Annotated in this window: 54 protein-coding genes, 3 tRNA genes and 4 pseudogenes (1 of these 61 only partly in view); 22 read left to right on the top strand and 39 right to left on the bottom strand. The window is 71.0% G+C overall.

Features of this window, described 5'->3' with window-relative positions; genetic code table 11:
• The 3 genes from ACZ4SA_RS01900 to ACZ4SA_RS01890 all read left to right on the top strand — a co-directional run.
• Positions 1–14 carry the 3' end of a lipid-transfer protein gene (locus tag ACZ4SA_RS01900; RefSeq protein WP_468268636.1) on the top strand. It extends 1,156 nt beyond the left edge of the window, so the window shows 14 of its 1,170 coding nt (coding positions 1,157–1,170); its start codon lies beyond the left edge, outside the window; it ends in the stop codon at positions 12–14.
• A 123-nt stretch (positions 15–137) separates the two neighbouring features.
• Positions 138–719, top strand: coding sequence for a SigE family RNA polymerase sigma factor (locus tag ACZ4SA_RS01895; RefSeq protein WP_468268633.1), 582 nt, complete (start codon positions 138–140; stop codon positions 717–719).
• A gap of 181 nt (positions 720–900) precedes the next feature.
• On the top strand, positions 901–2,547 hold the full coding sequence (locus ACZ4SA_RS01890) for a long-chain fatty acid--CoA ligase (protein WP_468268630.1): 1,647 nt from the start codon (positions 901–903) through the stop codon (positions 2,545–2,547).
• Between the two features lie 116 nt (positions 2,548–2,663).
• On the opposite strand, the gene ACZ4SA_RS01885 is transcribed toward ACZ4SA_RS01890, so the two are convergent.
• Together ACZ4SA_RS01885 and ACZ4SA_RS01880 are read right to left on the bottom strand one after the other, a co-directional pair.
• A complete protein-coding gene (locus tag ACZ4SA_RS01885) occupies positions 2,664–6,710 on the bottom strand; it encodes a PAS domain-containing protein (RefSeq protein ID WP_468268627.1) in 4,047 nt (1,348 codons plus the stop codon).
• A 168-nt stretch (positions 6,711–6,878) separates the two neighbouring features.
• A complete protein-coding gene (locus ACZ4SA_RS01880) occupies positions 6,879–7,319 on the bottom strand; it encodes an SSI family serine proteinase inhibitor (protein WP_468268624.1) in 441 nt (146 codons plus the stop codon).
• A 202-nt stretch (positions 7,320–7,521) separates the two neighbouring features.
• Here ACZ4SA_RS01880 and ACZ4SA_RS01875 point away from each other — a divergent pair.
• Both ACZ4SA_RS01875 and ACZ4SA_RS01870 read left to right on the top strand, forming a co-directional pair.
• Positions 7,522–7,612, top strand: a tRNA-Ser gene (locus ACZ4SA_RS01875).
• Between the two features lie 186 nt (positions 7,613–7,798).
• Positions 7,799–7,871, top strand: a tRNA-Arg gene (locus ACZ4SA_RS01870).
• Positions 7,872–7,959: 88 nt separating this feature from the next.
• Here ACZ4SA_RS01870 and ACZ4SA_RS01865 read toward each other — a convergent pair.
• From ACZ4SA_RS01865 to ACZ4SA_RS01810, 12 genes are all read right to left on the bottom strand, one after another.
• On the bottom strand, positions 7,960–9,186 hold the full coding sequence (locus ACZ4SA_RS01865; RefSeq protein ID WP_468268621.1) for a site-specific integrase: 1,227 nt from the start codon (positions 9,184–9,186) through the stop codon (positions 7,960–7,962).
• Positions 9,183–9,389, bottom strand: a complete 207-nt coding sequence (locus ACZ4SA_RS01860; RefSeq protein WP_468268618.1) for an excisionase family DNA-binding protein — start codon at positions 9,387–9,389, stop codon at positions 9,183–9,185. The genes ACZ4SA_RS01865 and ACZ4SA_RS01860 overlap by 4 nt, the downstream gene beginning before the upstream one ends.
• Positions 9,386–10,765, bottom strand: a complete 1,380-nt coding sequence (repSA, locus tag ACZ4SA_RS01855) for a replication initiator protein RepSA (RefSeq protein WP_468268615.1) — start codon at positions 10,763–10,765, stop codon at positions 9,386–9,388. Before repSA ends, ACZ4SA_RS01860 begins: the two co-directional genes overlap by 4 nt.
• Complete coding sequence (locus ACZ4SA_RS01850; RefSeq protein WP_468268612.1) at positions 10,762–10,989, bottom strand: hypothetical protein; 228 nt, start codon at positions 10,987–10,989, stop codon at positions 10,762–10,764. The genes repSA and ACZ4SA_RS01850 overlap by 4 nt, the downstream gene beginning before the upstream one ends.
• Entirely contained in the window at positions 10,986–11,174 is a 189-nt protein-coding gene (locus ACZ4SA_RS01845; RefSeq protein ID WP_468268609.1) for a hypothetical protein, read from the bottom strand. Before ACZ4SA_RS01845 ends, ACZ4SA_RS01850 begins: the two co-directional genes overlap by 4 nt.
• A 91-nt stretch (positions 11,175–11,265) precedes the next feature.
• Complete coding sequence (locus tag ACZ4SA_RS01840) at positions 11,266–11,577, bottom strand: SpdD-like protein (RefSeq protein WP_468268606.1); 312 nt, start codon at positions 11,575–11,577, stop codon at positions 11,266–11,268.
• 25 nt (positions 11,578–11,602) lie between these two features.
• Complete coding sequence (locus tag ACZ4SA_RS01835; protein WP_017947661.1) at positions 11,603–11,761, bottom strand: hypothetical protein; 159 nt, start codon at positions 11,759–11,761, stop codon at positions 11,603–11,605.
• 16 nt (positions 11,762–11,777) lie between these two features.
• The gene (locus ACZ4SA_RS01830; RefSeq protein WP_468268602.1) at positions 11,778–11,972 is read right to left on the bottom strand and encodes a mobile element transfer protein; all 195 of its coding nucleotides are present in this window, start codon (positions 11,970–11,972) and stop codon (positions 11,778–11,780) included.
• A gap of 17 nt (positions 11,973–11,989) precedes the next feature.
• Positions 11,990–12,637, bottom strand: coding sequence for a DUF2637 domain-containing protein (locus tag ACZ4SA_RS01825; protein ID WP_468268599.1), 648 nt, complete (start codon positions 12,635–12,637; stop codon positions 11,990–11,992).
• Positions 12,638–12,726: 89 nt separating this feature from the next.
• Positions 12,727–14,085, bottom strand: coding sequence for an FtsK/SpoIIIE domain-containing protein (locus ACZ4SA_RS01820; RefSeq protein WP_468268596.1), 1,359 nt, complete (start codon positions 14,083–14,085; stop codon positions 12,727–12,729).
• Between the two features lie 2 nt (positions 14,086–14,087).
• A complete protein-coding gene (locus ACZ4SA_RS01815; protein WP_468268593.1) occupies positions 14,088–14,432 on the bottom strand; it encodes an SCO3933 family regulatory protein in 345 nt (114 codons plus the stop codon).
• Positions 14,433–14,570: 138 nt separating this feature from the next.
• A complete protein-coding gene (locus ACZ4SA_RS01810; RefSeq protein ID WP_468268590.1) occupies positions 14,571–15,350 on the bottom strand; it encodes a GntR family transcriptional regulator in 780 nt (259 codons plus the stop codon).
• A gap of 18 nt (positions 15,351–15,368) precedes the next feature.
• Between ACZ4SA_RS01810 and ACZ4SA_RS01805 the strand changes: the two genes are divergently transcribed.
• The 6 genes from ACZ4SA_RS01805 to ACZ4SA_RS01780 all read left to right on the top strand — a co-directional run bounded on the left by ACZ4SA_RS01805 (position 15,369) and on the right by ACZ4SA_RS01780 (position 19,829).
• A complete protein-coding gene (locus ACZ4SA_RS01805) occupies positions 15,369–15,839 on the top strand; it encodes an NUDIX hydrolase (RefSeq protein ID WP_468268587.1) in 471 nt (156 codons plus the stop codon).
• Complete coding sequence (locus tag ACZ4SA_RS01800; protein ID WP_468268584.1) at positions 15,836–16,213, top strand: hypothetical protein; 378 nt, start codon at positions 15,836–15,838, stop codon at positions 16,211–16,213. Before ACZ4SA_RS01805 ends, ACZ4SA_RS01800 begins: the two co-directional genes overlap by 4 nt.
• Before the next feature lie 366 nt (positions 16,214–16,579).
• Positions 16,580–16,894, top strand: coding sequence for a YrhB domain-containing protein (locus tag ACZ4SA_RS01795; RefSeq protein WP_467534508.1), 315 nt, complete (start codon positions 16,580–16,582; stop codon positions 16,892–16,894).
• 229 nt (positions 16,895–17,123) lie between these two features.
• Complete coding sequence (locus tag ACZ4SA_RS01790; protein ID WP_468268580.1) at positions 17,124–17,543, top strand: Imm10 family immunity protein; 420 nt, start codon at positions 17,124–17,126, stop codon at positions 17,541–17,543.
• Between the two features lie 461 nt (positions 17,544–18,004).
• Complete coding sequence (locus tag ACZ4SA_RS01785; protein ID WP_468268577.1) at positions 18,005–18,877, top strand: DUF2797 domain-containing protein; 873 nt, start codon at positions 18,005–18,007, stop codon at positions 18,875–18,877.
• A 55-nt stretch (positions 18,878–18,932) separates the two neighbouring features.
• Entirely contained in the window at positions 18,933–19,829 is an 897-nt protein-coding gene (locus ACZ4SA_RS01780; protein ID WP_468268574.1) for an amidohydrolase family protein, read from the top strand.
• Positions 19,830–19,919: 90 nt separating this feature from the next.
• Here ACZ4SA_RS01780 and ACZ4SA_RS01775 read toward each other — a convergent pair whose 3' ends face one another.
• Together ACZ4SA_RS01775 and ACZ4SA_RS01770 are read right to left on the bottom strand one after the other, a co-directional pair.
• Positions 19,920–21,701, bottom strand: coding sequence for a S8 family serine peptidase (locus tag ACZ4SA_RS01775; RefSeq protein ID WP_468268571.1), 1,782 nt, complete (start codon positions 21,699–21,701; stop codon positions 19,920–19,922).
• Positions 21,702–22,021: 320 nt separating this feature from the next.
• Positions 22,022–24,946 carry a LuxR C-terminal-related transcriptional regulator gene (locus ACZ4SA_RS01770; protein ID WP_468268568.1) on the bottom strand — a complete coding sequence of 975 codons (2,925 nt, stop codon included), beginning with the start codon at positions 24,944–24,946 and terminating at the stop codon, positions 22,022–22,024.
• Between the two features lie 151 nt (positions 24,947–25,097).
• On the opposite strand from ACZ4SA_RS01770, the gene ACZ4SA_RS01765 reads away from it, so the two are divergent.
• The 6 genes from ACZ4SA_RS01765 to ACZ4SA_RS01740 all read left to right on the top strand — a co-directional run bounded on the left by ACZ4SA_RS01765 (position 25,098) and on the right by ACZ4SA_RS01740 (position 33,449).
• Positions 25,098–25,835 carry a response regulator transcription factor gene (locus ACZ4SA_RS01765; RefSeq protein ID WP_468268565.1) on the top strand — a complete coding sequence of 246 codons (738 nt, stop codon included), beginning with the start codon at positions 25,098–25,100 and terminating at the stop codon, positions 25,833–25,835.
• Between the two features lies 1 nt (position 25,836).
• Entirely contained in the window at positions 25,837–27,432 is a 1,596-nt protein-coding gene (locus ACZ4SA_RS01760) for a HAMP domain-containing sensor histidine kinase (protein WP_468268562.1), read from the top strand.
• 26 nt (positions 27,433–27,458) lie between these two features.
• Complete coding sequence (locus tag ACZ4SA_RS01755) at positions 27,459–28,868, top strand: bifunctional glycosyltransferase family 2/GtrA family protein (RefSeq protein WP_468268559.1); 1,410 nt, start codon at positions 27,459–27,461, stop codon at positions 28,866–28,868.
• Positions 28,865–30,991 (top strand): ArnT family glycosyltransferase, encoded by a 2,127-nt coding sequence (locus ACZ4SA_RS01750; RefSeq protein ID WP_468268556.1) that lies wholly within the window; start codon positions 28,865–28,867, stop codon positions 30,989–30,991. Before ACZ4SA_RS01755 ends, ACZ4SA_RS01750 begins: the two co-directional genes overlap by 4 nt.
• 72 nt (positions 30,992–31,063) lie before the next feature.
• Complete coding sequence (locus ACZ4SA_RS01745; RefSeq protein ID WP_468268553.1) at positions 31,064–32,587, top strand: MFS transporter; 1,524 nt, start codon at positions 31,064–31,066, stop codon at positions 32,585–32,587.
• Positions 32,588–32,669: 82 nt separating this feature from the next.
• A complete protein-coding gene (locus ACZ4SA_RS01740) occupies positions 32,670–33,449 on the top strand; it encodes a TetR/AcrR family transcriptional regulator (protein ID WP_468268550.1) in 780 nt (259 codons plus the stop codon).
• 69 nt (positions 33,450–33,518) lie between these two features.
• Here the strand turns inward: ACZ4SA_RS01740 and ACZ4SA_RS01735 are convergent, their stop codons facing one another.
• The 4 genes and pseudogenes from ACZ4SA_RS01735 to ACZ4SA_RS01720 all read right to left on the bottom strand — a co-directional run bounded on the left by ACZ4SA_RS01735 (position 33,519) and on the right by ACZ4SA_RS01720 (position 36,186).
• Positions 33,519–33,986, bottom strand: coding sequence for a PPOX class F420-dependent oxidoreductase (locus ACZ4SA_RS01735; protein ID WP_468268547.1), 468 nt, complete (start codon positions 33,984–33,986; stop codon positions 33,519–33,521).
• Positions 33,987–33,996: 10 nt separating this feature from the next.
• Positions 33,997–34,140, bottom strand: a pseudogene (locus tag ACZ4SA_RS01730) (YceI family protein); the annotation flags it as partial.
• Positions 34,115–35,632 (bottom strand): annotated as a pseudogene (locus ACZ4SA_RS01725) (MDR family MFS transporter); the annotation flags it as partial. The pseudogenes ACZ4SA_RS01725 and ACZ4SA_RS01730, both read right to left, overlap by 26 nt.
• 98 nt (positions 35,633–35,730) lie before the next feature.
• Positions 35,731–36,186 (bottom strand): MarR family winged helix-turn-helix transcriptional regulator, encoded by a 456-nt coding sequence (locus tag ACZ4SA_RS01720; RefSeq protein WP_468268544.1) that lies wholly within the window; start codon positions 36,184–36,186, stop codon positions 35,731–35,733.
• Positions 36,187–36,385: 199 nt separating this feature from the next.
• On the opposite strand from ACZ4SA_RS01720, the gene ACZ4SA_RS01715 reads away from it, so the two are divergent.
• A complete protein-coding gene (locus ACZ4SA_RS01715; RefSeq protein WP_468268541.1) occupies positions 36,386–36,607 on the top strand; it encodes a hypothetical protein in 222 nt (73 codons plus the stop codon).
• Positions 36,608–36,629: 22 nt separating this feature from the next.
• On the opposite strand, the gene ACZ4SA_RS01710 is transcribed toward ACZ4SA_RS01715, so the two are convergent.
• The 9 genes from ACZ4SA_RS01710 to ACZ4SA_RS01670 all read right to left on the bottom strand — a co-directional run bounded on the left by ACZ4SA_RS01710 (position 36,630) and on the right by ACZ4SA_RS01670 (position 42,227).
• The gene (locus ACZ4SA_RS01710) at positions 36,630–36,929 is read right to left on the bottom strand and encodes a hypothetical protein (RefSeq protein ID WP_468268538.1); all 300 of its coding nucleotides are present in this window, start codon (positions 36,927–36,929) and stop codon (positions 36,630–36,632) included.
• 819 nt (positions 36,930–37,748) lie between these two features.
• Entirely contained in the window at positions 37,749–38,606 is an 858-nt protein-coding gene (locus tag ACZ4SA_RS01705) for an RNA polymerase sigma factor SigF (protein WP_356632234.1), read from the bottom strand.
• 234 nt (positions 38,607–38,840) lie between these two features.
• Positions 38,841–39,686, bottom strand: coding sequence for an RNA polymerase sigma factor SigF (locus tag ACZ4SA_RS01700; protein ID WP_468268535.1), 846 nt, complete (start codon positions 39,684–39,686; stop codon positions 38,841–38,843).
• Positions 39,687–39,864: 178 nt separating this feature from the next.
• Positions 39,865–40,158, bottom strand: a complete 294-nt coding sequence (locus tag ACZ4SA_RS01695; protein WP_468268532.1) for a Dabb family protein — start codon at positions 40,156–40,158, stop codon at positions 39,865–39,867.
• Between the two features lie 27 nt (positions 40,159–40,185).
• Positions 40,186–40,350 carry a hypothetical protein gene (locus ACZ4SA_RS01690; RefSeq protein WP_468268529.1) on the bottom strand — a complete coding sequence of 55 codons (165 nt, stop codon included), beginning with the start codon at positions 40,348–40,350 and terminating at the stop codon, positions 40,186–40,188.
• Between the two features lie 204 nt (positions 40,351–40,554).
• Positions 40,555–40,639 (bottom strand) — tRNA-Ser (locus tag ACZ4SA_RS01685).
• Between the two features lie 82 nt (positions 40,640–40,721).
• A complete protein-coding gene (gene tadA, locus ACZ4SA_RS01680) occupies positions 40,722–41,357 on the bottom strand; it encodes a tRNA adenosine(34) deaminase TadA (RefSeq protein ID WP_468268526.1) in 636 nt (211 codons plus the stop codon).
• Complete coding sequence (locus tag ACZ4SA_RS01675; protein ID WP_468268523.1) at positions 41,357–41,893, bottom strand: tRNA adenosine deaminase-associated protein; 537 nt, start codon at positions 41,891–41,893, stop codon at positions 41,357–41,359. The genes tadA and ACZ4SA_RS01675 overlap by 1 nt, the downstream gene beginning before the upstream one ends.
• Before the next feature lie 151 nt (positions 41,894–42,044).
• Positions 42,045–42,227, bottom strand: a complete 183-nt coding sequence (locus ACZ4SA_RS01670; protein ID WP_468268520.1) for a hypothetical protein — start codon at positions 42,225–42,227, stop codon at positions 42,045–42,047.
• Between the two features lie 119 nt (positions 42,228–42,346).
• On the opposite strand from ACZ4SA_RS01670, the gene upp reads away from it, so the two are divergent.
• Positions 42,347–42,982, top strand: coding sequence for a uracil phosphoribosyltransferase (upp, locus tag ACZ4SA_RS01665; protein WP_356632246.1), 636 nt, complete (start codon positions 42,347–42,349; stop codon positions 42,980–42,982).
• Between the two features lie 91 nt (positions 42,983–43,073).
• Here the strand turns inward: upp and ACZ4SA_RS01660 are convergent, their stop codons facing one another.
• The gene (locus tag ACZ4SA_RS01660; RefSeq protein ID WP_468268516.1) at positions 43,074–43,694 is read right to left on the bottom strand and encodes a LytR C-terminal domain-containing protein; all 621 of its coding nucleotides are present in this window, start codon (positions 43,692–43,694) and stop codon (positions 43,074–43,076) included.
• Positions 43,695–43,812: 118 nt separating this feature from the next.
• Complete coding sequence (locus tag ACZ4SA_RS01655) at positions 43,813–44,109, bottom strand: type II toxin-antitoxin system VapB family antitoxin (RefSeq protein ID WP_003955420.1); 297 nt, start codon at positions 44,107–44,109, stop codon at positions 43,813–43,815.
• 281 nt (positions 44,110–44,390) lie between these two features.
• Here ACZ4SA_RS01655 and ACZ4SA_RS01650 point away from each other — a divergent pair.
• Positions 44,391–44,942: pseudogene (locus ACZ4SA_RS01650) on the top strand (helicase HerA-like domain-containing protein); the annotation flags it as partial.
• 83 nt (positions 44,943–45,025) lie between these two features.
• On the opposite strand, the gene ACZ4SA_RS01645 reads toward ACZ4SA_RS01650, so the two are convergent.
• From ACZ4SA_RS01645 to ACZ4SA_RS01615, 7 genes and pseudogenes are all read right to left on the bottom strand, one after another.
• Positions 45,026–46,561 (bottom strand): M28 family metallopeptidase, encoded by a 1,536-nt coding sequence (locus ACZ4SA_RS01645; RefSeq protein ID WP_468269250.1) that lies wholly within the window; start codon positions 46,559–46,561, stop codon positions 45,026–45,028.
• A gap of 165 nt (positions 46,562–46,726) precedes the next feature.
• Positions 46,727–47,401: an HhH-GPD-type base excision DNA repair protein gene (locus tag ACZ4SA_RS01640; protein ID WP_468268513.1), complete on the bottom strand. Its 675-nt coding sequence runs from the start codon at positions 47,399–47,401 to the stop codon at positions 46,727–46,729.
• A gap of 111 nt (positions 47,402–47,512) precedes the next feature.
• Positions 47,513–47,695, bottom strand: a complete 183-nt coding sequence (locus ACZ4SA_RS01635) for a hypothetical protein (RefSeq protein ID WP_468269288.1) — start codon at positions 47,693–47,695, stop codon at positions 47,513–47,515.
• Positions 47,664–48,182: pseudogene (locus tag ACZ4SA_RS01630) on the bottom strand (sigma factor); the annotation flags it as partial. The gene ACZ4SA_RS01635 and the pseudogene ACZ4SA_RS01630, both read right to left, overlap by 32 nt.
• Positions 48,179–48,595, bottom strand: coding sequence for a YciI family protein (locus tag ACZ4SA_RS01625; protein ID WP_468268510.1), 417 nt, complete (start codon positions 48,593–48,595; stop codon positions 48,179–48,181). The gene ACZ4SA_RS01625 and the pseudogene ACZ4SA_RS01630, both read right to left, overlap by 4 nt.
• A gap of 148 nt (positions 48,596–48,743) precedes the next feature.
• Complete coding sequence (locus ACZ4SA_RS01620; RefSeq protein ID WP_468268507.1) at positions 48,744–49,016, bottom strand: hypothetical protein; 273 nt, start codon at positions 49,014–49,016, stop codon at positions 48,744–48,746.
• A gap of 139 nt (positions 49,017–49,155) precedes the next feature.
• Positions 49,156–50,865: a lysyl oxidase family protein gene (locus ACZ4SA_RS01615; RefSeq protein ID WP_468268504.1), complete on the bottom strand. Its 1,710-nt coding sequence runs from the start codon at positions 50,863–50,865 to the stop codon at positions 49,156–49,158.
• 482 nt (positions 50,866–51,347) lie between these two features.
• Here ACZ4SA_RS01615 and ACZ4SA_RS01610 point away from each other — a divergent pair, with 482 nt between their 5' ends.
• Positions 51,348–52,967, top strand: a complete 1,620-nt coding sequence (locus ACZ4SA_RS01610; RefSeq protein WP_468268501.1) for an alpha/beta hydrolase — start codon at positions 51,348–51,350, stop codon at positions 52,965–52,967.
• A gap of 99 nt (positions 52,968–53,066) precedes the next feature.
• On the opposite strand, the gene ACZ4SA_RS01605 is transcribed toward ACZ4SA_RS01610, so the two are convergent.
• Positions 53,067–53,432: an ArsR/SmtB family transcription factor gene (locus ACZ4SA_RS01605; RefSeq protein WP_468268498.1), complete on the bottom strand. Its 366-nt coding sequence runs from the start codon at positions 53,430–53,432 to the stop codon at positions 53,067–53,069.
• Positions 53,433–53,707: 275 nt separating this feature from the next.
• Between ACZ4SA_RS01605 and ACZ4SA_RS01600 the strand changes: the two genes are divergently transcribed.
• Entirely contained in the window at positions 53,708–55,078 is a 1,371-nt protein-coding gene (locus ACZ4SA_RS01600; RefSeq protein WP_468268495.1) for an NAD(P)-binding domain-containing protein, read from the top strand.
• Positions 55,079–55,209 lie beyond the last annotated feature (131 nt).

The raw sequence follows: 55,209 nt of genomic DNA, 5'->3' as shown, positions 1-55,209 counted from the left end.
CCGACAACGCATAGCCCCTGAGGGTGCCCTCCACCTTCAGGAGGTGGGGCCCGCGCCGCCCCTACAACCTGAGGGGGACACGGCTTCGGGACCTGGGGCCGATCCGCGACGGCAGGGTGCGCTCCTAGCGTGGAGTCATGACCACGCCAGTCTGTACGAGCGCTTCCAAGGCCGCCGCGCCGGTGCCGTCGTACACGCCGTACACGCCGTACACGCCGTACACGCCGTACACATCGTTCTCGTCGTACGTACGGGCGCGGGGGCCCGTGCTGCTGCGCACCGCGCGGTCACTGACCTCGAACCCGAGCGATGCCGAGGATCTGCTGCAGACGGCGCTCACCAAGACGTATGTCGCCTGGGAGCGGATCGAGGACCACCGAGCGCTCGACGGTTATGTGCGCCGCGCTCTGCTGAACACGCGTACGTCGCAGTGGCGCAAGCGCAAGGTGGACGAGTTCGCCTGTGACGAGCTGCCGGAACCGGAGACCGTCCCGGCGGCCGACCCGGCCGAGCAGCAGGTCCTGCGCGACGCGATGTGGCGCGCGGTGATGAAGCTGCCGGACCGCCAGCGGGCGATGGTGGTGCTCCGCTACTACGAGGACCTGAGCGAAGCCCAGACGGCCGAAGTGCTCGGCGTCTCGATCGGAACGGTCAAGAGCGCCGTTTCCCGTGCGCTCGGCAAGCTTCGCGAGGACCCGGGGCTCTCCCCGGTTCGCTGATGCGCTGTTTCCAGCCACCCGGCGGGGCCGCCGACGCGCTCCTCTGTGCGCTGTTGTGCGGCATTGCGCGGTGATGCGCAAGGAATTCCTTACCCCTGGGTAGTGACATACCGCGTGGTATGTGCGCAGAATCTTCCCACCTTTTCTGCCACGTAGCGCTAGCGCCCACCGGGAGGACGCCGTGCTGAGCACCATGCAGGACGTACCGCTGACTGTGACCCGCATCCTCCAGCATGGGATGACGATCCACGGCACATCTCAGATCACCACCTGGACGGGGGAGCCCGAGCCGCAGCGCCGCAGCTTCGCAGAGGTCGGCAGGCGGGCGACCCAGCTGGCCAACGCCCTGCGCGACGAGCTCGGCATCGACGGCGACCAGAGGGTCGCCACCCTGATGTGGAACAACGCCGAGCACGTCGAGGCGTACTTCGCGATCCCCTCCATGGGCGCCGTCCTCCACACGCTGAACCTCCGTCTGCCCGCGGAGCAGCTCGTCTGGATCGTCAACCACGCCGCCGACCGGGCCGTGATCGTCAACGGCTCCCTGCTGCCCCTGATCGCCCCGCTGCTGCCGCACCTGCCGACGATCGAGCACATCGTCGTCTCCGGCCCCGGCGACCGCTCCCTCCTCGCCGACACCGAGGCGCAGGTCCACGAATACGAGGAGCTGCTAGCCGGCCGCCCGACCACCTTCGACTGGCCGGAACTGGACGAGCGCAGCGCCGCGGCCATGTGCTACACCTCCGGCACGACCGGCGACCCCAAGGGCGTCGTCTACTCCCACCGCTCGATCTACCTGCACTCCATGCAGGTCAACATGGCGGAGTCGATGGGGCTGACCGACAAGGACACCACGCTCGTGGTCGTCCCCCAGTTCCATGTGAACGCCTGGGGCCTGCCGCACGCCACGTTCATGACCGGCATCAACATGCTGATGCCCGACCGTTTCCTGCAGCCGGCTCCGCTCGCCGAGATGATCGAGCGGGAGAAGCCCCAGCACGCCGCGGCGGTCCCCACCATCTGGCAGGGGCTGCTCGCCGAGGTCACCGCCAACCCCCGCGACCTGTCCTCCATGCAGCAGGTCACCATCGGCGGCGCCGCCTGCCCGCCGTCCCTCATGGAGGCGTACGACAAGCTCGGCGTGCGGCTCTGCCACGCCTGGGGCATGACGGAGACCTCGCCGCTCGGCACGATGGCCCACCCGCCCGCCGGGCTGAGCGCCGAGGAGGAGTGGCCGTACCGCATCACGCAGGGCCGCTTCCCGACCGGCGTCGAGGCCCGCCTGGTCGGCCCCGGCGGGGAGCCCCTGCCCTGGGACGGCGAGTCGGCCGGTGAGCTGGAGGTGCGCGGCAACTGGATCGCCGGTTCCTACTACGGCGGTGCGGGCGGCGAGGACTTCCGGCCGGAGGACAAGTTCAGCGAGGACGGCTGGCTGAAGACCGGCGACGTCGGCGTGATCAGCACCGATGGCTACCTGACCCTGACCGACCGCGCCAAGGACGTCATCAAGTCGGGCGGCGAGTGGATCTCCAGCGTCGAGCTGGAGAACGCGCTGATGGCCCATCCCGAGGTCGCGGAGGCCGCCGTCGTCGCCGTACCTGACGAGAAGTGGGGCGAGCGTCCGCTGGCGACGGTCGTCCTCAAGGAGGGGGCGACCGCGGACTACGACACGCTGAAGGCGTTCCTGGCCCTGAAGATCGCCAAGTGGCAGCTGCCGGAGCGCTGGGCGATGATCCCGGCGGTGCCGAAGACGAGCGTCGGCAAGTTCGACAAGAAGGTCATCCGCAGGCAGTACGCGGATGGCGAGCTGGACGTCACCCAGCTGTAGCAGCGGTAGGGGTACGCGAGGGCCGGCGGTCGTCACCGCCGGCCCCTTTCGCGTCAGTTGGTGATGCTCAGTCGGTGAAGAACCCGGCTGGTGCCGATCTTCGCCTGGTGCAGCTCTTAGTTGGTGCCGATCTTCGCCAGCAGGTCGACGATCCGCGCCTGCACCTCGTTGCTGGTGGAGCGCTCCGCGAGGAAGAGCACCGTCTCCCCCGACGACAGCCGCGGCAGCTCGGCCTGGTCGAGGCCGGCCGATGTGTAGACGACCAGCGGCGTGTGGTTCAACTGGCCGTTCGCGCGCAGCCAGTCGATGATCCCGGCGCGGCGGCGGCGTACCTGCATCAGGTCCATCACCACCAGGTTGGGCCGCATCTGGGTCGCGAGCGTGACCGCGTCCGCGTCCGCCCCCGCCCGCGCGACCTGCATGCCGCGCCGTTCCAGGGTGGACGTCAGCGCGAGGGCGATCTCCTCGTGCTCCTCGATCAGCAGTACGCGCGACGGGTGCTGCTCGCTGTCCCGCGGGGCCAGCGCCTTGAGCAGCACGGCCGGGTCGGCGCCGTACGCGGCCTCGCGTGTGGCCTGGCCGAGCCCCGCCGTCACCAGCACCGGCACCTCGGCGGCCACGGCGGCCTGGCGCAGTGACTGCAGCGCGGTCCGGGTGATCGGACCGGTGAGCGGGTCCACGAACAGCGCGGCCGGGAACGCGGCGATCTGCGCGTCGACCTCTTCGCGCGAGTGCACGACGACCGGGCGGTAGCCGCGGTCGCTGAGAGCCTGTTGCGTGGAGACATCGGGGGCGGGCCACACCAGCAGCCGCCGCGGGTTGTCGAGCGGCTCCGGGGGCAGCTCGTCGTCGACGGGCTGCGGCAGCGGCCGGTTCGCGACCTCGACCGCACCACCGGGACCGTCCAACGGCTGGGGTCCCTCCGCGCCCTCGTCCGGCGCCCCTATGGCGTAGGCCCTGCCCTCGGCGCGGCTGTCCGTCCGGTCGGCGGGGAGCCGGGGCCCGTTCTGCTGCGCGGGCGCCGGTGTCGCCGGAACCGGAACGGGTGCCGCCGTCGGCTGCGGGTGCGGACGGGCGGCGGCCTCGGGGAACGCGCCGTCCGGACGTGTGGCCAGCTTGCGGCGACGGCCGGAGCCGAGGGTCTGGTTCTGCTGCTGGGTGAGGTGCTGCGCGAACGGCACGCCCTGACCGAGCGTGCGCACGCTGAACGCCCGCCCCTGAGTGGAGTCCTCGGGTACCGGTTCCTCCGCCGGCAGCGGCTGCGCGGCCGGCGGCCGGACGGGCTCCGCCGAGGGCAGTGCCCGGTTCTCGGGCGCCTCCTCCTGCTCCTGCGGCTGCGGCTGTGCGGGGGCAGGGACCTGGGCGGCCGCCGATGCGTCTGCCGGCTGCGCCTGGGCCTGGGCCGGTGCCTGTTCCTGGGCCGGTGCCGCAGGCGGCAAAGGCACCGACACGGAACCGGTGTCCTGGACCCGCACGGAGCCGGTGTCCTGGGCGCGCCCCGGCGCGGCGGTGTCCCCGCCGGTCACGCCCACAGCGCCCTGCCCGCCGCCCGAGGTGCCGTCCTGTACGCGGTCGGCCCGACCGGTCGCCGCCGGACCTGCGGGACCCACGGGAGCTGCCGGACCCACGGGAGCTGCCGGACCTGCGGGAACTACGGGAGCTGCGGGAACTGCCGGACCTGCGGGAACTGCCGGGCCAGGTCCTGACGGACCCGCCAGGACCTGGCCGGCGCCGGTCGATTGCTGTGGCAACGGCTGTTCGCCCTTGCGCGCACGCCTGCGTCCCGTGGGCGCGGGGTGCTGCTGCGGCGGGGTGTGGTGCTGCGTGCCCGGTGCCGTGGTCACGGCGTCGTGCTGCTCCACCGTGGAGGTGCCCGCGGCGGGCACCCGGTCGGCCTCGGCCGGCGGCAGCGCGAAAGCGGTGCGCGCTCCGCTCTCGGGCTCGGCCGGTGCGGCAGCCAGCGCACGCCTCGCGCGCCGACCGGCCGGCTGAGCCGACTGCTGAGCCGCCGCCTGTGGTGGCTGCTGCGGGTCGGCCGGCGCGGCGGCGAGTTCGGGCCGGCCGCTTTCGACGGCCCGCCGCGCGCGCCGTCCCGAGGGGACGGACTGGAGGCCCTGCGCGTCGACCGGCACTCCCTGCGGCGGCACGGTCTCGCCGCGGGCCGCGCGTCCGCCCGCACCCTCGGCGGCGGTCACCACAGCGCCCTCGGCGGGCCGGAGGGCGGCTGCGGCGTTCTCCACGGGGCTGGGGCGACCGCGTCGGCGACCGGTCCCGCCGCTGCTGCCCGCGCCCTCGCTGGTGTCCTGCGCGGGGATGAGATCGGCGTCCGGGTGCGTCGCCCGGCGCCGTCCGGTCGGCTGCGCGGCCACCGGGTCCTCCATGGCCACGGGGCTCTCCAGGAAAGCGTCCGTGGAGGAGCGACGCGCCCGCCGCCGCCCGCCGCCCCCGGACGTCACGGGAGCCGGGTCGGTCTTGGGGGCGGGGTCGGACGACTGCTGTGCGGGCAGCGCGGCCGTCTGACCGGAGACCGGAGCGGACGGGACCGTCCCGGCGCCCTCGCCGAGCGGCACCTCGAGCACGTACGCGCTGCCGCTCATCCCCGGCACCTCGTGCGTCTGCAGCACACCCCCGTGCGCCCGTACGATCCCGCGCACGATCGGCTCGTGCACCGGATCGCCCCCGGCGAACGGCCCGCGCACCTCGATCCGTACGACATCGCCGCGCTGCGCCGCCGCGACCACGACCGTCGAGTCCACATACCCGCCGCCGGGCACCAGCCTGGCCTTGCCGGTGGAGTCGACCCCCGCCACGTCCGCGACCAGGTGAGCGAGCGCCGTCGCCAGCCGTGGCCCGTCCACCTCGGCCTCTATCGGCGGAGCGTGCACCGCGAACTGCGCACGCCCGGGGCCGATCAGTTCGACTGCGCCGTCGACTCCCGCCGCCACGACCGCGTCGAGAAGAACATTGGACTTCGTCAGCTGCTCCACGCCCGTGTCGAGCCGCTGATAGCCGAGAACATTGTCGACAAGTGTGGTCATCCGGGCATAACCGGCAGCAAGATGGTGCAGGATCTGGTTCGCCTCGGGCCACAGCTGCCCGGCCGGGTCCGCGGCCAGCGCGGCCAGTTCGGTGCGCAGCTCCTCCAGCGGACCGCGCAGCGACTCCCCGAGCACCGCGGTCAGCTGGCCGTGCCGGGCGGCGAGCTCCTCGTACCGCTCGGTGCCCGCCTCCAGCTCGGACGCGTAGCGCTCGGCCTTGTCTGCCAGTTCCGCCTCGTACCGCTCGCTCGCGTCGGCGAGCTCCGCGGTGAGCCGCTCCGTCGTCTCCGCCAGCTCCGCGGCGTGCTTTTCCGCCTGCTCCTCGTAGGGCCGCCGGTCGGTGAACGTCATCACCGCTCCGACCAGCTGGTCCCCGTCGCGCACCGGTGCGGTGGTCAGGTCGACGGCGACCTTGTCGCCGCTCTTCGTCCAGAGCACCTGGCTCCGCACCCGGTGCTTGCGCCCCGACTTGAGGGTGTCGGCGAGCGGCGACTCCGCGTACGGGAAGGGCTCGCCGTCGGCACGCGAGTGCAGGATCAGCGGGTGCAGTTCCTGGCCGCCCAGGTCGCTGGCGCGGAAGCCGAGGATCTGCGACGCGGCCGGGTTGACGAGCACGACCCGCCCGTCGGTGTCCGTGCCCACCACGCCTTCCGACGCGGCCCGAAGGATCATCTCGGTCTGCCGCTGCGAACGCGCCAGCTCCGCCTCGGTGTCCACGGTCCCCGACAGATCCCGGACCACCAGCATCAGCAGCTCGTCGCCGGTGTACGCGTTGTACGAGTCGTAGGCCTCGCGTCCGTCCTCGAGGCTCGCGCTGGTCACCTCGACCGGGAACTCGCTGCCGTCCGTACGCCGGGCGATCATGCGGGCCGGCTTGGTGCGGCCGCGCTCGTCGGCGGCGTCGGGGCGGCGCATGGAGCCGGGGATGAGCCGGGAGTCGAACTCGGGCAACAGGTCGAGCAGCCCCCGCCCGACGAGCGCGGTGCCCGGCGCCTCGAACAATTCGAGCGCGATGGTGTTCGCGTTGATGACCGTACCGTTGGCATTGACGAGGACGAGCCCGTCCGGGAGGGCGTCGAGTATGGCTGCGAGGCGAGCAGCGCCTCGGGATGGCCTGCTGCTCACGACGACGGTTCCTCCCTGACCTACTGCGTATTGCGGACGGCCGGTCCCATCTTGCCTCTCGAGCCTCGGCCTGTCACTGAGGGAGTCTAAGGGCAGCGGATGGGGCTCAGGCAGCGGATGAGGGGGAGCTCTCACCAAGGTTGTGTGCACATGGCGTACGCCGTCGGCCTATGACCTGGTGTTCGGCAGTACCGGCTCGAGTGTGTGCCATCGCGAGATCTCACACCCGTTCGACCGGTCGAAGGTGGCGTCGATCTGCCGGCCCCGCCACGTACCGGTGATCCGGGCGGTGGCCGGCCCGCCGAACTGCTGGGTGCACATCTGGTCCTGTGGCACCGGAGCGAACGGGTCCCGCTCCTGCTGCGCGAGCTCCTCGAGGCGTTTGCAGGCCGACTCGGCCGACGGATGCGTCCCGCCGGCCGGCCCGCACTGCAGCTCGTATCTGCCTTCCGTCCGGGTGTTCCCGGTCTGGGAGACGGTTACCGACAGGCGGTCGGGCTGCTCCATCAGCGGCAGGGGCAGTGGCGAGGCGGCCGCCCCCGTGGCGGGGACGGCCGCGGCCAGCGCGGCAACGGACGCGATTGTGGTGAGAATGAGGCGGCGCAGCATGGGGGCTCCTGAAGAGTCATGGGTCCGGTCGGGAGCCGCGACGGGCCCCGGCATGTCTAACGCTCCGCACGCCACGGCGTTGCGCAACCCGAAGCGCTTTGCTCTGCGGGCCAAAGGGCTAGTACCGTGGACGGCGATTGGTGACAGGCCACTCGGCTGTGTCATCATTTGCACGCACCACTCGCGCCCGCGCGGGTGTGCTGGAGGCGTCGCCTAGTCCGGTCTATGGCGCCGCACTGCTAATGCGGTTTGGGTCTTAAAGCCCATCGAGGGTTCAAATCCCTCCGCCTCCGCAGTTGATCACCGAAGCCCCGGCCACACGGCCGGGGCTTCGGTCGTTCCACGGGTGCGCCGCAGAGCCCTGTTTCGGGCGTTTGTCCAGGTCAGAGCTGGTGTGGCTAAAGGATTTCGCGTGGCGGCGCCGGTCATGTAATGTTGTTCCCGCAACGCCGACCGGGCAGAAAAGCCCGGGAAGCAAGGCACTCGTAGCTTAACGGATAGAGCATCTGACTACGGATCAGAAGGTTGCAGGTTCGAATCCTGCCGAGTGCACAGCAGGCGAGAGGCCCCCGGAGATGATCCGGGGGCCTCTCGCGTTGGGGCGTACAGCAGCGAAGTACAGCAACCGCGCCGACTGCTGTCAGCCGGTGCCGCCCATCGCGTCGGACAGCTTGCCGATCGCGGCCCGTACGGCTTCATCGCTTGCTTCGGCGTAGACCTCCATCGTCATGGCGATCTGCGAGTGCCGCAGGATGCGCTGTGCCACCTTCGGGTGGACCTTGAGGGCGACCAGGAGCGAACTGCACGTGTGCCGGGTGTTGCGGAGCGGGATGGCCCGCAGACCGGCGCGGCGAGCCCGAAGGGCGAACATGCGGGTGAGGTTGCCCGGCTCGATCGGGGTGCCGTACTTCGTGGTGAAGATCAGGCCGTGAGTGTCCTGCCAGAGCTCACCGGCAGCCTTCCGGTCGCCGAGCTGCTGGGCGCGGCGCATCCGTAGGGCCTTGAGGCAGAGTGCCGGCAGGGGCAGGAAATCGTCGGAGTCCTCAGTCTTGGTCTCGCGGTGGAGGATCTGACGCCCGGCGCGCTGGATCTGGTGGTCGACGTACAGCTCCCCTGTTTCGAAGTCGACGGACTTCCACGTCAGGCCCAACACCTCCCCGCGGCGCAGCCCGAGGCAGAGCACGAGCACCCAGGCCGCGAAGAGGTGGTCATCGCGGGCGGCGGCGTCGGTGAGGAACTGGCCCGCCTCGGCGACCGACCAGGGCTTGACCCGGCGGCGGCGAGGCTTGGGCACCTTCACGAGCGAGGCGACGTTCTTGCTGATCTCCTCCTCGGCGACCGCATGAGTAAGCGCGGCCCGCAGCGCGTCGCGGGATCCCTGGATCACTCGCCGGGACGGGTACGACTCGCAGCAGTCCCCGACCGCGCAGCACTTGCGGCGGTTGGGTTCCCGCTTCGCGTCCTTGTCCTGGGCGCAGCACTGGCAGACGGTCGCCAGCTTGGTCAGCCACTCGCGCACGTCCCGGACGGTCAGCTTGTCGAGCCGCTTCGCACCGAGGTACGGGCCGATGTAGAGCCGTACGTATCCCTCGTACGAGACGTACGACAGCGGGGCGAGGTTGGGATTCACGATCGAGTCCAGCCAGTAGGCGAGGAAAGCGGCGAGCGTCCGGTGCGCGGTCTGCACCGGGCCCTTCTTCGCTTCGGCGTGGAGCTTGAGCCACTTGTCGTGGACCTCCTCGCGGGTCTTGCCGTAGGCGTACTTCCGGGCCCGCTTGCCCTCCGGCTTGGTGACCCAGACGTAGGCCGCGTAGCCGTTCTTGTACGGGTAGATGGAGCCCTCACCGTTGCCGCGCTTGCCGCTCATGCCGCCCACCCTTCGGCGTCGGTGGTGACGCGCTCGACGTACTCGTCCACCCACGTAGGGAGGATGCGGCGGTTGCGGCCGACCTTCACGGAGCGGATCTCCCCCGTGAGCACGAGCATCTTGGTCTTGGAGAGGCCGAAGCCGAGCATGTCGGCGACCTCTGCGGTGGTGTGCCACTTCCGCTCGATCACGGTGGTGGTCATACGGTGACTCCTTCCAGGGCGAGTTGGTCTTGCAGGGCTTCGCGGGCGGTTTCGCGGTTGAGTTGGATGTCTCGGGCGATGGAGGCGGCGAGGGCGGCTTCACCGGGGGTGTGGCCGTGTCCGGCGTACTCCCAGGAGGCGAGGACGAGGACGGTGTCCGGGTCGCCGAGGGCGTCGTGGTCCTGGGCGGCGCGGTAGTCGGCGCGGATCTGCCGGAGGGCGCCGAGGGTGGTGGAGTAGCGGCGGGATTTGGTGGAGAAGTGGCCGCGGAAGCCGAGCATGTGAGCCCAGGCACCCAGCTTCCGATCCGGGTAGAGCGGGGCGAGATCGAGGCATGCCTCGATGAGGCGGCGCGGGTGGTCGGGCACGTCCAGGAGGTCGAGCACTTCCCGGTTCCCGATCCGGCGGTCGAGGCTGCCGGTCGACTCGGCCGCCTTGGTGGCGTACTTGGCGACGTAGGAGGCCACCGCCTGCTCAGTGATGTCGGAGCCGTCGCCGAACGCCTTGACGGGTCGGATGTCGAGCTGGGTGCCCCAGCGGAAAGGCCGGCGGGGCTGGTCCCCGGCGGCCGGGACGGTGATCGAGGTGTAGGAGTGGGCGACGGCAGCGCGGATGGAGTCGTCGAGCAGCTGCACCGTGGCCCAGGACGGCGGCGGCGAGTCGGGGCCGTCCGGTCCGTCGAGGCGGATCACGGCGTGGAAGTGGATGGCGCCGCGCTTCTGGAACTCGGCGACCTTGCCGTAGGAGAGGCGCAGCACGTCTTTGAGTTCGCGTTGGGTGAGTCCGGCGCGGGCGGCGATCTCGCGGCGCAGGCGGGTGGTGAAGCGCTGCCAGAGCTGTCCGGCGTGGTTGTTGAACAGGACCGTGCCTGCGTAGTCGTAGGTGGCCGGGTCGAGGGCGGTGCCCAGGGCGGGGTCGTCCTCGGGGTGGCGGGTGCCGCAGCGGCAGACGCCACGGTCGGGCCGGTTGTGGACCGGGCCGAAGGAGGGGGCGGTGAGGGTGGCGAAGACGCGCGGGTGGTCGCGGACGGTGGCGGGGATGTCTTTGGACTCGTCGCCCGCGAGGCCCGCGCGGATGAGGTGGTAGGTGTCTCCTGCGTAGGTGTAGGCGCAGGCGGGGCAGCGGGAGGCGCGGCGGTTGCCGCAGGCGACGCGGAGCCGTCCGTCCGGCTCGGTGTCGGTGGAGTAGCGGCGCAGCGTCTCGCCGGTGGTCTTGTCCTTGGCGAGGGTCCAGCCGGTGAGGTGGATCGGGTCGGAGCAGCCGCCGGTGCGGTGGATCTGGTCTTTCCAGCGGTCGAAGCCGGGGGACCCGGCCACCCGGAGGACATCGTCCAGGGTGGCCGGGTCCAGGCCCGCCGCAGTGGCGGTGTCGTTCACGCGCTCTCCTCGTCAAGGTCCGGCAGGGCATCGAGTTCGCGGGCGGCCTGGTCGGCGGCGGCGGAGATGGCGCGCAGGATGTCGGCGGTGCCGGCGGGGGCGATGAGCGCGACGTCGACGGGGCCGCCGCCGATGCGGAGGCTCACGAATTCGTGGTCCGCGAAGACGACGACCCGCGTGCGGGTGTCGGTGGTCAGGTGCGCGGTGACGGTGATGTCTTTCATGCCCGGCCCCCGACCAGCTGGGCGGCGCGAACGGGGCGGGTGCCGGTGCCGTGGCAGGCCGGGCAGTGGACGGTGATGGTGCGCAGGTTGCCGTGGCGGTCGCGGCCGCCGAGGGTGACGCGGACAGTGGGGAAGCCGTCGCAGTTCGAGCAGACCCGCGCGGGCGTGGTGGTGGGCTGGGCCATGATGGGTGTCCCTTCTTGTCCTTTGCGATGGGTTGGGGCACGGCTCCCGGGGCGGGCAAGACTTGGCGGTTGAGACCACCCCGGGGGCCGGTCAGCGGCGCTTGCGCTCGGAGGCGATCAGCGAGCGGACGACGAGCGCGCACACAGCGACCGAGGCCGCGGTGACGGCGACCGCCAGGAGCATCGAGACCAGGACCGCGCCGACGACCAGGACGACGGCGGTGCCGCCACCGACGAGGGCGAGCGCGGTGCCGGGGGTGAGCTGGACCGTGGGCCGGGCCGGTGCCGCCGGGGCGACGGGGACCGGGGCGGGGGTGTGCTGGACGATGGCGGTCGGCTCGACGGCGGGCGGGGTGACGATGCCGGTCGGGGTCGGCATGGTCGGGATCTTCGGTCGGAACATGGGTGCTTCTCCTTTCTGCGGTGGGCTACTTGCTGATGGCGGTGTCGATGACGGGGGCCAGGAGGCTGTCGGCGAGGAGGAAGCCGCCGAGGAGGAGCACGGCGACGAGCCACCAGGGCGGGCGGATGAGCTTGATGCCGAGGGCGCCGACGACGATCAGGGCGAGCCAGAGCGGAACGTCCATGGCGGTGTTCTCCCGTTCAGTTGGTGATGCGGCAGCGGTGGGTGCGGGCGGCGAGCTGGGCGGCCGAGGAGCTGGAGAAGTCGGCGGACCAGCCGCAGCGGTCGGCGGTGCAGACGGCGGCGTGCTTGGTGCGGCCGTGCCGGTCGCGGTGGGTGCCGATCTGTACGGGGCCGATCTGCATCACGGAGTGGAAGTGATCGCGGGCGGGCATCACGGTGTCCTTTCTGGTCAGGCGAGTTGGGCGGCGATGGCGTCGGCCATCGGGGCCGGGACGCCGAGGCGGGCGCGCAGGGTGTCGGTGCCGATCGGTGTGCCGGTCCGGGCGTGGTGGTCGTCGGCGACCTTGCGGGCGTGGTCGACCAACGCGGCCGGGACCGGCGGAGTCGGGACGGGCTCGGCTGCTGAGGGCAGGGCCGGGGCGGGCTCCGGCTCGGCGACGGGAACCGGCTCGGGAGCGGGCTCCGGCTCGGCCGGCACAACCTCGACCGGCTCCGACGTCGACTCAGGGTCGGTCGCGGCGGGTGAGTGGGCGAGGAGGGTGCCGCCGAGGAAGGCGAGCGCGGGCCATCCGGCGATGCCGAAGCGCAGCCAGGCGGGCGGGTGCTGGAGGTCGAGGAATCCGGCGGTGGCGACGTTCGCACCGAGGGATGCGACCAGGGCGATCAGGAACCAGCACCAGGCGAGCCGGGACGGGCCGTCGTTGCGCAGTCGACGCCAGGCGGCGACCAGGAGCAGGTCGACCGAGACGGGGTAGGCCCATGCCTTCCAGCCGGTCTGCCCGGCAGCGGCGGCGAGGTCGTGCAGGTGGGCAAAGGACAGCGCCCCGGCAATCACGGCTTGCACCAGAACGGCGTCGACGCGCAGCTTGCGGGTCATGTCTTCACCTCCTTTGCAGGGCGTTTTGGGCATGGCGGGGGTAGGGAGCTGGCGCGAGACGGTCACGCCGACCGGGATGCGGGGACGGGTCAGGCGGAGGCGGGTGCCTCGGCCTGGGCCGGGATCTTGACGAGCGAGACCGTGAGCGGCAGCTCGGGCCGGAAGGCGGCGAGGCCGGGCAGCTCGGGGGTGTGGTGGGCGTGCCGGTTGCAGGCGTTGACGGCCTCGCGCATCGAGGTGTGCGGGGTGCGGATGCGGGCCCAGCCGCCGGTCGAGTCGCCGGTGACGGCGAGGCCGGGGGTGTCGGTCGGGATGGAGATGGCGGCCAGGACGGCGTCGGGGGCGATGTCGCCGAAGGCCATGTTCGCGGAGGTTTCGTCGTTGACGCGGTGGGCGGTGCGGGCGGTGAGCTGGGCGCGGAGCATGGTGATGCCCTTGCCGAGTTCGGAGCCGAAGCGCTGCCCGCAGATCTCCAGATAGATGCCGGCGGCGCGGCCGAGCTGGGCGAGGCGGGCGAGCGCGGTGATGATCCGGTCCCGGCGCTTCTCCTCTTCCTTCGTGGCGAACAGGGCGAGTTCGGCGACCTCGTCCACGAGTAGGACGATCGGGGTCGGGCGCAGATGGGCCGGGAGGTCCCAGATGTCGGCGGCGATCTCTGCGTCGGGGATGTCGGCGGTGATGCGCTGGTCGGCGCGGATCAGCTGGTAGACGCCCTCCATGTGCGTAACGAGCGCGTCGAGGAGGTCAGCGGCGGTGTCGGGGTTGTCGGCCAGCGCGGAGAACCGGCGGGCCAGCGGGAACAGCTCCACCCCTTGCTTGCAGTCGATGCCGACCAAGGCCACCTTCTCGGCGGCGAGTTCGGCGACCAGGTTGCGCTGGTAGACGGACTTGCCGGACTTCGTTGCCCCGACGGTCAGGGCGTGCGGTGTGGTGCGGTAGTCGCGGTAGTGGACGGCTCCGTCCTCGCGCAGAGCGACGGGGATGCGCATCGGCACGCGGTCGAGCTCGGTGGGCATCTGCACCTTGGCCAGGACGTCGTAGCCAGTCATCCGCAGCTCGACCACACCCGAGCGGATCTCACGTGAAGTGACGCCGTACATGGCGAACGAGTGCCGAAGCCGGTCGCACGAGGCGGCCACGTCGAAGGCGTCCTGTCCGGGCCGAAGCCCCAGCCGTAGGACCAGCCCGGTGCGGGTCGGGCGGATCCGCAGGATGCGCGGCGCACGCGACTCGGGAGCCGGGCGGTTGGCCATCCGGGCGATGGCGAGCCGCCAGCGGGGCGGCGGGACGGTCAGCCCGCACGCTTCCATGACCGAGCCGTAGCGGACCAGGACCCGCAGCACGGCCAGGGCGACTCCGAAGGTCAGCCAGTACCAGGCGGGGCGCCGCCACCGCAAGAGACCCGCGACGGCGACGACCACCAGCAGAGCGACCGTGAAGCCGGTCATGATCAGGCCGCCTTCGGCTTCGCGGCGGACTCGACCAGCGACGTGACGGCGACCGCGCGGAAGGCGATGCCGTGACGGCCATCCCGCTCCCACGGCCGGGCGACCAGGCCGGTCAGCGCGACCGGGGTGCCCATCGTCAGGTCACCGGAGATGCCAGTCTTCGGAACCGTCACGGGCAGGAGTTCCACGGTGTCGTTGGCCGCGAACATCACGTTCACAGTCATCAGCGTCGTCCCGGTCTCGGCGTCGACGGCGATTTCACCGGTACGGCGGTCCTTGACCTTGGGCTGCGGGGGCTGAGCCGCCATGACGGAGGCGGCGGAGGTGTCGACGGGGATCTGACGCACAGAGATCACTCCTCTAGAGGTGCTGGACTCCGTCACTCATGTACATGAGTGACATGAAGAAGAGTGCATGACTCCTGTATATGAGTCAACCCGCCAGGGCGAAGAAGTCCCGGCGGGTTGACAAGAGTTGAGCGTGCGTCAGTCGGCGGCGGGGATGCGGTACTCGAAAACGAACTGGTCAGCGGCCATGAGGGTGTCGCAGACCTCCACCACCCGCCCAGCTTCGGTGACGGCATTGCGGAGCAGGTGAACGACGGGTGCGCCGGGGCTCAGCGCCAGTTCGGATGCCTCAGCCTTGGCGGCCGGGCGTGCAGTCAGTGTCTCGACGAACTCGGCGAAGACGTGGCCGTCGTCCTCCAGGCGGGCATAGATGCCGCCGGGGCCGGGATTCTCCGCGAACAGTTCGGGGATGTCCTTGACCACGTCCCACGGCAGGTACGAGGTGGCTGTCTCCACGGGGACGCCGTTGCGGAAATAGAGCCGCCTACGGGCGAGGACCTGGGTGCCGGCGGAGACGCCGAGCCGGTCGGCGATGTCCTCCGGGGCCTCCATCGGGCCGATGTACAGAACGCTGACTTTGGCCGTGGCGCCGGACTGGGCCGACTCGGCGAGATACGCGGCCTTGCCGCCGCGGCGGTGCGAGGCGCGGAACCGGTCCGAGGAGCGCAGCCGCACGGGCGGCCGGTCCTTCACGATCGAGCCCTTGCCGTGCCGGGTGTCGACGAGCCCGCTCGCCCGGACCTCCACCATCGCCTTGCGGATGGTGCCGCCGGAAACGCCGTAGCGCTCCACCAGCTCGGATTCACTCGGCACCAGGTCACCAGGCTTGAGGACGCCCGCCCGGATCTGCTGAATGATCTCGTCGGCGATCTGAACGTACCGAGGTACGGCCCTCCCACCTCCTACGGCTGTTCCCATAGTCCTTCTCACTCTCCTATGCTCCTGTACATGAGTAACAGCGCCCGAGAGACCCAGTCAACGCCACTGCACTCCGTGTCCGTAGCGGGAGCAGTGGTGCGCGAGGACGGGCGACTCCTGGCGATCCGCCGAGCCGACAACGGAACGTGGGAGCTCCCAGGCGGCGTGCTCGAGCTCACCGAGGCCCCCGAAGACGGCGTAGCCCGCGAAGTCTGGGAAGAGACCGGCATCCGAGTCGAGGTCGACGAGCTCACCGGGGTCTACAAGAACACGACGCGCGGCATCGTCGCCCTGGTCTTCCGGTGCAAACCGTCCGGCGGCGTCGAGCGAACCTCCGCCGAGTCGACCGCGGTTGACTGGCTCACGCCCGAAGAGGTCCGCGAGCGGATGGCCGAGGTCTACGCGGTGCGCCTGCTCGATGCACTGGACGGAGCAGGCCCTCACGTCAGAAGCCACGATGGTCGGCAGCTCCTGGGTAAGTCGGCATGACTGAGCCCAGCCCGACGGGCTTCAAGCCGCTGGACGAGTGGCGCAACATCTACGACTTCCTGGATCAAGTACGCCTGCGACCAAGCATGTGGGTCCGTAGTGGGTCACTGCTGCACCTTCAGTCGATCCTGTACGGGTACAGCGTTGCCTGCAAGATCCACGGAATGCCGGCGGTGACAGATTTCGATCAGCTCGGGCCGTTCAGCGAGTGGCTCTGGCCTCGCCTCGGCATGCGGCACTCGAGCCTCGGTTGGGAGGTCGAGATTCAACGGGCAGCCGAAACAGCGGGCGTCCCGCCCCTAGACATGTTCTTCAACCTCTTGGACGAGTTCCGCACCGAACGTGACGACGCCGTCCAGGATGCTGCGCGGTAAGAGTTTCTCTACTTCATCAAGGCGGCTCGCTCCGCTCGCCGCGCGCGGCCCCGGCTCCAGCGCCGGGCCCCGACGCTCCTGTCTCCGCCCCGCTCCGGGCCCCGGCTCCGCCGACCGCGCGGCTAGAGCGAGCACACCTGAAGCCGTGGACGGTAGCCCGCTGTGGCTGGGCCCGGTCGGCTCCACGGCTTTACGCAGCCACCATGGGGCGAGCCTCGAAGATCGGGGCCCACATCGGGCCTTAACGGGCAGGTCCACAGACTGCCCGATTTCGCTGACCAGCGTACGGGCCCCGATCTCTCGCCCCATGGCAGCTCCCGCCCAAAGCCGCTCCACCGACCTCAGGTGCGTACGTAGACTCGCGCAGTGATCACAGCCGAGCGAGCCCGAGAGATCGTTAACGCCCATCTCGCACAGATGCAGCCGTATCCTCCGGAAGAGGGCGTGACCGCTGTAGTGATCCAAGTGAAGGAGCACCGCTTCGGGTGGGAGTTCACGTATCAAAGCTCCAGATACGTGCAGACCGGGAACTTTCGAGACATGTGGATCGGGGGCGGGCCCATCGTTGTTGACCGCCGCGACGGCCGCCTGGAGGAACTTGGCGGCAGGCAGTTCGGCGACACGGTGGCTGAGTACCAGCGTGTCTACGACCAAGAGACGTCTACCGACGGAAAGCCCTGACCCGTGCCCGTTACGTGCCCGACAGGGCAGGAGCGAACGGGGAACCACGGGGAATAGGGGTGCCAGCGCCACTCATCCGCAGCTCAGCGCCACCGCAGCTCAGCAGGCATCCGCATACGGCGTCTTCCAAACAAGTGCATCAGACGATGGCCAGCCACTCATGACTCGGTCATTGAGACTCCACCGACCTCTGAGGGTCAGCCGCAGCAGACCCTGGTAGAACACGCGTGTGACCTACAGATTCATTGCGAACATCGCCTACGGGTGGCAGGAGAAGCGGCCGCCGGACATCTACGTCCCGACTGCCGGAGTTGCCGAGTCGGAAGACGAAGTGAGCTTCGCGCTCGAGTTTCAAGGTGGCTTCGAGGAACCAGACGAACAGGACATCCGCAACGGCTGCGACTCATACTGCGTTGTCACTCCCGACCAGAACACCGCGTACGGATGCGTGCGCACGGTGGAGCTGGAAGGGAATGTCCTGCGGGTCACATTCGACCCCGCTTACCTGGAAGACCTTTACTTGGATGACCCGGTAGTTGAGGCAGTCCTGCATGCGCCAGTCGAGGACATTGCTCGCATGACCGAGGCACTCACGCGCATCCTCACCTACGGCCGACCCGACGCGCTCCCGGTCGTGATCGGAGTCTGAATCCGCCGGCCCCACGTGGTCAGCATCTCGCCGGTCCTGTCGGTGAGGACCTCAAGTGTCGGGGTGACGAGCGGCAGCGAGGGATGAGTGTCTAACTGCGTGACAACGCCGACGCACAGCAGCGAACGAGCGCGGACATCAGCGGACCATCAGCGCAGGTGGCAAGCACAGCATCCCGAGTACAGGCACCGGCCCAAGTTGCTTCGGGACGAAGAGGTCGTCCGTACAGCAGCGCAGTACCGCAACCCCAGCAACCGTCCCCATCCGGTAGCGTCCCTCCCGGGCCTCGTAGCGGCCGGTATGACCCTCGCTGACCGATCCGGCTAGAGCTACGGATCAGAAGGTTGCAGGTTCGAATCCTGCCGAGTGCACAGCAGGCGAGAGGCCCCCGGAGATAATCCGGGGGCCTCTCGCGTTGGGGGCGGAAGGGCGGGTCGGGGGAGCAGCGGCCGGAGGTACGGATGGCTTGGCGTTGTGCCGGGATCAGTTGGCCCTCGGGGGCGCGGGTGGGCGTGCTCGTGTGGGAGGGCGGGCGGGTCAGTCCGCTTGTCGCCGGCAAGGAGCTGGGTTTCCGGGTCGAGGGAGCCCGTCGGTGTGTCGGCGCGCGGAGGCATGCGTGTCCCACGGCCGCCGTGGTGCCCGGACGGACGACGCAGGCGCGGTGCCCGGAGTGCGCACGGCTGGACCGGGCCCATTCGGTGGCCGCGGACACGATCGCCGACGATCCCCGCACGTACCGCGTGTATCTGGCCTGGTTCGGGCCGGGGATGGTCAAGGTCGGGATCACCGCGGAGGCGCGCGGGCCGGCGCGGCTGCTGGAGCAGGGGGCGGTGGTCTTCAGCTGGCTGGGCCGCGGCCCGCTGATGGCCGCGCGGCGGACGGAGGAACTCCTGCGTGCGGCTCTCGGGGTGCCGGACCGGATCCCGTACGCCGACAAGCGGGCGGTACGGGCCGCGTTGCCGGGCCCGGCCGAGCGGGTCGCGGAGATCGAGGGGCTGCACAGGCGGGCGCTGGCGTTGAACGGGTGGGCGGAGTCGTTGGAGCGGATCGGGTTCGAGGCGGTCGACCATGCCGGGGTGTTCGGGCTCGACGGGCTGCCGGCTGCGACCGGCGTGGTGCGCGAACTGGTGGACGGCGGGGTGGTCGCGGGCCGGCTCCTCGCAGCCGCCGGGCCGGACCTGCATCTGGGGAGCTTCGGGGGGCAGGTCGTCGTCGTGGACACGAGGCTGATGACCGGCTGGGGACTGGTCGGGGCGGACCCCGGGGCCGGGATCAGTGTGCCTGTCGCCGAGGTGGGGGCGGGGGACCCGGGCGTGCAGGACGGTCTGTTCTGATGCGGGCGGACGGGATACAGAGGGGGGAACGGGCACGGGTGGAGGGAGAACGGCGTTGAGTGACGACATCGGTGGCGGCGACGATGTCAGGGACTTCTGGCAGCGGCTCGGGCTGCCGGGGCTCGTGGACGTCCACACGCATTTCATGCCCGAGCGCGTCCTCGCCAAGGTGTGGGCCTACTTCGACGCCGTCGGCCCGATGACCGGGCTGGAATGGCCGATAACCTACCGCCACGAGGAGGAGGAGCGGGTCGCGCTGCTGCGGGAGTTCGGCGTACGAGCCTTCACCTCGATGCTCTACCCGCACAAGGCGGGCATGGCGGCCTGGCTCAACGGGTGGGCGGCGGACTTCGCCGCGCGGACCCCGGACTGCGTGCACACCGCGACACTCTTCCCCGAGGACGGGGTGGCCGCCTATGTGCGCGAGGCGGTCGAGAGCGGGGCGCGGATCTTCAAGTCGCATCTGCAGGTCGGTGCGTACGACCCGTGCGACCCGCTGCTGAACCCGGTGTGGGGGCTGCTCGCCGAGGCGCGGGTGCCGGTGGTGATGCACTGCGGTTCCGGTCCGGCGCCCGGCAAGCACACCGGGCCGGAGCCGGTCGGCCGGCTGCTGGCGCGCCATCCGCGGCTGCGGCTGGTGGTGGCCCACATGGGGATGCCCGAGTACGGCGACTTCCTCGCTCTCGCGGAGCGGTACGAGGAGGTCCGGCTGGACACGACGATGGCGTTCACGGACTTCGGCGAGGCGTTCGCGCCGTTCCCGGAGGGGGAGCGGGGGCGGCTCGCGGACCTCGGGGACCGGATCGTGCTGGGTACGGACTTCCCCAACATCCCCTATCCGTACTTTCACCAGCTGCGGGCGCTGGAGGAACTGGGGCTCGGGGACGACTGGCTGCGGGCCGTCTGTCACGACAACGGCGCGCGGCTACTGGGGCTGACGCCGGGCCGGTGAAGGCGGACGAAGGGGAGGGTGCGGCGAGGGCCTGCCGATGCCCTCCTCGACATCGGCAGGCCCTGGTTCCGGCCTGGAGTTGCGGACCTGTCAGAAGGTCAGGCTCCAGGAGTCGATGTAGCCGGTGTCGCCGCTGTAGACGTCGGTCACCCGAAGCTTCCAGGTGCCGTTCGCGGCGACGCCGGAGGCGTCGACGGTGTAGGTGGTGTTGACGTTGTCCGCGCTGTCGCTGGAGCTGGAGCCCTTCAGCTGGGCGGAGGCGCCGCTCGGGGCGACGATCTCGACGACGAGGTCACCGCGGTAGGTGTGCTTGATGTCGACCGCGATCTTGAGGTCGGCCGGGGCGTTGCCGCTGATGCCGGTCACCGAGAGGGACGAGGTGGCCGCCACGCCGTTGTCGGCGATGTTCACATTGCCCGAGTTGGTGAACACGTTGCCGGTGGGCGGCTCGGGGTCGCCGCCACCGGACGCGCCGAGCGTCGCGGCGGCGTCGGCGAGGCCCGCGCCGCAGCCGCCGGAGCAGGATCCGGGCAGCGTACGGGCGTTGCTCTTGATCGCGGACTCGATCTGCGCCGGCGTCAGCGCGGGGTCGGAGTCCACCATCAGGGCGGCGAGGCCGGCGATGTGCGGGGCGGCCATGCTGGTGCCCTGGTAGGCCGTGTACGTCTCGCTGCCGACGCTGCGGGTGCCGGTGTTCAGCGTGGACCAGATGCCGTTGGCCGAGCTCACCGCGGTCTCGCCGCCGGGGGCGGTGATGTCGACGATGGAGCCGTAGTTGGAGTAGGACGCCCGGTTGCCCTCGCGGTCGGAGGCCGCGACGGTGATGACGTTGCTGCAGCTGGCGGGGTTGAAGTTCGCCGCGTTGGCGTTGCTGTTGCCGGCGGCGACGACGACGGTCGTGCCGCGGCTCACGGCGCTGTTGATGGCGCTCTGGGTGCCGGAGTCGCAGGCACCGCCGCCGCCGAGGCTCATGTTGATGACGTCGGCCGGGTTCGGGTTGGCGGGCACGCCCTGGACCGAGCCGCCGGACGCCCAGGTGATGGCGTCGATGATGTCGGCGGTCGTGCCGCCGCACTTGCCGAGCACGCGGACGGGCTGGATCGTCGCGTCGTACGCGATTCCGGCGACGCCCTTGCTGTTGTTGGTGGAGGCGGCGATGGTGCCGGCGACGTGGGTGCCGTGCCAGGAGTTGTTGGTGTCCCGCGCGGGAACCGGCTGGCCGCTCGCGTCGGTGCCGCACTCGCCCCGGTTCATCCAGTCACCCGGGTCGGCGGGGTTGCTGTCGCGCCCGCCGCCGTCGTTGGCCATGAACGTGTCGGAGATGAAGTCGTATCCGGCGATCACGTTGGAGGCCAGGTCGGAGTGGGCCACGTAGCCGGTGTCGATGACCGCGACCTTCACGCCCTCGCCGGTTGCCTTGTCCCACGCACCCGGGACGTTCATGCCGGCGGTCGCCTCGAACAGGTCCCACTGGCGCTGGTATTCGGTGTCGTTCGGAGCCACGGCGGTGGCGTACATCCGGGTGTCCGGGACGACGTAGGCGACGTCCGGGTCGGCGCGGAAGGCGGCCATGACGTCTTCGGTGTCGGCCTTGCCGAGCTCGGTGCCGAGGTCGATGAGCGCGGCGCCGGTGCCGAGGCGCCGGTCGAAGTCGAGGGACTCCCCGGCCTTGCGGCCCTTGGCTTCGGCGTCCTTGTCGGCCGCGTCGTCGGACTTCGCCTCCGCGGCCTGTGCCTTGTAGCCGACGATCAGTCGCTCGACGGGCGCCTTGTCCGTGGCGTTGGCCGGAACGGCCGCCGGCTGGGCGGGCCCGGGGAGGGGCGCGGCGATGGAGGTGGCGGCGCCGGCGCACAGCAGAGCGGTGGTGGTCACCGCGAGGAGGGATATGCGAAAGGGTCTGGAACCGTTCAAAGTGGCTGCTGCCTTTCAAGTCCGTTCCGGCAGGCATGACCCGCGTGGGGTTGGTTCGGGTCATGACAAGCCGGCCCTGCGGCCGCGTCAGGGAAGTGAGGGGTTGGGTGAGACGGCCGGGGCGCACGGGCGGGTTGGGGGCCCGACCGTGCAGGCACCGGCCGAACGACGCGTGGTCAGCAGCTCCCCCGCGGCGGACCGTGTTCGGTCGGCCAGTGGCTGGAACCTACGGCGAGATTTCGTACACGCCTATACGGGTACGGGGTGCTACGGATACCTGATTAACCCCTACTGCTGCGGTAATCCGCCTCATTTGAACCGCTATGCGGGGCCGGGAGGTCGGCGACCGAGGGACGGGTCTCGGCCAAGTCCTGCCGTGACTGGGTGCCGAGTTTGCGCATGGCCCGTGCGACGTGTTGCTCCACGGTCCGCGGGGACAGATGCAGCGTCGTCGCGATCTCCCGGTTCGTCAGCCCGGTCGCCGCGAGCTCGGCGACCTCGCTCTCCCGGGGCGAGAGCTGGTCCCCGTACGAGGGCCTGCCGGGCGGCCGGACCTCCCTGGCCGGCTGATGCGAGCGGAGTACGGCACGGGCGCGGGCGGCGTCCCAGACGGCGCCGAGTTCGGCGAACTGCTGCGTACATGCGGTCAACTCGGCGACGGCCCGGGCCCTGAGGGCACCGGCCGCGTCGGCCTGGTCGACGGCACCTGCCCCGGTCCCGGCTTGTGCGCCCGTCCCGGTTCCGCCGTGCGCGCCTGCCCCGGTTCCGGCTTCCGCGCCGCTCCCGTCCGCTCCCGCGTCGGCTTCCGCGCCCGTGCAGCCCCCGGCCTCCGTGCCCGACCCGGCTGCTTCCACCGCCGTCGTCGTCTCCGTCGCCGCCGCCTCCAGCGCGCAACGAGCCGCGCCCTCGGTGGTCAGGGCCTGGGCGTACGGCCGGGGCAGTGCTGCGTACGCCGCCGCGGCCTGGCGGTAGAGCGGGACGGCGTCCCGCGGACGCCCGCCCGCCTCGGCCAGCACGGCCCGGCTCCAGGCCAGCGCGGCGGACGCGGCGGGCGACTGCACTCCCGAGAGTCCCGCGGCGAAGTCGTCCACCATGGCCCCGGCCGTCGTGTGGTCGCCCGCCCGCGCCGTGGCCTCCACGGCCCAGGGCGCGAGCTCCGCAGCCCATACCCACACGCCCTTCGCCACCACGTCCGCCCATGCCTTCTCGGCCTCGGCCACCGCCGTTGGCAGGTCCTGCCGGGCGAGTGCGAGGCGGATCAGGGCTCCGGACGTGGTCGCGGCCAGGGGCGCCGCCGCGTGTTCGTGGGACGAGGCGTCGGGGCCGGACAGCCAGGACGACGCCCGCCCCCACTCTCCCTGTGCCAGGGCGAGCAGCCCGCGCACCATGCGGGCGTCGGCGCAGATGACGGGCATGTCGGAGGTCGCCGTCACGAACGTCTCGCACCGCTCGGCCAGTCCGGCCCATCGCCCGGTGACGAACTCGAGCAGCAGCCGGGCACCCAGGGCGGTGTGCTCGGTGTAGGGGGCGCCGCTCTTCGCGGAGAGTTCGAGGCCCTCCGTCAGGAGTTCCTCCGCGCGCTCGTGGTGGCCGAGCCACACCGCGGAGTCCGCCGCGTTGCACAGGCCGCGCGCGGCATGCTGACGGCATCGCGGATCAGGACTGTCCGTGGGCAGTGTCGTGACGAGGTCCCATGCCCGCGGGTCGCCGCAACTCATGGCGAGGCCCACACGGTTGGCGGCGACGGCCGTGCGGACGACTTCGTCCCCGCTGTCGGCGGCGGCCTGTGCCGCGCCCTCCAGCCAGGCCCGGTGGACATCGATCGAGCACCCGGGCCAGTACGGCATCGCGAGCGCCGACATCGCCCGGGCCGCCAGGTCCGGCCGGGCGTCCTTCAGTTCGGCGACGGCCCGCTCCAGTTCCTGCCAGCCCTTTCCGCCCATACCGACCTGGTTGCACAGCAGCAGTCCCAGATCGAGCCGGAGCTCGCCGCGGACGGCGGCCGGCAGGGCCGGGTCCTCGACGATCTGGCCCAGCACCTCGACGGTCTGGTTCGAGCGCAGACCGACGACCGCGCTGCGCGCCAGCATCGGTGCGAGCCGCGCGCGTGTCCGCGGGGGCACCGAGGGGGAGGCCAGCGTCTGCTCCAGCAGCCGGATCGCCTCCTGGTGGCGTCCGGCCTCCGCGGCCTCCAGCGCAGCGTGTTCCACGGCGCGCAGCCAGCCGCGGACGCGCCCGCCTTCCTTGTGGTGCCGTGCCAGCGATATCCAGGGCACGGGCTGTCTGCGGGCAAGTACGTCCGCCGCCCGCCCGTGCAGCTCCTGCCGTACGGGTCCCGGCACGGACCCGTGCACGGCGAGGGCGGCGAGCGGGGCGGGCAGTCCGTATCGGCCCTCCCCCGCCTCCGTCAGGGCCGCGCCGGAGAGCGCGGCGAGCAGGGCCTGCCTGCCGTGTTCGGGGCCCAGTCCGGACACGGCGACCAGTTCGTCGCCGGTCGCCGGCTCGTCCAGCACGGCGGCGGCCCAGACGATCGGCCGGTGCTCGGGGAGCAGCGCGGCCGTCCGGCCGAGGCTCAGGTCGGACAGCCGTACGGGCACACCGACGGCGTCGACGTCGGCGGCCGTGCACCGCTGCCGGGTGCTCTGGCCGAGAACCGCCAGCAGGTCGACCACGACCTGCGCCACCCCGCCCGAGCGCTCGTGCAGTCGGGTCACCGCCTCGGCCGTGCAGCGTTCGCCGAGTGCGCCCGTCGCGGCCTGCCGGACCTGGGCGGCGCTCCACGGCTGGATGCGGTGGCGCAGGACGGTCAGCTCGGGCGGGTAACGAGGCGGTGGCGCGCCCAGGGGCAGCCCGGGGTCGGTCAGCTCCTCGGGCCGGTAGGTGACCAGGACCGCCAGTCCGGGCTGCGGATGTTCCAGCAGGCGGCGGAGCGCGAGGAGCTCGTTCGCGTCCGCGCGCTGGACGTCGTCCACGACGAGCAGGACCGGCTCGCCCCGGGCCGGCTCCGGCGGTGTGCCGCCTTCGCCGCACGCCCAGCGCAGGCAGGTGGCCCGGGTGGCCTCCGGGAGCGCGGTCAGCTCCTGGGCGAGGCGGCTCTTGCCCGTACCGGCAGCGCCTTCCACCAGGACGAGCAGGGGCGCGGCGCTGTCCGCGGTGAGCGTCCGGCGCAGCCGCTGCTGCCAGAAGGATTCGTGTGCCGTGACCACGCCGCTCGTCCCCTGACTCTCGGTTCCCGATCCCCTGAGGTATCCGTATGCGATGCACCGTATACATCTGTTGGCGCGCGCCCGTACCTTCTCAGGGAATTCACAGGTTCGGAAAAGAAGCCTCTCAGGCCAAGGTCACAGGCTGGCGAACATGACCACGACCACGCCCCGGGGGCGCACAGAAATGCTCAGGCCGGACGGCAGCCCCGTGCGGGTGCTCGTCGTGGACGACGAGGCGTCGCTGAGCGAGCTGCTGTCGATGGCTCTGCGGTACGAGGGCTGGGAGGTGCGCAGCGCGGGCGACGGCGCGGGGGCGGTGCGCGCGGTGCGTGAGTTCCGGCCCGACGCGGTCGTCCTCGACGTCATGCTGCCGGACATGGACGGGCTCACCGTCCTGGGGCGGCTGCGGCGTGAACTGCCCCAGGTGCCCGTCCTCTTCCTGACGGCCCGGGACGCCGTGGAGGACCGGATCGCCGGGCTGACGGCCGGCGGCGACGACTACGTCACCAAGCCGTTCTCGCTGGAGGAGGTCGTGGCCCGGCTGCGGGGGCTGATCCGGCGGTCGGGTACGGCCGCCGTGCGCAGCGAGTCGCTGCTCGCCGTCGGTGACCTGACGCTCGACGAGGACAGCCACGAGGTGACGCGGGGCGGTCGGTCGATCCATCTCACCGCCACCGAGTTCGAGCTGCTGCGCTATCTGATGCGTAACCCGCGCCGGGTGCTGAGCAAGGCGCAGATCCTGGACCGGGTGTGGAGCTACGACTTCGGGGGTCAGGCCAATGTCGTCGAGCTGTACATCTCGTATCTGCGCAGGAAGATCGACGCGGGTCGCTCGCCGATGATCCACACGCGCCGCGGAGCGGGGTACCTGATCAAGCCGGGTGAGTGAGATGGCGGTGAGCCGTCCGTGGTCGCTGCGGACCCGGCTGGTGGTGTCCGCCGTGCTGCTGATCGCCATGGTGGGCGCGGTGATCGGGACGGTCACCACGATCGCGTTCCGCACCCATCTCCACAGGCAACTGGACTCCGAACTGCGCGCGGTGGCGGCACGCGCCGCGGGGCCGCAGGTCAGGAGCGACGACAAGCCGCCGGGCGGCATGCCGCGCAAGGGGCCGCTGGACTTCGTCACGGGCGGCGGCGCGCCGGTGGGGACGGTGGGCGCGCTGGTCGAGGCAGACGGCAGAGTCGAGGTGGCGGTCGCCAGCACCCAGGAGGAACCGGACGGCCCCGCGCCCACCGAGCAGCCGCTCACCCGGGCGCAGCGCGAAGCGCTGGCGTCGGTGGCGCGCGACGGCGAGCCGCACACGGTGGAGCTGCCGGGGCGGGGCGGGTACCGGGTGGAGTACGCCGAGGGCGTGCGGGGATCGTTCCTGGTCGGGATGCCCACGCGTGAGGTGGAGAACACGCTCGGGACTCTGATCGTCGTCGAGATGTGTGTCACGGGCGCCGGGTTGGTCGCCGCCGGGTTCGCGGGCGTCGGCATGGTCGGGATGGCGCTGCGGCCGCTGCGGCGGGTCGCCGCGACCGCGACCCGCGTCTCCGAACTGCAACTCCACAGCGGGGAGGTGGCCCTGCACGAGCGGGTGCCGGAGGCCGAGGCCGATCCGCGCACCGAGATCGGGCAGGTCGGCGCGGCGCTGAACCGCATGCTCGGCCATGTCGGTTCGGCGCTCGCGGCACGGCAGGAGAGCGAGACGCGGGTACGGCAGTTCGTCGCTGACGCCAGCCATGAGCTGCGCACACCGCTGGCCTCGATACGCGGGTACGCGGAGCTGACGCGACGCGGCCGCGAGAGGCACACGGCCGGCTCGGACACCCGGCACGCACTGGGCCGTATCGAGGCAGAGGCGACGCGGATGACGGGGCTTGTGGAAGATCTGCTGCTGCTCGCCCGGCTGGACGCGGGACGGCCGCTCTCGCAGGAGAGCACTGATCTCTCACGGTTGGTCGTGGACGCCGTGGCGGACGCGCGGGCGGCAGGACCGGACCATGTGTGGCGGCTGGAGCTGCCGCCCGAGCCGGCGACCGTACGGGGCGACGGGCCCCGGCTTCACCAGGTCCTGGTCAACCTCCTGGCCAACGCCCGCACCCATACGCCCCCGGGCACGGCCGTCACGGCGCGCGTGCGCCCCACCGCGCCGGACCATCGTTCCGGGGCCGGCGCACCGGCAGGCATGGTCGGCGCAAGGGCCGGCGCACCGGCCGGCGTCGTACTCGAGATCGAGGACGACGGCCCCGGTGTCCCTCAGGAACTGCTCCCCCACATCTTCGAGCGCTTCGCCCGTGGTGACGCCTCCCGGTCGCGGCAGGCGGGCAGCACCGGCCTCGGGCTCGCCATCGTGCACGCCGTGGTCGCCGCTCACGGAGGCGCCGTGTCCGTGCGGTCGCGTCCCGGCCGCACCGTCTTCTCGGTCGCGCTGCCGCCTGCGGGCCCCGCCGCCCCGCACCACTCACAGACGGTCCACAGGCTGATCACACAGGCGTGACAGCGGTCCCTCCGAGGCTCGTCGGTATGCGAACCGACACCCCATGGGGGACCCTGCCGGCCCGCGAGCACCTGCTCGCCGGGACGGCCGACCGACCCGTACTCGATGTGGTGATCCCCGTCCACAACGAGGAGGCCGACCTCGAACGGTGCGTACTGCGGCTGCACGAGCACCTTTCCAGGACCTTCCCGTACGGCTTCCGGATCACCGTCGCGGACAACGCGAGCACCGACCGTACGCCCGAGGTCGCGGCGCGCCTGGAGGCGGGCATCGCCGAAGTGCGGGCGTACCGGCTGGAGGGGAAAGGGCGAGGGCGGGCGCTGCGCACGGTCTGGACCCACTCGGACGCTCCCGTCCTCGCCTACATGGACGTCGACCTGTCCACCGACCTCAACGCCCTGCTCCCGCTGGTCGCCCCGCTGATCTCCGGGCACTCGGACCTCGCGATCGGCTCCCGGCTGGCACGCGCCTCGCGGGTGGTACGCGGCCCGAAGCGGGAGTTCGTCTCCCGCGCCTACAACCTGATCCTCAAGTCCTCGCTGGCCGCCCGTTTCTCCGACGCACAGTGCGGGTTCAAGGCGATACGGCGAGACGTGGCACAGCGGCTGCTGCCAATGGTCGAGGACACCGGATGGTTCTTCGACACCGAACTGCTGGTGCTGGCGGAACGCGCGGGGCTGCGCATCCACGAGGTGCCGGTGGACTGGGTCGACGACCCCCACTCGACGGTCCACATCGTCAGTACCGCCACCGAGGACCTCAAGGGCGTCTGGCGGGTGGGGCGCGCGCTCGCGGTCGGCGCGCTGCCTCTGGACCGCCTCGCACGGCCCTTCGGCGACGATCCGCGCGACCGGGAACTGCCGGGAGTGCCCCGGGGACTGGCCCGCCAGCTCGTCGGCTTCTGTGTGGTCGGAGCCTTCTCGACCCTGCTCTATCTGCTGCTGTACTCGCTCTTCCGCGGCGGCCTCGGCGACGCCGGCGGCCTCGGCCCGCAGACCGCCAACGCCACCGCCCTGCTGCTCTCCGCGGTCGCCAACACGGCGGCCAACCGACGGCTGACGTTCGGGGTCCGCGGCCGGGCGCGGGCGGTACGCCACCAGGCGCAGGGCCTCGTCGTGTTGGGCGTCGGACTCGCGCTGACCAGTGGTTCGCTCGCCGCCCTGGACTCGGCGGCCGGCAGCCCCTCCCACGGCACGGAGCTGACCGTCCTGATCGCCGCGAACCTCGCCGCGACCGTGCTGCGGTTCCTGCTCTTCCGGGCGTGGGTCTTCCCCGACCGCCGCCGGACGCACGAGGACCCGGCGCAAGGCCGCGCGGCAGCCGGCGAGTTGGCGCAAGGCCGCGCGATCTACGACAACGCCGCGCAAGGCCGCGCGACCCGCGACGACGCCGCGCAAAACCGCCCGACCCACGACGACATGAGGTACATCCCGTGACCACGACACTTCCCTCCGGCGGGCCCACGACGGCCGACGGCGCGGGCCGCGTCCGCCCGCACACCGGAGCCCTGGCGGGGGTGTGGCGCGGCAGGGAGGGCGACGCCCGCTGGGTGCGGCCGGCCTTCCTCGCCCTGCTGCTCGCCACCACCCTGCTCTACCTCTGGAACCTGAGCGCCTCCGGATACGCCAACTCCTTCTATTCCGCGGCTGTGCAGGCGGGCAGCGAGAGCTGGAAGGCCTTCTTCTTCGGATCGTCCGACGCCGCCAACTCCATCACCGTCGACAAGCCCCCGGCGGCGCTCTGGCCGATGGCCCTGTCCGTGCGGCTCTTCGGCCTCGGCTCGTGGCAGATCCTCGTTCCCGAAGTGCTGATGGGCGTCGCCACGGTCGGCGTGCTGTACGCGGCGGTGCGACGGCGTTTCACGCCGGCGGCCGGCCTGGTCGCGGGCGCCGTGCTGGCGCTGACGCCGGTCGCCGCGCTGATGTTCCGCTTCAACAACCCGGATGCGCTGCTCGCGCTGCTGATGACGGTCACCGTGTACTGCGTCCTGCGTGCGCTCGAGGGCGCGCGGACGAAGTGGCTGGTGTGGGCGGGTGTCGCGGTGGGTCTCGCGTTCCTGACGAAGACGCTGCAGGCGTTCCTGGTCCTGCCGCCGCTGGCGATCGTGTACGCCGTGTGCGCGCCGACGACCCTGCGGCGCAGGCTCGGCCAACTCGCCCTGGCGGGCCTCGCGATCGTCGTCTCCGGCGGCTGGTGGGTGGCGGTCGTCGAGCTGTGGCCGACGTCGTCGCGCCCGTACATCGGCGGCTCGCAGAACAACAGCTTCCTGGAACTGACCTTCGGCTACAACGGCCTCGGCCGGATCAATGGCGAGGAGACAGGCAGCGTCGGAGGCGGCGGAGGCCGCGGCTGGGGCGAGAGCGGCATCGACCGGATGTTCGCGGGGAACATCGGCGGACAGATCTCCTGGCTGCTGCCCGCCGCCCTGCTGCTGCTCGTCGCGGGCCTGGTGCTGACCTCCCGGGCGGGCCGCTCGGACACGGCGCGTGCGGCGTTCGTGGTCTGGGGCGGCTGCTTGTTGATGACGGCGGGGATCTTCAGCTTCATGGCCGGGATATTCCACGAGTACTACACCGTCGCTCTGGCGCCGTACATCGCCGCGCTGGCCGGCATGGGCGCCACGATGCTGTGGGAGGAGCGGGCGAAGCCGCTGTGGGCCGCCGTTTCGGCGGCGACGGTGGGGCTGACGGCATGGTGGTCGTACGTGCTGTTGGGCCGGTCCGCGGACTATCTGCCGTGGCTGCGTACGGCGGTGCTGATCGGCGGTCTCGTCGCCGCGTCGGGTCTGCTGCTCGGGGCCCGGACGGGTCGCAGGCCGGCGATCGGGGCGGCGGCCCTGGCCCTCGTCGTGTCGCTGGCCGGGCCTGCGGCGTATTCGCTGACGACGCTTGCCCAGGGGCACTCGGGCTCCATCGTGACGGCGGGCCCCGCGGTGGCCGGCAGCCGGGGCGGCGGTCCCGGCGGCGGGCCGCCCGGAGCTGCGGGCGGGGACGACGGCGGTGCCCGGATGCAGCCGCCCGGCGGGCAGGGCGCGATTCGGGGCGCGCCCGACGGCCAAGGCCAGAGGCAGGGCCAAGGCCGAGGCCAGGCCCAGGGCCGAGGCCAGGACGGCCAGGGCCGGATGCCCGGTGACGGCTTCCCCGGCCGCGGTGAGGCGGACGGAGGCGGCGGAGGCGGCGGCATGAGCGGCCTGCTGCGCGGCTCGAACGTCGGCGCCGAGGCCGCGGCCGCGCTGGAGCGGAACGCCGACGCGTACACCTGGGCCGCCGCGGCCATCGGCTCCCAGAACGCGGCGAGCTACCAACTCGCCATCGGCGAACCGGTGATGGCGGTCGGCGGTTTCAACGGCAGCGACCCGTCGCCCACCCTCGCCCGGTTCAAGCAGTACGTGGCCGAAGGGCGGATCCACTACTTCATCGGCGGCGACGCAGGCCGGGGCGGCGGTGGCGGAGGTCTCGGCGGCAACACCGGTTCTGAGATCTCTGCCTGGGTCCAGGAGACGTTCACCGAGGTCACCGTGGGTGGGGCGACGCTCTACGACCTGACGGACCCGAAATAGCGCTATACAGCGTAGAGGAATCTCTTGTACGGTGTACGGGAACTAGTCCCGTACACCGTACAAGGAGCTTGAATGACGGCAACGACCGCCGAGACCGAGAAGGCCCCCTCGGGCCACCCGCAGCGCTGGTTGATCCTCGGCGTCATCTGCCTCGCCCAGCTCACCGTGCTGCTCGACAACACCGTCCTGTCCGTCGCCATCCCCTCCCTCACCCGGGAGCTCGACGCCTCGACGGCCGACATCCAGTGGATGATCAACGCCTACTCGCTGGTCCAGTCGGGCCTGCTGCTCACCGCGGGCAACGCGGCCGACCGCTACGGGCGCAGGAAGATGCTCGCCGCGGGTCTCGCCCTCTTCGGCCTCGGCTCGCTCGCCGCCGGACTCGCCCAGACCTCCGGCCAGTTGATCGCCGCGCGCGCCGGCATGGGCGTCGGCGGAGCGCTGCTGATGACGACGACCCTCGCCGTCATCGTGCAGGTCTTCGACGAGACCGAGCGGGTGAAGGCGATCGCCCTGTGGTCGACCGTCAGCTCCCTCGGCTTCGCGGCCGGGCCGCTGATCGGCGGCGTGGTGCTCGACCACTTCTGGTGGGGTGCGATCTTCCTGATCAACCTGCCGGTCGCCGTGCTCGGTCTGGTCGCGGTCGTCGCCCTCGTCCCCGAGTCGAAGAACCCGCAGGGCGAGCGGCCCGACCTGCTCGGAGCGGTGCTGTCCACGATCGGCATGACGGCCGTCGTGTACGCGATCATCTCCGGCCCGGACCACGGCTGGACCTCCACACAGGTACTGGCGTCCGCCTCCGTCGGCGTGCTCGTCCTCGGCGCCTTCGTGTTCTGGGAGCTGCGGATCCCGTACCCGATGCTGGACATGCACTTCTTCCGCAACCAGCGCTTCATCGGAGCGGTCGCCGGCGCGATCCTGGTGGCGTTCGGCATGACCGGCTCGCTGTTCCTGCTGACCCAGCACCTGCAGTTCGTGCTCGGGTACGGACCGCTCGACGCCGGTCTGCGGACGGCCCCGCTGGCACTGACCGTCGTCGCGCTGAACATGACCGGCGTCGGCGCCCGGCTGCTGATCAAGCTGGGCACGCCGGTCACCATCGCCCTCGGTATGGCCCTGGTCTCCGGCGGCCTCGCCGCCATCGCGGTCCTCGGCGCGAACGGCTACGGCGGGATGCTGCTCGGCCTGGTCGTGATGGGCGCCGGCGTGGCCCTGTCCATGCCGGCCATGGCCAACGCGATCATGAGCGCCATCCCTCCGGAGAAGGCGGGCGTGGGCGCGGGCATCAACGGCACCCTCGCCGAGTTCGGCAACGGCCTCGGCGTCGCCGTCCTGGGCGCCGTGCTCAACTCCCGCTTCGCGGCGCTGGTGCCCGCGGCGGTGGGCGCCGCCTCGCTGCCCGCCGCCCTCGCGGCCGCGGACGACGCCGGCGAGCGGGCACGGATCTCGGAGGCCTTCGCCTCGGGCCTCGAGACAAGTCAGCTGGTCGGTGCCGTGGCGGTGCTGGCGGGCGGGCTGCTGGCCGCGCTCCTGCTGCGCAGGGCCGAGCGGTCGGACGCTCCGGGGGCCGAGGAAGCTCCCGAAGCGACTGCATGACACAGCGGCATAGCATCGTGACCGGGCGGACCGGCGCGTTCCGGCGCCGTCCGCCCACCGGAGGAACCGAGGAGGCTGCGCGATGGTGAGTGCGACCGACCGCACGAAGCGTTCCATGAGAACCAGCGTGTGGCTGGAGGGCAAGGCGGACCGGGGGCGGAAGGCGGCCCAGCCGGCCGGCCTGGACCGCGACAAGATCATCGAAGCCACGGTCCGGCTCCTCGACGCGGAGGGGGCGGCCAAGTTCTCCATGCGGAAGCTGGCAGCGGAGCTGAACGTCACCGCGATGTCGGTCTACTGGTACGTGGACACCAAGGACGACCTGCTGGAGCTGGCGCTCGACGCGGTCTTCGGCACGGTCCCGCTGCCCGACACGGGTACCGGCGGCGACTGGCGCTGTCAGCTGCGCGAACTGGCCGCCGGATATCGGGCACTTCTGGTCCGGCACCCGTGGGTGACGCCGCTGATCGGCACGTACCTGAACATCGGTCCGCACTCCATGGCCTTCTCGCAGGCGGCCCAGCAGATCGTCCGCAACACCGGTCTGCCGCCGCACGGCCGGACGGGAGCGCTCGGCGCCGTCTTCCAGTTCGTCTACGGCTTCGGCACCATCGAGGGCCACTTCGTCGAGCGCTGCGCGGCGGCCGGGCTGAGCCAGGACGAGTACTTCCGTGAGGCCATGGGATCGATCCGCGAACAGCCGCAGTACGACGAGAGCTTCGCGCAGGCCGACGAGCTGATGGAGGCTCGCGGCGGCGACACGGTCGAGGAGATGCGTGAGCGGGACTTCGGCTTCGCACTCGATCTTCTGATCGCGGGCATCGAGGCGATGGTGGAACGGTCCAAGGACCGGCTGGGGTGAGGAGCGCCGGCTCGTACGGAGTCTCCCGTACGAGCCGGATCCGGCCGGTCACGAGCCTGTTCCGCGCGGTCAGTCGTCACCCAGCCGGGCCGGGAAGCCGCCCGTGGCGATCGGTCCCCACCGCTCCGGTGTGACGCGGATGATCGACTTGCCCTGCTTGACCATCGCCTCGCGGTACTCGTCCCAGTCGGGATGCTCGCCGGAGATGTTGCGGAAGTACTCCACGAGCGGTTCCACCGACTCGGGGGAGTCGATCACCTCCGCCCGGCCGTCGATCTGCACCCACGGGCCGTTCCAGTCGTCGGACAGGACGATCACGCTGACCCGCCCGTCCCGCTTGGCGTTGCGGGTCTTCGCCCGTTCCGGATAGGTCGAGACGACGATCCGGCCCGAGTCGTCCACCCCGCAGGTGAGCGGCGAACCCTGCGGGGAGCCGTCGGCGCGGCGGGTCAGCAGGATCGCCCGGTGACGGGGCCGTACGAAGGACAGCAACTGCTCGAGGTCCACCCGGGTGTTGGTGGCGATGTGGCGTGCCATGGCCGGCACCCTACGGGAGCTGCCCGCCCTGCACCGCCTGGATGTCCAGCTCCACCCTGAGCGTCGTCCCGATGGCGGAGACACCGGCCTGGACCGCCTGGCTGTAGTTCATCGCGAAGTCCTCACGCCGCAGCTCCGCCGTTCGACGAACTGCTCTTCAGGGCGACCTCCTTGATGAACAGCGTGACGAGGAAGGCGACGAACGCGAAGGGAGCGGAGTACAGGAAGATGTCGGCGACTCCGTGCCCGTACGCCGTCTCCATCACCCTGCGGATCGGTTCCGGCAGCGTGTCCAGGTCCGGGATGCTGCCGCCGCCCGTACCGCCGTGGCCGAGCGCCGCGCCCTGCGGGCCGAGCTCCGCGAGCCCGTCCTTGACGTAGTGGGTGACCCGGTTGGCCATGACCGTGCCCAGCGCGGACACGCCGATCGCACCGCCGAGGGACCGGAAGAAGGTGACGACCGAGCTGGCCGCACCGAGATCCGAGGGGGCGACCTGGTTCTGTGTGCAGAGCACCAGGTTCTGCATCATCATGCCGAGGCCGAGACCCATGACGGCCATGAAGACGCCGATGTGCCAGTACTCGGTGTCGTAGCGGATGGTGCCCAGCAGGCCGAGGCCCGCCGTGACCAGCGCGCCGCCGGCGACCAGCCAGGCCTTCCAGCGGCCGGTCTTGGTGATGACATGTCCGGAGACGGTCGACGAGACGAACAGACCGCCGATCATCGGGATCGTCAGCACGCCGGACATCGTCGGCGACTCGCCCCGCGCAAGCTGGAAGTACTGGCTGAAGAACACCGTGCCCGCGAACATCGCGACGCCGACGAAGAGCGAGGCCAGCGAGGCCAGCGTGATGGTGCGGTTGCGGAACAGCCGCAGCGGGATGATCGGTTCGCTCGCCCTTGTCTCCACGAGCAGGAAGAGCGCGCCGAGGACGACGGAGCCGCCGACCATCGCGCCGCTCTGCCAGGACAGCCAGTCGTACTTGTCGCCCGCGAAGGTCACCCAGACCAGCAGCAGCGAAACGGCGGCGCTGACGAAGAACGCACCCGACCAGTCGACTTTCACCTCGCGCCTGACCACCGGCAGCTTCAGGGTCTTCTGCAGGACGATCAGAGCGATGAGCGCGAACGGCACGCCGACGTAGAAGCACCAGCGCCAGCCCAGCCAGTCGGTGTCGGTGATGACACCGCCGAGCAGCGGGCCGCCCACAGTGGCGACGGCGAAGACGGCGCCGAGGTAGCCGCTGTAGCGGCCCCGTTCGCGAGGCGCGATCATCGCGGCCATCACGATCTGCGCGAGAGCGGACAGACCGCCGACACCGATGCCCTGGACCACCCGGCAGGCGATCAGCATGCCCGAGTTCTGCGAGAGCCCGGCGACCACGGAACCCAGCACATAGATGAGCAGCGATATCTGGACCAGCAGCTTCTTGGAGAAGAGGTCCGAGAGCTTGCCCCAGAGCGGGGTGGTGGCGGTCATCGCCAGCAGCGAGGCGGTGACGACCCAGGTGTAGGCGCTCTGGCCGCCGCCCAGGTCGCTGATGATCTCCGGCAGCGCGTTGGAGACGATCGTCGACGACAGAATGGCGACGAACATGCCGAGCAGCAGCCCGGAAAGGGCCTCCATGATCTGTCGGTGGGTCATCGGCGCTCCGCCGTCGGCGGCGGAGCCGCCGCCATGCTTGGCGTGGGCACCCCGCACACCGCTCGGTGTGGTTGCAGCCATGAACTTCCTTCGCTCTTCTACGCGGGTGTACGGGTGGCGTGGGCCCTGCAGTCCCCGACGGATTCCCGGAGGCGGGCCAGCATCGCGCTGAGTTGTCCGACTTCGTCGTCGGACCAGTCCTTGAGGTAGTGGGCGAACATGTCCGTGGTCCGCCGGCCGAGGGTGTCGAGCAGGTCCTCGCCCGCGGGGGTGAGCCGCAGGATGCGCGAGCGCCGGTCGTCCGGGTCGGGGGAGCGCTCGAGCCAGCCGCGGTCCACTACATGGGCCACATGCCGGCTGGTCACCGACATGTCGACGGCCAGCAGCTCTGCGAGACGGCTCATGCGCATCTCCCCGTACCGGCCGACGAGCGCCAGCACGGCTGCCGAACCCGAGGGGCACTCGACGGGCAGGATGCGCGCGAGGCTGCGCTTCACGGCCCCGACGGCACTGATCTGCCGGGCCAGTTCCTCGTACTGACTCCGCTCGGCCACGGCCCCTCCAGCTTTTGTTGCTTAGGGCAACGATAAAACCCGTTGGTTGCTACAGGCAAATGAAAAGGGTCCGAATGGGTAAAGGAACCCAAAAGGCTTTGCATGTGCGGAGTCATGCGGGGGTCATCCAGGCGCGGGAGGCTCCCCGCAGTCCGCCCGGGGTTGGGCCCGGCACCGCCGTTCGCTAGGGTCCTGACCCATGGCACACAACCCCCATGCTCCCCAAGGCCAGGGCCCCGAGGGCAACTACGACCCCGCGGGCAGCACCCAGATGTTCCGCGCTTTTGTCGACGAAGGCGCGCCCCAGGGCCGCGCGGCGGCCACGCCCGCTGCGACGTCCTCCTCGCGTGTCGGCCTGATCGTCGGTGTGATCGCGGTGTTGGTCATCCTTGGCGCGGTCGCCTGGCTCGCGCTCGGCTGAGCCCGTTACGGGCACGCGCCCGTCAGGTCCAGGTCGCGCTGACGTCCTGGGTCTCGATGTGCATGCCCAACGGCACCCGCCAGGCGTCCACGCACACCGTGTACGCCTGCTTCCCCACGGCTCCGGGCGCGATCGGCGCCGGCAGCGGCTGCCGGGACTCGATGGTGGCCCAGTCGATGCCGAGCGCACCGATGATGTGCGTTGCGAACGTGACGGTGCCGGCGGTCGCAGCCGTGCCGCCGGTGTTGCGGAACTCCACGGTGACGCGCTCGCACCACCGCTTGTCGAGGGCCTCCCTGACCGGCTCGCCGAGCTGAAGCACGGCGGGTCCGGTGGGCCCCGGGTCCGGCTTCGGCCCTGGGGCCGGTGGGGGATCGGGCCGGGGGCCGGGCGCCGGCTGTGACGGTGTGGGCCCGGGAGCGCCAGGTGCGTCCGCCGGGCCGCCGCTTCCCGGGGCGACGCCCGTAGGGCTCTGCGCGGGCGGGCTGCCGCCGCTCGTTCCTGCGGCCGGCCCCGTTTCGCCGGAGCCGCCCGCGGATTCTCCTCCTGCAGGCCCTGGGCCGGGGCTGGTGCCGGTCGGTGGCCGGCGGTCGAGCGGAGTCATGGAGACCTCGCCCTTCGGCGGCACGGCGGCCGTGGGAGCCCGCTCGGTACCGGACCCTGCGGCGCCGAGCGCCACTTCACCCTCTCCGCCGCCGCCCCCGCACGCGGTCAACGCTCCGCCGAGACAGAGCGCGACCGCCACGATTCCGGTCCGTCGTCGCCGCATCGCGCCAGTGTGGCTGACGGACCGTCAGTAAGGAAGCCCCGTACGACTCCCTCTGCGGCCGCCGGCCGAGGCCACTCGGCGCCGAGCCGACCGACGCCACTCGGCACGGGATCGACCGCTGTGCGGTGGACCGACGCGGTCGCGCGACGCTGCTGCCGACCGACGCGGCCACTCGATACGCCGACCGGCGCGGGGACGACCGGCACTGCCGACCGATACGTCGACAGACGCGGCCGCTCGACGGCGCCGACCGCCGCGGCCGACCGACGGGGCGGACCGGCACGAGACGACCGACGCGGCGGCCGGCCGCGGCGGCCGGCCGACGGGGCCGGCCGACCTCGCTCCTCCACGCAGTTCAGCGACGCGGACCGCTCAGTCCGCGATCAGCCCCTCCCGCAGCTGCGCCAGCGTGCGGGTCAGCAGCCGCGAGACATGCATCTGGGAGATGCCGACCTCCTCGCCGATCTGTGACTGGGTCATGTTGGCGAAGAAGCGGAGCATGATGATTTGCCGCTCCCGGGGCGGGAGTTTGGCGAGCAGCGGCTTGAGCGACTCGCGGTACTCGACCCCTTCGAGCGCCGCGTCCTCGTAGCCCAGCCGGTCCGCCAGCGAGCCCTCTCCGCCGTCGTCCTCCGGGGACGGGGAATCGAGCGACGACGCCGTGTAGGCGTTCCCGACGGCGAGCCCGTCGACGACGTCCTCCTCCGACACTCCGAGGACGGCTGCCAGTTCGGGCACGGTCGGCGAGCGGTCGAGCTTCTGCGCCAACTCGTCGCTCGCCTTGGTGAGGGCGAGGCGCAGCTCCTGGAGTCGGCGCGGCACCCGCACCGACCACGAGGTGTCGCGGAAGAAGCGCTTGATCTCGCCGACGACCGTCGGCATCGCGAAGGTCGGGAACTCCACGCCCCGCTCGCAGTCGAATCGGTCGATCGCCTTGATCAGACCGATCGTGCCGACCTGGACGATGTCCTCCATCGGTTCGTTACGGCTGCGGAAGCGCGCCGCGGCGTACCGGACGAGGGGGAGGTTGAGCTCGATGAGGGTGTCGCGCACGTAGGTGCGCTCCGGGCTGTCGTCGGCCGCACCCTCGCTGTCCAGGGCGCGCAGCCGCAGGAACAGGGAGCGGGAGAGAGTGCGGGTGTCGATGGCTTCCGAGCTGTCGGGCACGACAGGTGCGGGTGCGCCAGGAGCGCGAGTGAGCACCTTCGAGCTGCCCTGTTCTACGGACATGCCACCCCCTTGAGGTCGCGGACGGTCGCGGTGGCCGCGACCGTCTGAGGAACGCAGCCTCCACCTGAATACCGGCGGCGAGGCTGCGGCAAACGCGGTTCCAGCAGAATGTCACATGTCGGCAACACGCTGTAGTGACATGTCGACAAGTATCGCGTAAAAATGCCCAGGAAGCAGGGGGTGTAAGGCTTTTGAGCTACCGTCAGCGGCTCACGAGGGGTCTACCCGTTCGAGCTACGCTTCGATCCTGTTTGCGGAACGAAGTCGAGCGAAACTTCTCGCCAGCAGCCGCGACACATGCATCTGGGAGACTCCGAGTTCCTGACTGATCTGGGACTGTGTCAGGTTGCTGTAGTAGCGGAGCATCAGGATCCGCTGCTCGCGTTCGGGCAGTTGTACGAGGAGGTGGCGCACCAGGTCCCGGTGTTCGACGCCGGCCAGCGCCGGGTCCTCGTAGCCGAGCCGGTCCAGCAGTCCGGGCATGCCGTCGCCCTCCTGAGCCGCCTCCAGGGAGGTCGCGTGGTAAGAGCGGCCGGCCTCGATGCAGGCGAGCACCTCGTCCTCGCCGATCTTCAGCCGCTCGGCGATCTCGGCGGTCGTGGGTGAACGGCCGTGCGCCGTCGTCAGGTCCTCGGTGGCGCCGTTGACCTGCACCCACAGCTCGTGGAGCCGGCGCGGCACGTGCACGGTCCGCACGTTGTCGCGGAAGTACCGCTTGATCTCGCCGACGACCGTCGGCATCGCGAACGTCGGGAACTGCACCCCTCGGTCGGGGTCGAACCGGTCGATCGCGTTGATCAGCCCGATAGTGCCGACCTGGACGACATCCTCCATCGGCTCGTTGCGGCTGCGGAAGCGCGCGGCGGCGTACCGCACCAGCGGAAGGTTGGCCTCGATGAGCGCCGCACGCACCTGGGAGTGCTCCGGGGTGCCCACTTCCAGCCCCTTGAGGCGGCCGAAAAGCACCTGGGTCAGAGCCCTGGTGTCGGCGCCCCGCCGCTGCGGCTTCGCGGCAGCTGGAGCGGCGTCGTCGGGCCTTTCGTTCTGAGGTGGCACCTGAGGCGCAGTACTGGCCGACACGGTCAAGCCACCCCTTTGCGGTCATTTACGGTCAAACTCATCCGTCAAAAGCGGTCATAGCATCACAAGACATGTCCACTGTGTGCAAGCACCTGATAACGCCGTGTTGACGTGGGCGTTGGGATGGAAAACCGAAAAGCCCCCCGCCAAAGTAGGCGAGGGGCAGGGGCGGGACGGATCAGAACTCGTAGTCGGCGATCACCCACGTGGCGAATTCGCGCCACTGTCCGGCAGCCGCCTGATGGGCCGGGTGCTCGATGTACCGCTGCAGCGCGTCCTTGTCGGCGACGGCCGAGTTGATCGCGAAGTCGTAGGCGATGGGCCGGTCGGTGATGTTCCAGGCGCACTCCCAGAACTCCAGCTCCGGAACGACCCCTTCCAGTTCCTGGAATGCCTTCACGCCGGCTGCGACGCGCGGCTCGTCGCGCCCGACGCCCTCGTTGAGCTTGAAGAGGACCAGATGGCGGATCAAGGGGCACTCCCTGGTTGGCCGGACGAGCTAGTTGACGAGCTGGGTCATGAACTCTCCGACGCCCTGTGCGGCGCTCGAAATGCCCTCGAACCCTACCCCCACCAGTTCGGCGGCCCGGTTGGGGGATTTGATGATCGTCCACAGGACGAAGACGACGACGACGTAGACGGCTATCTTCTTCGCTTGCCCCATCGGCCTCTGTCTCCCCTGCTGTCCCTGCCCTGGCGACGGTCGCGTGAGTCTAGCCGAGGACGTTCGAACGGTATCCGCAGGACCAGGGGCCCGGCGCCCCGGGCCTTCCGCGCCTGCCGGCGACGTCGTGCTGTGCACATGAACAGGGTTGCGCGGGAAAGGCGAAGGGCCCCGGTGCATCGCACCGGGGCCCTTCGACAAGAGCGGTAGCGGAGGGATTTGAACCCTCGGTGAGTTTCCCCACACTCGCTTTCGAGGCGAGCTCCTTCGGCCGCTCGGACACGCTACCGGGAGAGAGCTTAGCCCAAGGTGGGCCGTGCTCTGAAATCGGTATCCGCGCCGGGCCCGGAAGAGCGTCCGCCAGGTGCCCCTCAGCGGTCACCGGACCCGCCGTCCGCCGGACGGCCCGGTGCGGATACCGGGTTGCCGCTCGCAGCGACGGCCGGGTCGACGGCCGGGTCGACGGCCGGGCCGGCTGCCCGCCCGCCCGGCCGGTCACGGAAGAACGCCGTCAGTTGCGTCGCACACTCCTCCTCCAGCACTCCGAGGACGACCTCCGGCCGGTGGTTGAGCCGCCGGTCCCGTACGACGTCCCACAGTGAACCCGCCGCGCCCGCCTTCTCGTCACGGGCGCCGTAGACCACCCGCTCCACCCGCGACTGGACGATCGCACCCGCGCACATGGTGCACGGCTCCAGCGTCACGACGAGCGTGCAGCCGGTCAGCCGCCACTCCCCGACGACGGCCGCGGCCCTTCGGATGGCCACCACCTCCGCGTGTGCCGTCGGATCGCCCGTCGCCTCACGCTCGTTGTGGCCCGCCGCGAGGATCGTGCCGTCGCCGGACAGCACGACGGCGCCGACCGGCACATCGCCGCCTTGGGCGGCGCGGTCCGCCTCGCCGAGGGCGAGACGCATCGCCGTCTCCCACGGATCGCGCACGGGGTCGGCCGGGCCCGGCACCGGACCGGCCGACCCCTCCGGGGCCTGATCTCCTGCCGGGGTCACTAGCGCACGGTCTCCAGCACCTCGCCCGCGCCGAGCGCGTCCGCGATCTCCATCAGTGCGTCCGTGTCCAGCGCCAGCAGTTCCTTCTCCGACAGCCCGAGGTCCGCGAGGATCTCGCGGTCGCCGACCGGTCCGGACGGCACGGACTCGCCGCCCTGGGCCGGGACGTCCGCCCTGTCCTCGTCGTCCTCGTCCGGTTCTCCGTCCTCCGTACCGTCGAGGTTCAGCGCGTCCAGATCGTCGGCCGGGTCGTCATCGTCCCCGCCGAGCAGTTCGTTGGTGAGGATCTCCCCGTACGAGGAGCGCGCGGCCGCGGCCGCGTCCGACACGAAGATACGAGGGTCCTCCTCGCCCTCGACCCGCAGGACGCCGAACCAGGCGTCCTCCTGCTCGATGAAGACGAGCACCGTGTCCTCGTCCACCGAGGCATCGCGGGCCAGGTCGGTCAGATCCGACAGGGTCTCCACATCGTCGAGCTCTGTGTCGCTCGCTTCCCACCCGTCTTGAGTGCGCGCGAGCAGTGCGGCGAAGTACACCGTGACTCTCCCACTGATCAGAGGTGTGACGACCGGCGGCGCGTTGCGTTCGTGCCCCGCCCACTCGGAATCGTGGCAGAAAGAGACGCGTTGCGAGAGGTCTTCCGTCGTTGCGTCGGCCACCAGTTCTTACGGGTCTTCATGGGACGGGCTACCAGCGGAAGGTCCGCATGCGCATCTGCTGGCGCATCCGGGCGGCTCGGGCCCGTCGTGGCTGGACGCGGTCGCGCAGCGCCTTTGCCTCGTTCAGCTCACGCAGGAACTGGGCGCGTCGCCTGCGGCGCTCCGCGTCGGACGCGGTTTCCTCTTCATGCTCCGGCTCCGGCTCCGGCATCGGCCACACCACCCCACGACTGCATCCGTCTTCCCCTCCGGCGCTGCGGCCTGGGGGGACACCCCTCCACCTTCCCTCCGGAACCGTCCTTGATGCGAGCCCGGGCTACTGTTGACGGCATGCGGATCCACGTCGTCGACCACCCCCTGGTGGCGCACAAACTCACCACGCTGCGCGACAGGCGCACCGACTCCCCGACCTTCCGGCGGCTCGCCGACGAGCTGGTCACCCTGCTCGCGTACGAGGCCACCCGCGACGTGCGCACCGAGCAGGTCGACATCGAGACCCCGGTGACGGGCACGACCGGTGTGAAGCTGTCCCACCCGCGGCCGCTGGTGGTGCCGATCCTGCGGGCCGGGCTGGGCATGCTCGACGGCATGGTCCGGTTGCTGCCGACCGCCGAGGTGGGCTTCCTCGGAATGATCCGCAACGAGGAGACGCTCGAGGCGTCCACGTACGCGACCCGTATGCCGGAGGACCTGTCCGGCCGCCAGGTGTATGTGCTCGACCCGATGCTCGCCACCGGCGGCACGCTGGTGGCGGCGATCCAGGAACTGATCAAGCGCGGCGCGGACGATGTGACCGCGGTCGTGCTGCTGGCGGCGCCGGAGGGCGTCGAGGTGATGGAGCGCGAGCTGGCGGGCACCCCGGTGACCGTGGTGACGGCGTCGGTGGACGAGCGTCTGAACGAGCACGGGTACATCGTGCCGGGCCTCGGCGACGCGGGTGACCGCATGTACGGGTCCGCCGACTAGCCCGTCGGCGCAGCGCACAGGCACACGACCGCGCACAGGCACACGACCGAGGGCCGGGAACTTCCGGCCCTCGGTCGTGTCACGCGTCGCGTCAGCACTTCCCCGAGGGCACCGGCTTCGGCTTGGTCAGGGCCGCCAGGGCCACGTCGGCGTCCGCCTTCGCGTCGAGAGCCTTGAACGCCGTGCCGATGATCAGGTCGACGTCCGTGGTCCCGCGGGTGTCGGTCTGCATCTGGAAGCCCCTCACCTGCGTGCCGAGCACGCGGAACGCCCCGTCCCGGGCCGTTGTGGCCCCGAGGAGCAACGCGGGGCCGGGCACCTTCTTGTCGTACGCGGCGGGCGCGTTGGCGACCTTGCCGATCTTGAAGCCACGTTTCTTCAGCTCGTCGGCCGTCGACTTCGCCAGGCCGGACCGCGGGGTCGCGTTGTAGACGTTCACCGTGATCTGGCGCGGCAGGGGCAGCGGGGGTGCCGCCGAGGGTGCCGGCTTGGGTTCGCACGCGGCGGCGCGCGTGCTCGCGGACGGTTTGCCGCCACCGGTGAACGCGTCGATGAGCTGCACGGTCCCCCAACCGGCAACACCCAGCGCAACCACCGCGGCGACCACTGCGAAGACGATCCTGCGGCGGTTCCGGGGGCGTCGCATTCGCGGGTACTTGTCGCCCGTGATGCGGTACTTTCCGCCCATGCCGGGGGGAGTCAGCATGCTCATGGGCGCAGCGTAGTGCCGCCCGGTGGCCATGCCTACTAAACGATCAACGGATTGCGTCCGTACGGTGGCGAAAGAACCCCGAAAGGATCAGTCGTCGGCCGGCCGCCGGACGCCGGACTCAGCCCAGCTCGAGCACGCGGGCGTGCAGCACCTGACGCTGCTGCAGCGCGGCGCGAACGGCGCGGTGCAGCCCGTCCTCCAGGTAGAGGTCGCCCTGCCACTTCACGACATGGGCGAAGAGGTCCCCGTAGAACGTCGAGTCCTCTGCGAGGAGGGTCTCGAGATCCAGCTGGCCCTTGGTGGTCACGAGCTGATCGAGGCGGACCGGGCGCGGCGCGACATCCGCCCACTGCCGGGTGCTTTCCCGGCCGTGGTCGGGATACGGCCGCCCGTTACCGATGCGCTTGAAGATCACACGGAAAGCCTACCGGTCAAGAGGCTCATGGCGCAGCCATGGACCCGCAGTGCGATCCCGATCAAAACTTTCAAACCGGGAAAATTGGGGGCTCTCTTGAGCCGGAGGGACCAGACGCCAGGGCAGCAGATGCCGCCGGATACGCCTTCACGGGGCCCGTGCTGGAGCTGGGAGCCCTGCTCTGGGACGGACCAGTGCGACCCGGCCGCACAGATCCGTGTACCGCTGTCCGTGCTCGACCGGCACGGTCCGGTCGCCGGCGCCACCGGCACCGGCAGGACCAGGACCCTCCTGGCGACGTGCCGGCGCAGTGGGCAACCGGGTGCGGCACGCGCTGCGCGCCTTCACTCCGGACGACGCCAAGGCGCTGAAGGCGACGGTGAAGACGTTCCCGAACTCCGCGTACGACCTGGAGGAGCGCGCCGAACCCGTGGCGGTGACGCGGTCGCGGGCGCCGCAGTCGCTGATGGGTCCCGTCGACGCGGGCGAGCCGGATGCGGCGGTGAAGGCTTCGCCGCTGCACGCGCGGTACGCGGAGGCGGTCGACCGGGAGGCGGCGTACGAGAAGCTGACGGACGAGCAGCAGGCGGCCGAGGCCGCTGCGGAGGCCGCGGCACAGGAAGCCGAGGCACAGGAAGCCGCTGCACGGGATGCGGCCGAGCGGGATGCCGCCGAGCCGAAGCCCGCGCGGACCGGAAGGCGCGAGGAGCCGCTCTCGGGACAGGCCATGGGGAGCGGGATCTTCAGGTCGCTCGCCCGGTCGGTGGGTCGGCACGCAGCTGGGGCGGGAGATCTCGCGGTCGCTCTTCGGGACGGCGCGCCGCAGGCGGTGAGCCCGCGGCGCGCCGCGCCGGGTGGTGCCGGTCGTGCCGGTTCGTTCCGGTGGTGCCGGTTCGTGCCAGTGGTGCCGGTGGTGTTACTCGGTCACCTCGTGGCCGTGGCCGTCGTGCAGGCCGCCGCCGCTGCCCGCGTCACCGTCCGTCGGGACGGTCGCGACGGGCTTGCGCAGCGAGCTGATGTCGTGGGCGTAGGTGCCCACCGCATTGGCGATGACGCCGATGTTGGCGGCGAACGCCTCCATGTTGATGTTGTCGATGTTGTCGCCGGCGGCGTGGTAGTTCACGTCGTACGCGATACCCGCGACGCCGCCGAACTTCTTCGCCTGCGCCTCGGTCTTGATGCCCTCGGCCCCGGTGAACGTGCCGCCGGACGGGATGCCGACCTCGATGAACGGCCCGTAGTCGGAGCGGCCGGTGAAGTCGGTGCCCTCGTGCGGGGTGTCCTGCTTGTCGAGGAACTCGTTGATGTCGCGCTCGAGCTGCGCGGAGCCCGCCGGGCCCGCTCCCGCGCCGACGCCGTCCGAGTCGTCGCCGTCGTAGACGAACATCCCGTAGTTCGGCGAGGCGATCATGTCGAAGTTCAGGTAGAGCTTGATCTCCTTCTTGCCCAGGCTGCTGAGGCCCGCGACGTAGTGCTCGGAGCCGAGCAGGCCGTTCTCCTCCGCGGACCACCAGGCGAAGCGGACCTTGTTGGCGGGGCGCTTCTCCCGCTTGGCGAGCTCCTGGGCGACCTCGAGCAGACCGGCGGAGCCGGAGCCGTTGTCGTTGATGCCGGGGCCGGCGGTCACGGAGTCGAGGTGCGCGCCGAGCATCACCGTGTTGGCGGCGTTGCCGCGGCGGGTTTCCGCGATCACGTTGTTGGTCGCGCGCATCTCCTGCAGCTCGCGGACCTCGAACGAGACCTTCAGCGGACCCTTGGCCAGGTCCGCGACGAGCTTCTCGCCCTCGGCGAGGGTGACTCCGCCGGTCGGGATCTTGGCGGATGCCTGGTCGCCCAGGGTGCCGGAGAGCACGCCCTCGGTGTTGTTGTAGACGATCGCGCCGACCGCTCCCGCGCCCGCCGCGGCCGCCTGCTTGTCGGCGAACGTGCAACCGCCGCGCTTGATCAGCGCGATCTTGCCGGTGAACGTGCCCGACGCGTAGTCGGCCGCCTCGCAGCCGGTCGTGTCGTCCACCGGCACGGCGGCCACGTCGGCCTTGATGCCACCGACGGGGGTCGACTTGGTGTACGTCATGGCTTTGATCTCGACGTCACGGGGCGCCGGTGACGTCACGGAGAGCTTCTCTGCCAGTGTCTCGGTGTAGATGAACTCGAAGCGCTGGTACGAGACGTCGTATCCGTACTTCTTCATCTGCTGGTACACGTACGCGGCCGACGCGTCGTGACCGAGCGAGCCGGCGGCCCGGTGGCCGTCCGTGCTGTCCGCTATCTGCTGGAACTTCTCCAGGTGCTCGAAAGCGTCGTCCGCGGACGACTTGTCGACCAGCTTCCGTGCCAGCTTCGACGCGTCCTTGGCGGCCCGCTCCGCGGGGTCCTGACGGTGCGCAGCGGACGGGGAGGCGGATGCCAGCAGGAGCGGGGTCGCGAGTGCGGCTGCGGCCACGGTGGCCACGGCTCTGCGATGGGTTGCCTTCACAGAGGTCCTTCCCGATGTGAACGAGGGTTGAGGGGAAGTTAGCGATCTCCAGGCCTCCTGTGAACACTTGTGCCGTAACTCATGGCGCATTTCGTCACATTGACCCGCTCAGGTACTGCATCCACTTCAACCGGCCGTTTGTCAGCGCTTCTTGGGATCGGTGGTCTTCGACCCCTTCGGCGCCCGCGGCGACGCGGCCGTCTTCGTCGCCCTCACGTTCCGGGCGGTCTCCGCGGCTTTGGCGGCTTTGGCTGCGGCCTTCTTCTCCTGCTTGTACGCACGCACCTTGGCGAGCGACTCGGGGCCGGTGATGTCGGCCGCCGACCGGTAGGAGTCCTCCTCGCCGTACGCGCCGGCCGCCTCCCGCCAGCCTTCGGGACGTACGCCGTACCGCTTGCCCAGCAGGGCCAGGAAGATCTGCGCCTTCTGCTCGCCGTAGCCCGGCAGCGCCTTCAGCCTCGCCAGCAGCTCCCGCCCGCTCGCCACGTCCGTCCAGACGGCGCTCGCGTCGCCGCCGTACTCGTCGACGAGGAACTGGCACAGCTCCTGCACCCGTTTGGCCATCGACGCCGGATAGCGGTGGACGGCAGGCTTCTCGCGCAGCAGTTCGGTGAAGGCGTCCGGGTCGTACGCGGCGATCTCGGCGGCGTCGAGATCGTCGGTCTCCAGCCGCTGCGCGATCGTGTACGGGCCGGTGAACGCCCACTCCATGGGAATCTGCTGATCGAGGAGCATCCCGATCAGCGCGGCGAGCGCGCTGCGGCCGAGCAACTCGTCGGCCTCCGGTCGCTGGGCGAGATGAATGGTGGCTTTCATGCCCCGATGATCACCCGACGGCTGGTACGCCGCCAGTGAGAGGCCGACGGGCGTGGCACGCGCGGCACGGAGGCGGACGACCTGTTCTGCCGGTGCGGCAGCGGCGCAGGCTCACGGTTGCAGGCGCGCGGCCCTTGCCTGCAGGTAGCGGGCCTCGGGGATGCTGAAAGTGCGGGCGGCCGCCGTGCTGTACGCCGCTCGGGCCGCCTCGGGATCGCCCGCCTTCTCGAGCGGATGGGCGCGGACGGCGTCGAGCCGGTGGTGGCCGGCCAACCGGTCCTCCAGACGGGTCACTTCGGCGAGGGCTGATCCTCTGGGCCATCGTCGCTTCCGGCACCAGATGCGCGCGTGCGATCTCGGCCGTCGTCAGACCGCCCACGGCCCGCAGGGTGAGGGCCACCTGCGCCGCCGGGCTCAGCTCGGGATGGCAGCAGAGAAAGAGCAGAGTGAGCGTGTCGTCGTCGGACGGGGCCCGGCGCTCACCCGGGGGCGGTGCGATGAAGGCGTCGCGGGGAGCGAGCCTGCCGGCCGTCTCCTCCCGCCGGCGGCGGGCCTCCTCGCTGCGCAGCAGGTCCGTCAGACGACGGGAGGCGACCTTGATCAGCCAGCCGCGTGGGTTGTCCGGTACGCCGTCCCGCGGCCACTGCTGCGCCGCCGCCAGCAGCGCCTCCTGGACGGAGTCCTCCGCCAGGTCGAAGTGGCCGTAGCGGCGCACCAGCGCGCCGAGGACCTGCGGCGCGTGCCGGCGCGGCAGGTCCTCGACGTCGGTCGTCCGTCTCAACACAGGCCGCCTGCGTCGTCCATGATGGGCCGGATCACCACGGGGTAGTCGGTGGTGCCCTCGGGCACGGGACACCGGGCGATGCGCGCCGCGATCTCCGTGACCCGGTCCAGGCTCTCGCAGTCCAGGACCCAGTAACCGGCGAGGAGCTCCTTCGTCTCGCCGTACGGGCCGTCCGTGATCACCGGCCGGCCGTCCTTCCCGGCGGTGACGCACCGGGTCTGCGCGGGCTCGGCGAGGCCCTGACCGTCGACGAGCTCACCGGACTCGGCAAGGTCGTCGTTGACGCTCTGCATGAACGAGAACATGGCCTGCATGTCCTTCTCGCTCCAGGCGGGGGCGTGCTCGGAGCCGTTGCCGCGCATCGCCTCGTAGTCCGCCTGTGTGCCCTGAACCATCACCAGGTACTTCATGACTCGCTCCTCGGAAGAGTGGCCGCCCCTTGTGGGCAACTTTCACAGGGGACGTCGGAGCTGGTGACGCATTCTCGACAGGGCGCGGCGGATTTCGCGGCCTGTGCATGGGCGGCCGATGAATACGAAGGAGAAAGTCCGCGCGCGGTCAGTCGCCGATGGACTCCTCGACGCGCACCACGCCCCGGTGCGTCAGCGCGATCAGGCTCGGCGACGCGGTGGTGCCGAACGTGTCGGCCTCGAGCATGACGAGCCCCTCCCCCGCGAGGTACTCGCAGGCGGCGCCCATCTCCTGATCGTCGACTCCGAGGGCGTCGCGCACCGCGGCGGCGCTCACCAGGGCCGACGTCCCGCCCGACCTCTCGTACACCTCGTGCAGCACGCGGCTGCGCAGTGCTTTCCGCTCGCTGACGCTGACCATGGCGCCGCCCTTTGCCGGTTCGGTGTACTTCCACGGTAAGCCCGGATCCGTACCGCGCCACGGCTTCGGCCCCCGGGAGCACCTCCCGGGGGCCGAGGCCTGTCATGGCGCGACACCTGTCACGGCGTCGAGGGGGACGTCAGTTGGCGTCGACCAGGCCGTGGGCCGGCACCGTCACGGTGCGGGCGCCCGGGCGCCCGCCCAGGACGATCTTGCGCAGCGCGCTGTTGTTGTTGACGTTGGTCTCCTTGAGCCGCTTCTCCGGGTTCGCGAGCACCTGGATGTAGTAGGTGCCGTTCGCCAGGTTGGTGATGTCGAAGGACTGGCCGGGCAGATCCTGGGTGTACGTGTCGCCGGAGCCGACGTCGAGCACCTCACGGACGGAGATCGAGTTCTCCTGGCCGCAGGCGGTGGACAGGTCGGTGCCGTCCGGGTGCCAGTTGGCGTTCTTCACCGTGTAGTCGACCGCGTCGGTGTTGGCCAGGCAGAAGGCCTCCTTGCCGCTGCGCACCGTCTCCTTCTTGTCGGCCTTGAGCAGCCGGTAGCTGGCGAAGTCCGTGAAGTGCCAGTGCTCGTGGCCGGGACGCGGGTCCCACTCCATGGTGCCGGTCGGGGTGTAGCCGATCTGCTTCCCCTTGGCGTCGTAGAAGTACTGATAGGCGTCCATCAGCTTCTTGCCGGGGGAGCGGAAGCCGTCGACGACGAGCTTCGCGGGGCCCGCGTTCCAGACGTTGGCGCTGAAGGCCAGGTAGTCCTTGCCCGGGATGTCACCCTCCCCGTCGCTGATGGTGATGCCGTAGGCCGGCAGCGAACGGAGGTCGGGCTTGGGCACGTCCGGTACGGACGCCTTGCCCGTCGGCCGCGCGGCGTTGGGCCGCTCACCGGGCGCCTGCCGCGAACCGTCCGTCTGCCCGCTGCCGTCTGCCGCCCGTGCCGCCCCGAAACCGGCCTTCTTGAGCGCCCAGGGGAGGGCGGGCGGAGCGGGAGCGTACGGGCCGTGCCCCACGTTGTACGACGGACCCGCCCCAGTCGTCGCGGCCGCGGGCGCCGGCGCGCGCATCGCCTTGTGGCCGGAGTGCCCGGCCGCATGGCTGCCGTGCCCGCCTGCACGGGCTCCGTGCCCGGCGGACGCCGCGCCGGCGCCCTCCTCCCAGCTGCGCTCGCGTACGGTCACCTTGATCGTCTGCGGCTTGTTCGCTATGCCGAACAGGTCGCGGTAGCGCTTGGTCACGGACACCTTGGCGGTGTACTTCCCCGCGGGCAGGGCGACCGGGGACGAGTAGTGGCCCGAGTACGTGTTGGACGCCCAGCCGTTCTCGACGCCCCACACCGAGCCGAGGGTGAACGGGTTGACCGGGCAGCTCTGCGGGTACTTCGACCTGCTCGGAGCGTCGGGCCGCACCCGGCCCGACGCGTTGTTCGGGCAGAAGTCCTCCGTCCTCTTCAGCGCCGTCCTGCCCGCCGCGTCCGTGACGGTGATCTGCACGAAGCCCGGCAGCCCCGAGAAGTCCTTCACCAGACCCGCGGGAAGGGTCTTGGTGCGGGTCTTCTTCCCCTCACGGAAGACCTGCGTGGCGACGACCGGGTCCTTGTAGGACTTGCGGGTCACCTTGAGCTCGAGAGGCCCGTTCTCCGCGGTGACGTACGTGCCGAGGTCGAGGTAGACGCCGGGGTCCTCCTTCCACGAGTCGAGGGTCACCGACGTGGAGGCGGCGATCAGACTGAGCTTCGGGTCGGACGACGCCTTCGCGGCGTCGGGCGCGGCGGCGACGACACCGGCGGTCACGGCGATCGCCGCGGCGGCAGCGAGCGCCGGACGCCACAGGCGGGTCTGGTGGGATCTGGTCATCAATCCTCGTTCTCCGAGTGCCTGACTGACGGAACGGGTGGAGCGACAGCGGCGCACGGCGGTCCGACCGTGCCGGATCGGGCACGACGGGCTCTCCTGATTGCGAAGCTGTGTCCCCGCTGTGAGAGGTGTCCGGCGGCGCCTCGGGTTGTCTGTGGACCGCGAGTTGCGCATCGTTGGCCGGAAGCAGACGGTGAACGACGGATCCGGCCCCCACGGAGCCGCTGATTCCGCCCGGCGACCGCGTCGCACCACTCGGAGGGCAGCGTCGCACCCACGTCGAGAGGCCGCGTCGCACCACGTCGAAGGGCCGCGTCGCACCATTCGAGGGGCCCCACCGTTCCGCGGCGGGGCCCTTCGAATCCGCGTCCGTGGCCCGTACCGCGTTCGGGTGCCCAGCAGGTGCTGCCGGACCCCCGGGGTGGTGAGGTGGTCGAGACCATCGGACTCCGGGGGCCGACACCTGCCCGAAGGGACACCTGATGCCCGGGTTCATATCGAGGCGGCGAGCCAGTTCGGTGTGGTGCGTCGCGCTGGTGCTGCCGTACGTACTCCTGTCCGCGGGAGCGACAGCGCCGAAGACCGATCGTGGCGGGACCGGCGGGAGCGGCGAGGCGTCAGCGCTGGAGTGGCGGCCGTGCGAGGTACCGGCACAGCGGGGATTCGAGTGCGCGACGTCCGGAGCCCCGCTCGACTACGACCGCCCGGCGGGCCGGACCGTCGATCTCGCCGTGATCCGGCGCAAAGCCACCAGCCCGTCGACAAGAATCGGTTCGCTGTTCTTCAACCCCGGCGGCCCGGGCGGACCCGGCACGGTTGCTCTGCCGGTCTGGTACCGGTACTTCCCGGAGGAACTGCGCAGGCGTTTCGACATCGTCAGTTGGGATCCTCGCGGTGTGGGCCGCAGCACCGCGGTGCGCTGCTTCAGCGACACCGAGGAGGCGCAGGCCTGGTGGGAACGGCAGCCGGAGGGCTTCCCCGCGGGGGAGAAGGAACGGCAGATCTGGTTCGCCGGGAGGGCGGACCTGGCCAAGCGCTGCCAGCAGCGCGCCGGGACGCTGCTGCCGTATGTCTCCACCCCCGACAGCGCCCGCGACCTGGACCGGTTGCGCCAGGCGGTGGGGGACAGGCAGCTGAGCTACTGGGGTATCTCGTACGGCACGTTTCTCGGCGCCGTCTACACCAACCTCTTCCCCGACAAGGTGCGCGGCCTGCTCCTGGACGGAAACGTCGATCCGCTCGGCTACGCGGAGGGCGCCGTGAACGGCGACGTGCGAGAGACCACCTCTTTGCGCATGGGCTCGGACCTGGGGTCGGCCGCCACCATGGGGCAGTTCCTCGAGCTGTGCGGTCGGGCCCCGGCAGCCCGCTGTGCGTTCTCTGCGGGGAGCCCCGAGGCGACCCGCGCCAAACTGGCAGCCCTGATGCAACGGCTCCAGCGTCGCCCGGTGGGTGAGTGGACCTACGGCAAGACCGTGGCCCACGTGCGGTCCCAGTTCTACTTCGTCCACCCTGGGTGGTCCGACGCCGCTGAGACGCTGCAGGAACTGTGGCATGGGCGCGCCCCGCAGGCGCCCGCTCTCCCTCTCCTCGGGACCTATCCCGGATTCGAGCAAGAGGCCGCCGTCGTCTGCTCCGAGAGCCCCAACCCCCGCGTCCTCAGCCGCTACCCCGAACTCGAGGAATTCAGCGCGGCACGCGCGGGGGACCTCGGCCGTCGCTGGGTGTGGGACTACGAGTGGTGCGCACACTGGCCGGCCACAGCAGCCCACCGCTACACCAGTCCGTTCAACCGGCCCACCGCCCACCCGATTCTGGTCGTCAACCCCACCTACGACCCGGCCACCTCCTATCAGGCGGCCGAGGCCATGGCCCGCGCACTGGCCGACGCCCGCCTGCTGACCCTCAACGGCCATGGGCACACCGCCCTGGGCAATCCCAGCACCTGCGTGAACCAACACGCCGTGCGGTACTTCACCACGGGCGCCCTGCCGCCCGCCGGTGCCTCCTGCCGCCAGGACGCCCCGCCGTTCACCCCCACCAAACCGATCGGCGGCGTCGCCGCGGGCGGCGGCGCACTCGCCGGCACCTACGGAAACTGAGACGTAAGGCCTTCGCGCGACGGACAGCACCGGCGGAGTCGGTGACTTCCTTGATCTCAGGTGCATGGCGAGGCGGGAAGCGCGAACGGGGGCGCCAGGTCAGGCTGCTGCGGCGGCCTTGGTCAGCAGCTGCCCCATCGCGGCGAGCACGGCCGGTTCGACGCGGTAGTAGACCCAGGTGCCCCGCCGCTCGGAGGAGAGCAGGCCGGCCTCTTTCAACTTCTTCAGATGGTGGGAAACGGTCGGCTGCGAGACACCCACGTCGGAGATGTCGCACACGCATGCCTCTCCACCCTCGTGCGAGGCGACGGCGGAGAACAGGCGCAGGCGGACCGGGTCGCCGAGAGCCTTGAACATCACCGCGGTCTGCTCGGCCTCCTCGGCCGTCAGCGGGCGCTCGGTGAGCGGCGGGCAGCACGGCTCGACCTCGGGCTCCAGCAGTGGCAGCACCTTCACATTCGGCATACGTCTATGTTGACACATGTCGAAGCAAGCGCCCAGGGGCTCTGGCCGACGCAGCTGCGGGGCCAGTCGCCGGCCGTGTGCTGCGCAGCGAGTCCCGCACCCCGCAGGGATGCGGAGGGCGGGCTCCACTGCCGGGCCACCCTCGTCACGGCGACGTCGACCACTCCATGAAGAAACCCTGGCTTCGATGACTGTCTATGTTGACGCCCGTCGAATCAGGTGTCATGCTGAGGACGCAAGAGATCGACGGATATCGAAGCAAAAGGGGAATCGCCGTGAACGCCACCGCCACCGACCAGCTGCCCTTCGTAGTCATCGGGGCCGGGCCCGCAGGCCTTGCCGCCGCCGCCCACCTCGTCGACCGAGGCCTGGAACCCCTCGTCCTGGAGGCCGGTGCCCGGGCAGGGGCGGCGGTGCGGGAGTGGGCGCACGTGCGGCTCTTCTCCACCTGGGGCGAGGTCACCGACCCGGCCGCCGAGAAGCTGCTGGCCCCGACCGGCTGGGTGAAGCCCGACGCGTCCCTCTGTCCGACCGGCGGTGACTGGGCGGAGCGCTACCTGCAGCCGCTCGCCGACGTCCTCGGTGGCAGGGTGCGCCTCGGCGCCCAGGTCACCGGCGTCTCCCGCACCGGTCGTGACCGTGTCGTGGATGCCGACCGCGACCAGCAGCCGTTCACCGTCCACGTGCAGTACGCGGACGGTGCGGAGGAGCGGATCCTCGCCCGGGCCGTGATCGACGCGTCCGGGACCTGGGCCACCCCGAGCCCGGCAGGCGGCGACGGACTCCCGGCCCTCGGCGAGCTCGCGGCGGCCGACCGTATCTCCTATCGCGTCCCCGACCTCAAGGACCCTGCGGTCCGCTCGCGTTACGCCGGGAAGCGCACGGCCGTGATCGGCTCCGGCGCCTCCGCCTTCACCGCCCTTGCCTCGCTCGCCGGCCTGGCCAGGTCCGAGGGCGGCAGCGGCACGCACGCTTCGTGGATCCTGCGCCGGGGCATCTCCGGCTCCACCTTCGGCGGTGGCGCCGCCGACCAGCTCCCTGCCCGTGGCGCCCTTGGCCTCGCGGCCAAGGCGGCGGTCGACGAGGGCCACGCCGACGCCGTCACCGGATTCCGTACGGATGCGATCGAGCGCGACGGCGAGCAGCTCGTTTTGGTCGCCGAGGACGGCCGCCGCCTGGACCCCGTCGACGAGGTCATCGTGCTCACCGGCTTCCGCCCCGACCTGTCCTTTCTCTCCGAGATCCGCCTCGGCCTCGACGAGCGCCTCCAGGCCCCCGTCGAGCTCGCCCCGCTCATCGACCCCAACCAGCACTCCTGCGGGACCGTCTACCCCCACGGCCACCGCGAACTCGCCCACCCCGAACAGGGTGTCTACCTCGTCGGCATGAAGTCCTACGGCCGCGCTCCGACCTTCCTCGCCCTCACCGGCTACGAGCAGACCCGCTCCGTCGTCGCCGCCGTCGCCGGCGACACCGAATCCGCCGACCGCGTTGAACTCACCCTTCCCGAGACCGGCGTATGCGGCGGCGCCGGCCTCTTCGACCAGCCCGAGGCCGCGCCGGCCGCCGACGATGGTGGCTGCTGTGCCGCCCCGGCCACCCTCCAGATCGGCGTCGGAGCTCCGGCCTCCACCGGAGGCTGCTGAACCCTGTGACCGACCTCGACAACGGCGCGGGGGGGGGGGGGGGGGGGGGGGGGGGGGGGGGGGGGGAGGGGGGGGGGGGGTTGGGGAGGGGGGGGGGGGGGGGGGGAAGAGAGCGGGGGAGAGATTGGGGA

The organism is Streptomyces sp. NPDC027962, assembly GCF_055566095.1.
Note: the sequence above shows the minus strand (reverse complement) of the source record. Positions and strands in the feature narration are given on the sequence as shown.

Excerpts from the sequence above, each read along its gene's own strand:
- ACZ4SA_RS01825 (WP_468268599.1), bottom strand. The coding sequence starts at position 12,637 with ATGACCCGCAAGCTGCGCGTCGACGCCGTTCTGGTGCAAGCCGTGATT.
- ACZ4SA_RS01860 (WP_468268618.1), bottom strand. The coding sequence starts at position 9,389 with ATGACCACCACCGTGATCGAGCGGAAGTGGCACACCACCGCAGAGGTC.
- ACZ4SA_RS01735 (WP_468268547.1), bottom strand. The coding sequence starts at position 33,986 with ATGGCACGCCACATCGCCACCAACACCCGGGTGGACCTCGAGCAGTTG.
- ACZ4SA_RS01670 (WP_468268520.1), bottom strand. The coding sequence starts at position 42,227 with ATGCCGGAGCCGGAGCCGGAGCATGAAGAGGAAACCGCGTCCGACGCG.
- ACZ4SA_RS01610 (WP_468268501.1), top strand. The coding sequence starts at position 51,348 with ATGCCCGGGTTCATATCGAGGCGGCGAGCCAGTTCGGTGTGGTGCGTC.
- ACZ4SA_RS01830 (WP_468268602.1), bottom strand. The coding sequence starts at position 11,972 with ATGCCCGCCCGCGATCACTTCCACTCCGTGATGCAGATCGGCCCCGTA.
- ACZ4SA_RS01800 (WP_468268584.1), top strand. The coding sequence starts at position 15,836 with ATGACTGAGCCCAGCCCGACGGGCTTCAAGCCGCTGGACGAGTGGCGC.
- ACZ4SA_RS01690 (WP_468268529.1), bottom strand. The coding sequence starts at position 40,350 with ATGGGGCAAGCGAAGAAGATAGCCGTCTACGTCGTCGTCGTCTTCGTC.
- ACZ4SA_RS01820 (WP_468268596.1), bottom strand. The coding sequence starts at position 14,085 with ATGACCGGCTTCACGGTCGCTCTGCTGGTGGTCGTCGCCGTCGCGGGT.
- ACZ4SA_RS01845 (WP_468268609.1), bottom strand. The coding sequence starts at position 11,174 with ATGGCCCAGCCCACCACCACGCCCGCGCGGGTCTGCTCGAACTGCGAC.
- ACZ4SA_RS01615 (WP_468268504.1), bottom strand. The coding sequence starts at position 50,865 with ATGACCAGATCCCACCAGACCCGCCTGTGGCGTCCGGCGCTCGCTGCC.
- ACZ4SA_RS01605 (WP_468268498.1), bottom strand. The coding sequence starts at position 53,432 with ATGCCGAATGTGAAGGTGCTGCCACTGCTGGAGCCCGAGGTCGAGCCG.
- ACZ4SA_RS01810 (WP_468268590.1), bottom strand. The coding sequence starts at position 15,350 with ATGGGAACAGCCGTAGGAGGTGGGAGGGCCGTACCTCGGTACGTTCAG.
- ACZ4SA_RS01745 (WP_468268553.1), top strand. The coding sequence starts at position 31,064 with ATGACGGCAACGACCGCCGAGACCGAGAAGGCCCCCTCGGGCCACCCG.
- upp (WP_356632246.1), top strand. The coding sequence starts at position 42,347 with ATGCGGATCCACGTCGTCGACCACCCCCTGGTGGCGCACAAACTCACC.
- ACZ4SA_RS01895 (WP_468268633.1), top strand. The coding sequence starts at position 138 with ATGACCACGCCAGTCTGTACGAGCGCTTCCAAGGCCGCCGCGCCGGTG.
- ACZ4SA_RS01835 (WP_017947661.1), bottom strand. The coding sequence starts at position 11,761 with ATGGACGTTCCGCTCTGGCTCGCCCTGATCGTCGTCGGCGCCCTCGGC.
- ACZ4SA_RS01715 (WP_468268541.1), top strand. The coding sequence starts at position 36,386 with ATGGCACACAACCCCCATGCTCCCCAAGGCCAGGGCCCCGAGGGCAAC.
- ACZ4SA_RS01620 (WP_468268507.1), bottom strand. The coding sequence starts at position 49,016 with ATGGTCAGCGTCAGCGAGCGGAAAGCACTGCGCAGCCGCGTGCTGCAC.
- ACZ4SA_RS01660 (WP_468268516.1), bottom strand. The coding sequence starts at position 43,694 with ATGAGCATGCTGACTCCCCCCGGCATGGGCGGAAAGTACCGCATCACG.
- ACZ4SA_RS01740 (WP_468268550.1), top strand. The coding sequence starts at position 32,670 with ATGGTGAGTGCGACCGACCGCACGAAGCGTTCCATGAGAACCAGCGTG.
- ACZ4SA_RS01765 (WP_468268565.1), top strand. The coding sequence starts at position 25,098 with ATGACCACGACCACGCCCCGGGGGCGCACAGAAATGCTCAGGCCGGAC.
- ACZ4SA_RS01805 (WP_468268587.1), top strand. The coding sequence starts at position 15,369 with ATGCTCCTGTACATGAGTAACAGCGCCCGAGAGACCCAGTCAACGCCA.
- ACZ4SA_RS01755 (WP_468268559.1), top strand. The coding sequence starts at position 27,459 with ATGCGAACCGACACCCCATGGGGGACCCTGCCGGCCCGCGAGCACCTG.
- ACZ4SA_RS01785 (WP_468268577.1), top strand. The coding sequence starts at position 18,005 with ATGGCTTGGCGTTGTGCCGGGATCAGTTGGCCCTCGGGGGCGCGGGTG.
- ACZ4SA_RS01625 (WP_468268510.1), bottom strand. The coding sequence starts at position 48,595 with ATGAAGTACCTGGTGATGGTTCAGGGCACACAGGCGGACTACGAGGCG.
- ACZ4SA_RS01705 (WP_356632234.1), bottom strand. The coding sequence starts at position 38,606 with ATGTCCGTAGAACAGGGCAGCTCGAAGGTGCTCACTCGCGCTCCTGGC.
- ACZ4SA_RS01760 (WP_468268562.1), top strand. The coding sequence starts at position 25,837 with ATGGCGGTGAGCCGTCCGTGGTCGCTGCGGACCCGGCTGGTGGTGTCC.
- ACZ4SA_RS01865 (WP_468268621.1), bottom strand. The coding sequence starts at position 9,186 with ATGAGCGGCAAGCGCGGCAACGGTGAGGGCTCCATCTACCCGTACAAG.
- ACZ4SA_RS01880 (WP_468268624.1), bottom strand. The coding sequence starts at position 7,319 with ATGCTGCGCCGCCTCATTCTCACCACAATCGCGTCCGTTGCCGCGCTG.
- ACZ4SA_RS01850 (WP_468268612.1), bottom strand. The coding sequence starts at position 10,989 with ATGAAAGACATCACCGTCACCGCGCACCTGACCACCGACACCCGCACG.
- ACZ4SA_RS01640 (WP_468268513.1), bottom strand. The coding sequence starts at position 47,401 with ATGAAAGCCACCATTCATCTCGCCCAGCGACCGGAGGCCGACGAGTTG.
- ACZ4SA_RS01840 (WP_468268606.1), bottom strand. The coding sequence starts at position 11,577 with ATGTTCCGACCGAAGATCCCGACCATGCCGACCCCGACCGGCATCGTC.